At 69.3% G+C, this 55679-nt stretch carries 50 protein-coding genes and 1 pseudogene (2 of these 51 cut by a window edge); 21 read left to right on the top strand and 30 right to left on the bottom strand.

Annotated elements, in window-relative coordinates; all coding sequences use genetic code 11:
• On the bottom strand, nucleotides 1-418 hold the 5' portion of the coding sequence (locus ACW5DW_RS05550) for a DUF4019 domain-containing protein (protein ID WP_457017763.1). 101 nt of this gene lie to the left of the window's left edge; 418 of the gene's 519 nt are visible here — the first part of the coding sequence; the start codon lies at nucleotides 416-418; its stop codon lies off the left edge, out of view.
• 163 nt (nucleotides 419-581) lie between these two features.
• Here ACW5DW_RS05550 and ACW5DW_RS05545 point away from each other — a divergent pair, with 163 nt between their 5' ends.
• The 3 genes from ACW5DW_RS05545 to ACW5DW_RS05535 all read left to right on the top strand — a co-directional run bounded on the left by ACW5DW_RS05545 (nucleotide 582) and on the right by ACW5DW_RS05535 (nucleotide 4910).
• Nucleotides 582-1139 carry a LemA family protein gene (locus ACW5DW_RS05545; RefSeq protein ID WP_457017762.1) on the top strand — a complete coding sequence of 186 codons (558 nt, stop codon included), beginning with the start codon at nucleotides 582-584 and terminating at the stop codon, nucleotides 1137-1139.
• Nucleotides 1136-2884, top strand: coding sequence for a DUF2207 domain-containing protein (locus tag ACW5DW_RS05540; protein WP_457017761.1), 1749 nt, complete (start codon nucleotides 1136-1138; stop codon nucleotides 2882-2884). The genes ACW5DW_RS05545 and ACW5DW_RS05540 overlap by 4 nt, the downstream gene beginning before the upstream one ends.
• Nucleotides 2885-3047: 163 nt before the next feature.
• Complete coding sequence (locus tag ACW5DW_RS05535; RefSeq protein ID WP_457017759.1) at nucleotides 3048-4910, top strand: ABC transporter ATP-binding protein; 1863 nt, start codon at nucleotides 3048-3050, stop codon at nucleotides 4908-4910.
• Between the two features lie 36 nt (nucleotides 4911-4946).
• Here the strand turns inward: ACW5DW_RS05535 and ACW5DW_RS05530 are convergent, their stop codons facing one another.
• The gene (locus tag ACW5DW_RS05530; protein WP_457017758.1) at nucleotides 4947-6137 is read right to left on the bottom strand and encodes a hypothetical protein; all 1191 of its coding nucleotides are present in this window, start codon (nucleotides 6135-6137) and stop codon (nucleotides 4947-4949) included.
• Between the two features lie 274 nt (nucleotides 6138-6411).
• Between ACW5DW_RS05530 and ACW5DW_RS05525 the strand changes: the two genes are divergently transcribed.
• On the top strand, nucleotides 6412-6771 hold the full coding sequence (locus ACW5DW_RS05525) for a DUF1428 domain-containing protein (protein WP_457017757.1): 360 nt from the start codon (nucleotides 6412-6414) through the stop codon (nucleotides 6769-6771).
• A gap of 92 nt (nucleotides 6772-6863) precedes the next feature.
• On the top strand, nucleotides 6864-7184 hold the full coding sequence (locus ACW5DW_RS05520; protein WP_457017756.1) for a hypothetical protein: 321 nt from the start codon (nucleotides 6864-6866) through the stop codon (nucleotides 7182-7184).
• Nucleotides 7185-7220: 36 nt separating this feature from the next.
• Here the strand turns inward: ACW5DW_RS05520 and ACW5DW_RS05515 are convergent, their stop codons facing one another.
• Complete coding sequence (locus ACW5DW_RS05515) at nucleotides 7221-7397, bottom strand: hypothetical protein (protein ID WP_457017755.1); 177 nt, start codon at nucleotides 7395-7397, stop codon at nucleotides 7221-7223.
• Between the two features lie 344 nt (nucleotides 7398-7741).
• Here ACW5DW_RS05515 and ACW5DW_RS05510 point away from each other — a divergent pair, with 344 nt between their 5' ends.
• On the top strand, nucleotides 7742-8281 hold the full coding sequence (locus ACW5DW_RS05510; protein WP_457017754.1) for a hypothetical protein: 540 nt from the start codon (nucleotides 7742-7744) through the stop codon (nucleotides 8279-8281).
• A gap of 206 nt (nucleotides 8282-8487) precedes the next feature.
• Nucleotides 8488-9567 carry a DUF1615 domain-containing protein gene (locus ACW5DW_RS05505; protein WP_457017753.1) on the top strand — a complete coding sequence of 360 codons (1080 nt, stop codon included), beginning with the start codon at nucleotides 8488-8490 and terminating at the stop codon, nucleotides 9565-9567.
• Between the two features lie 15 nt (nucleotides 9568-9582).
• Here the strand turns inward: ACW5DW_RS05505 and ACW5DW_RS05500 are convergent, their stop codons facing one another.
• The 3 genes from ACW5DW_RS05500 to ACW5DW_RS05490 all read right to left on the bottom strand — a co-directional run bounded on the left by ACW5DW_RS05500 (nucleotide 9583) and on the right by ACW5DW_RS05490 (nucleotide 12334).
• Complete coding sequence (locus tag ACW5DW_RS05500) at nucleotides 9583-10092, bottom strand: MgtC/SapB family protein (RefSeq protein WP_457017752.1); 510 nt, start codon at nucleotides 10090-10092, stop codon at nucleotides 9583-9585.
• A gap of 128 nt (nucleotides 10093-10220) precedes the next feature.
• Nucleotides 10221-11888, bottom strand: coding sequence for a urocanate hydratase (gene hutU, locus ACW5DW_RS05495; protein WP_457017751.1), 1668 nt, complete (start codon nucleotides 11886-11888; stop codon nucleotides 10221-10223).
• 134 nt (nucleotides 11889-12022) lie between these two features.
• The gene (locus ACW5DW_RS05490; protein ID WP_457017750.1) at nucleotides 12023-12334 is read right to left on the bottom strand and encodes a hypothetical protein; all 312 of its coding nucleotides are present in this window, start codon (nucleotides 12332-12334) and stop codon (nucleotides 12023-12025) included.
• Nucleotides 12335-12525: 191 nt separating this feature from the next.
• Here ACW5DW_RS05490 and ACW5DW_RS05485 point away from each other — a divergent pair, with 191 nt between their 5' ends.
• The 3 genes from ACW5DW_RS05485 (at nucleotide 12526) to ACW5DW_RS05475 (ending at nucleotide 16024) form a co-directional block, all read left to right on the top strand.
• Complete coding sequence (locus ACW5DW_RS05485; protein ID WP_457017749.1) at nucleotides 12526-13755, top strand: alkaline phosphatase family protein; 1230 nt, start codon at nucleotides 12526-12528, stop codon at nucleotides 13753-13755.
• 203 nt (nucleotides 13756-13958) lie between these two features.
• Complete coding sequence (locus ACW5DW_RS05480; RefSeq protein ID WP_457017748.1) at nucleotides 13959-15503, top strand: AlkA N-terminal domain-containing protein; 1545 nt, start codon at nucleotides 13959-13961, stop codon at nucleotides 15501-15503.
• Nucleotides 15500-16024 carry a methylated-DNA--[protein]-cysteine S-methyltransferase gene (locus tag ACW5DW_RS05475; protein WP_457017747.1) on the top strand — a complete coding sequence of 175 codons (525 nt, stop codon included), beginning with the start codon at nucleotides 15500-15502 and terminating at the stop codon, nucleotides 16022-16024. Before ACW5DW_RS05480 ends, ACW5DW_RS05475 begins: the two co-directional genes overlap by 4 nt.
• 22 nt (nucleotides 16025-16046) lie before the next feature.
• Here the strand turns inward: ACW5DW_RS05475 and ubiM are convergent, their stop codons facing one another.
• Both ubiM and ACW5DW_RS05465 read right to left on the bottom strand, forming a co-directional pair.
• Entirely contained in the window at nucleotides 16047-17216 is a 1170-nt protein-coding gene (gene ubiM, locus ACW5DW_RS05470) for a 5-demethoxyubiquinol-8 5-hydroxylase UbiM (RefSeq protein WP_457017746.1), read from the bottom strand.
• A gap of 114 nt (nucleotides 17217-17330) precedes the next feature.
• The gene (locus ACW5DW_RS05465; RefSeq protein WP_457017745.1) at nucleotides 17331-18578 is read right to left on the bottom strand and encodes a formimidoylglutamate deiminase; all 1248 of its coding nucleotides are present in this window, start codon (nucleotides 18576-18578) and stop codon (nucleotides 17331-17333) included.
• 69 nt (nucleotides 18579-18647) lie between these two features.
• Here ACW5DW_RS05465 and ACW5DW_RS05460 point away from each other — a divergent pair, with 69 nt between their 5' ends.
• From ACW5DW_RS05460 to ACW5DW_RS05450, 3 genes are all read left to right on the top strand, one after another.
• Nucleotides 18648-18833 carry a hypothetical protein gene (locus tag ACW5DW_RS05460; RefSeq protein ID WP_457017744.1) on the top strand — a complete coding sequence of 62 codons (186 nt, stop codon included), beginning with the start codon at nucleotides 18648-18650 and terminating at the stop codon, nucleotides 18831-18833.
• The gene (hutI, locus tag ACW5DW_RS05455; protein ID WP_457017743.1) at nucleotides 18826-20046 is read left to right on the top strand and encodes an imidazolonepropionase; all 1221 of its coding nucleotides are present in this window, start codon (nucleotides 18826-18828) and stop codon (nucleotides 20044-20046) included. The genes ACW5DW_RS05460 and hutI overlap by 8 nt, the downstream gene beginning before the upstream one ends.
• A 79-nt stretch (nucleotides 20047-20125) precedes the next feature.
• Nucleotides 20126-20278, top strand: a complete 153-nt coding sequence (locus ACW5DW_RS05450) for a membrane dipeptidase (protein ID WP_457018410.1) — start codon at nucleotides 20126-20128, stop codon at nucleotides 20276-20278.
• Nucleotides 20279-20305: 27 nt separating this feature from the next.
• Here ACW5DW_RS05450 and ACW5DW_RS05445 read toward each other — a convergent pair whose 3' ends face one another.
• The 3 genes from ACW5DW_RS05445 to ACW5DW_RS05435 all read right to left on the bottom strand — a co-directional run bounded on the left by ACW5DW_RS05445 (nucleotide 20306) and on the right by ACW5DW_RS05435 (nucleotide 22337).
• Nucleotides 20306-21289 (bottom strand): GNAT family N-acetyltransferase, encoded by a 984-nt coding sequence (locus tag ACW5DW_RS05445; protein ID WP_457017742.1) that lies wholly within the window; start codon nucleotides 21287-21289, stop codon nucleotides 20306-20308.
• Nucleotides 21290-21633: 344 nt separating this feature from the next.
• On the bottom strand, nucleotides 21634-21819 hold the full coding sequence (locus ACW5DW_RS05440) for a 30S ribosomal protein THX (RefSeq protein WP_457017741.1): 186 nt from the start codon (nucleotides 21817-21819) through the stop codon (nucleotides 21634-21636).
• 110 nt (nucleotides 21820-21929) lie between these two features.
• On the bottom strand, nucleotides 21930-22337 hold the full coding sequence (locus ACW5DW_RS05435) for a MerC domain-containing protein (protein ID WP_457017740.1): 408 nt from the start codon (nucleotides 22335-22337) through the stop codon (nucleotides 21930-21932).
• A 79-nt stretch (nucleotides 22338-22416) separates the two neighbouring features.
• On the opposite strand from ACW5DW_RS05435, the gene ACW5DW_RS05430 reads away from it, so the two are divergent.
• Both ACW5DW_RS05430 and ACW5DW_RS05425 read left to right on the top strand, forming a co-directional pair.
• Nucleotides 22417-24603, top strand: coding sequence for a TonB-dependent receptor (locus ACW5DW_RS05430; RefSeq protein WP_457017739.1), 2187 nt, complete (start codon nucleotides 22417-22419; stop codon nucleotides 24601-24603).
• Nucleotides 24604-24752: 149 nt separating this feature from the next.
• Complete coding sequence (locus ACW5DW_RS05425) at nucleotides 24753-24908, top strand: hypothetical protein (protein WP_457017737.1); 156 nt, start codon at nucleotides 24753-24755, stop codon at nucleotides 24906-24908.
• A 99-nt stretch (nucleotides 24909-25007) separates the two neighbouring features.
• Here the strand turns inward: ACW5DW_RS05425 and ACW5DW_RS05420 are convergent, their stop codons facing one another.
• The 10 genes from ACW5DW_RS05420 to ACW5DW_RS05375 all read right to left on the bottom strand — a co-directional run bounded on the left by ACW5DW_RS05420 (nucleotide 25008) and on the right by ACW5DW_RS05375 (nucleotide 36287).
• Nucleotides 25008-25520 (bottom strand): transcriptional repressor, encoded by a 513-nt coding sequence (locus tag ACW5DW_RS05420; protein ID WP_457017736.1) that lies wholly within the window; start codon nucleotides 25518-25520, stop codon nucleotides 25008-25010.
• 31 nt (nucleotides 25521-25551) lie between these two features.
• Nucleotides 25552-26961 carry a glutamate--tRNA ligase gene (gene gltX, locus ACW5DW_RS05415; RefSeq protein ID WP_457017735.1) on the bottom strand — a complete coding sequence of 470 codons (1410 nt, stop codon included), beginning with the start codon at nucleotides 26959-26961 and terminating at the stop codon, nucleotides 25552-25554.
• A 121-nt stretch (nucleotides 26962-27082) separates the two neighbouring features.
• Nucleotides 27083-30085 carry a hypothetical protein gene (locus tag ACW5DW_RS05410; RefSeq protein ID WP_457017734.1) on the bottom strand — a complete coding sequence of 1001 codons (3003 nt, stop codon included), beginning with the start codon at nucleotides 30083-30085 and terminating at the stop codon, nucleotides 27083-27085.
• 204 nt (nucleotides 30086-30289) lie between these two features.
• Nucleotides 30290-31471 (bottom strand): PP2C family protein-serine/threonine phosphatase, encoded by a 1182-nt coding sequence (locus tag ACW5DW_RS05405; protein ID WP_457017733.1) that lies wholly within the window; start codon nucleotides 31469-31471, stop codon nucleotides 30290-30292.
• Nucleotides 31468-32337 (bottom strand): patatin-like phospholipase family protein, encoded by an 870-nt coding sequence (locus tag ACW5DW_RS05400; RefSeq protein WP_457017732.1) that lies wholly within the window; start codon nucleotides 32335-32337, stop codon nucleotides 31468-31470. Before ACW5DW_RS05400 ends, ACW5DW_RS05405 begins: the two co-directional genes overlap by 4 nt.
• 10 nt (nucleotides 32338-32347) lie before the next feature.
• Complete coding sequence (locus tag ACW5DW_RS05395; RefSeq protein ID WP_457017731.1) at nucleotides 32348-33217, bottom strand: patatin-like phospholipase family protein; 870 nt, start codon at nucleotides 33215-33217, stop codon at nucleotides 32348-32350.
• Between the two features lie 19 nt (nucleotides 33218-33236).
• On the bottom strand, nucleotides 33237-33575 hold the full coding sequence (locus ACW5DW_RS05390) for an STAS domain-containing protein (protein ID WP_457017730.1): 339 nt from the start codon (nucleotides 33573-33575) through the stop codon (nucleotides 33237-33239).
• Nucleotides 33572-34042, bottom strand: a complete 471-nt coding sequence (locus tag ACW5DW_RS05385) for an ATP-binding protein (protein ID WP_457017728.1) — start codon at nucleotides 34040-34042, stop codon at nucleotides 33572-33574. The genes ACW5DW_RS05390 and ACW5DW_RS05385 overlap by 4 nt, the downstream gene beginning before the upstream one ends.
• On the bottom strand, nucleotides 34039-34413 hold the full coding sequence (locus ACW5DW_RS05380; protein ID WP_457017727.1) for a response regulator: 375 nt from the start codon (nucleotides 34411-34413) through the stop codon (nucleotides 34039-34041). The genes ACW5DW_RS05385 and ACW5DW_RS05380 overlap by 4 nt, the downstream gene beginning before the upstream one ends.
• Nucleotides 34410-36287 carry an ATP-binding protein gene (locus ACW5DW_RS05375; RefSeq protein ID WP_457017726.1) on the bottom strand — a complete coding sequence of 626 codons (1878 nt, stop codon included), beginning with the start codon at nucleotides 36285-36287 and terminating at the stop codon, nucleotides 34410-34412. The genes ACW5DW_RS05380 and ACW5DW_RS05375 overlap by 4 nt, the downstream gene beginning before the upstream one ends.
• Before the next feature lie 180 nt (nucleotides 36288-36467).
• On the opposite strand from ACW5DW_RS05375, the gene ACW5DW_RS05370 reads away from it, so the two are divergent.
• Genes ACW5DW_RS05370 through lpxH form a run of 3 tightly spaced genes read left to right on the top strand, consistent with a single transcriptional unit; the run spans nucleotide 36468 to nucleotide 40409 of the window.
• The gene (locus tag ACW5DW_RS05370; protein WP_457017725.1) at nucleotides 36468-39071 is read left to right on the top strand and encodes a protein kinase domain-containing protein; all 2604 of its coding nucleotides are present in this window, start codon (nucleotides 36468-36470) and stop codon (nucleotides 39069-39071) included.
• Nucleotides 39068-39640, top strand: a complete 573-nt coding sequence (locus ACW5DW_RS05365; RefSeq protein WP_457017724.1) for an ECF-type sigma factor — start codon at nucleotides 39068-39070, stop codon at nucleotides 39638-39640. Before ACW5DW_RS05370 ends, ACW5DW_RS05365 begins: the two co-directional genes overlap by 4 nt.
• Nucleotides 39641-39665: 25 nt before the next feature.
• Nucleotides 39666-40409, top strand: a complete 744-nt coding sequence (gene lpxH, locus ACW5DW_RS05360; RefSeq protein WP_457017723.1) for a UDP-2,3-diacylglucosamine diphosphatase — start codon at nucleotides 39666-39668, stop codon at nucleotides 40407-40409.
• A gap of 61 nt (nucleotides 40410-40470) precedes the next feature.
• Here the strand turns inward: lpxH and ACW5DW_RS05355 are convergent, their stop codons facing one another.
• From ACW5DW_RS05355 to ACW5DW_RS05330, 6 genes are all read right to left on the bottom strand, one after another.
• Nucleotides 40471-41292, bottom strand: coding sequence for a ferritin-like domain-containing protein (locus ACW5DW_RS05355; protein ID WP_457017722.1), 822 nt, complete (start codon nucleotides 41290-41292; stop codon nucleotides 40471-40473).
• A gap of 10 nt (nucleotides 41293-41302) precedes the next feature.
• Entirely contained in the window at nucleotides 41303-42775 is a 1473-nt protein-coding gene (gene purF, locus ACW5DW_RS05350) for an amidophosphoribosyltransferase (RefSeq protein WP_457017721.1), read from the bottom strand.
• A gap of 57 nt (nucleotides 42776-42832) precedes the next feature.
• Complete coding sequence (locus ACW5DW_RS05345; RefSeq protein WP_457017720.1) at nucleotides 42833-43900, bottom strand: SPOR domain-containing protein; 1068 nt, start codon at nucleotides 43898-43900, stop codon at nucleotides 42833-42835.
• Between the two features lie 30 nt (nucleotides 43901-43930).
• A complete protein-coding gene (gene folC, locus ACW5DW_RS05340) occupies nucleotides 43931-45226 on the bottom strand; it encodes a bifunctional tetrahydrofolate synthase/dihydrofolate synthase (RefSeq protein WP_457017719.1) in 1296 nt (431 codons plus the stop codon).
• A 218-nt stretch (nucleotides 45227-45444) separates the two neighbouring features.
• Complete coding sequence (locus ACW5DW_RS05335) at nucleotides 45445-46089, bottom strand: histidine phosphatase family protein (protein WP_457017718.1); 645 nt, start codon at nucleotides 46087-46089, stop codon at nucleotides 45445-45447.
• Between the two features lie 119 nt (nucleotides 46090-46208).
• The gene (locus tag ACW5DW_RS05330; protein ID WP_457017717.1) at nucleotides 46209-48374 is read right to left on the bottom strand and encodes a S46 family peptidase; all 2166 of its coding nucleotides are present in this window, start codon (nucleotides 48372-48374) and stop codon (nucleotides 46209-46211) included.
• A 126-nt stretch (nucleotides 48375-48500) separates the two neighbouring features.
• On the opposite strand from ACW5DW_RS05330, the gene tdh reads away from it, so the two are divergent.
• Both tdh and kbl read left to right on the top strand, forming a co-directional pair.
• The gene (tdh, locus tag ACW5DW_RS05325) at nucleotides 48501-49535 is read left to right on the top strand and encodes an L-threonine 3-dehydrogenase (protein WP_457017716.1); all 1035 of its coding nucleotides are present in this window, start codon (nucleotides 48501-48503) and stop codon (nucleotides 49533-49535) included.
• A 54-nt stretch (nucleotides 49536-49589) separates the two neighbouring features.
• Nucleotides 49590-50783, top strand: a complete 1194-nt coding sequence (gene kbl / locus ACW5DW_RS05320; RefSeq protein WP_457017715.1) for a glycine C-acetyltransferase — start codon at nucleotides 49590-49592, stop codon at nucleotides 50781-50783.
• An 85-nt stretch (nucleotides 50784-50868) separates the two neighbouring features.
• Here the strand turns inward: kbl and ACW5DW_RS05315 are convergent, their stop codons facing one another.
• From ACW5DW_RS05315 to ACW5DW_RS05305, 3 genes are all read right to left on the bottom strand, one after another.
• The gene (locus tag ACW5DW_RS05315) at nucleotides 50869-51351 is read right to left on the bottom strand and encodes a hypothetical protein (RefSeq protein ID WP_457017714.1); all 483 of its coding nucleotides are present in this window, start codon (nucleotides 51349-51351) and stop codon (nucleotides 50869-50871) included.
• Between the two features lie 143 nt (nucleotides 51352-51494).
• Nucleotides 51495-52541: an OmpA family protein gene (locus ACW5DW_RS05310; RefSeq protein ID WP_457017713.1), complete on the bottom strand. Its 1047-nt coding sequence runs from the start codon at nucleotides 52539-52541 to the stop codon at nucleotides 51495-51497.
• A gap of 203 nt (nucleotides 52542-52744) precedes the next feature.
• A complete protein-coding gene (locus tag ACW5DW_RS05305) occupies nucleotides 52745-53794 on the bottom strand; it encodes an OmpA family protein (RefSeq protein ID WP_457017712.1) in 1050 nt (349 codons plus the stop codon).
• A 408-nt stretch (nucleotides 53795-54202) separates the two neighbouring features.
• Here ACW5DW_RS05305 and uvrA point away from each other — a divergent pair.
• Nucleotides 54203-55679 (top strand): annotated as a pseudogene (gene uvrA / locus ACW5DW_RS05300) (excinuclease ABC subunit UvrA); its annotated part runs 1403 nt beyond the window's last position; the annotation flags it as partial.

The following is a 55679-nucleotide window of genomic DNA, read 5'->3' as shown; positions in this document are numbered from 1 at the left end:
CCGAACGCACGTTGATGTAGAGGCCCTCGGGCACCTGCTGGCCGGCGCGGAACAGCGAGCGGCTCACTTCCGGCGTACCGCGCGAGGACACCGCGCCCAGGCGGTTGCGGTCGATCGTGACCTGCTTGATGAACTCGTCGCGCGAGACCATCTGCTTCATCGCGGCAGACGCACCGTCCCAGACCTCGCCGACGCGGTTGCCATCGACCATCTGCAGCACCTGCAGCGCGGCCTGGGTCATATCCGCATCCTGCTTGGCCAGCGCGGCGCGCTGCTCGGGCGTGAGCTGCTCCATCGCCGGCTGCTGCGCCGCTGCGGGCTGCGCGGCCGGGGCCGGCTGCGACGCGGGCTGCTGGGCCAGGGCGCTGCCACACAGGGCCAGTGCGGCGATGGTCGAAAACAGGCGCAGTCTGTTCATGGTCGATCAGGCCTTGCGTTGGGGTCGGGCGACCGAGTGTACGCCAGCGCCGGGCCGGCTCCAGGGGGTCCGCGCAGCCCTGCCGCTCCGCTACCCTTGTCACAGCGGACCACCCGCACGCGTCCAGTACACCTGCCTCCAGCCCGCCGGGAAACCTGCCCGAATGCGCCTGTCCCTGCTGCTGCCGCTGTGCCTGCTGCTCGCCCTGCTCGCCTGGGCGGTGCTGGCCTTCAACAGGCTGGTGCGGCTGCGCAACCAGGTGCGCACCGCCTGGGCCGACATCGACGTACAGCTGCTGCGCCGCCATGACCTGGTGCCGCAGCTGGTTGCGGCCGTGCAGGCCTACGCCGACCACGAGCGCGCGGTGCTCGAAGCAGTGACCGCGCTGCGCGCCGAGGCGCTGGCGCAGCCCAGCCGCCCCCGGCTGGCGCAGGTGGAAGACGCGCTCGAGCAGGCGCTGGGCCGACTGTTCGCGCTGCGCGAGGCCTATCCCGACCTGAAGGCCAGCGACAACTTCGCGCAGCTGCAGCGCGACCTGGTCGAGGTCGAGGAGCAACTGCAGTACGCGCGACGCTTCTACAACGGCGCAGTCCGCGACTACAACGACGCAACGCAGCGCGTGCCCGATCTCGTGGTCGCGCGGCTGGCCGGCTTTGGCCAGGAGGAGTTCTTCGAGTCCGGCGATGCCCAGCGCGCGCCGGTGCAGGTGCGGTTGCCGTGAGCGCCCTGCTCCGGCTTGCCTGCGCCTGCCTGCTGCTGGCCGCATGCGGACTGCCGCTGCGCGCGGCCGAGCGCATCCAGTCCTACGACATCGAAGTGTTGGTCAACGCCGACGGCAGCCTCGAGGTGACCGAGCACATCCGCGTGCGCGCCGAAGGCGGGCAGATCCGCCGCGGCATCTATCGCGACTTCCCCACCCGCTACCGCGACCGCCACGGCAACCGCGTGGTGGTCGGGTTCGAGGTGGTGGACGTGCTGCGCAACGGCCAGCCAGAACCCTGGTTCACCGAGCGCCGCGACAACGGTGTGCGCGTGAACACCGGCAACGACGACCTGCTGCCGGTGCCGGCCACGCACCGCTACACCCTGCGCTACCGCACCACCCGCCAGCTCGGCTTCTTCGATGGCCACGACGAGCTGTACTGGAATGCGATCGGCACCGGCTGGGTGTTCCCGATCGAGGCGGGCAGCGTGGAAGTGCGCCTGCCGCAGCCGGTGCCCACGGCGTCGTTGACCGCCGAGGGCTGGACCGGCCCGCAGGGCGCGCGCGGCCAGGCCTACCGGACAGCCACGCCCTCGCCCGGCGTCGCGACATGGTGGCTGACCTCGCCGCTGCAGCCTGGCGAAGGCCTGACCATCGCGCTGTCCTTTCCCAAGGGCGTGGTCACCGCGCCAGACGCCACGCAGCGCGCGCGCTGGCTGCTGGCCGACAACATCGCGCTGCTGGTCGCGCTGCTCGGCCTGCTGGTGGTTGCGGGCTACGGCGCGCTGCGCTGGCACCAGGTGGGCCGCGATCCGCCCGCGGGTACGGTGATCGTGCGCTACGAGCCGCCCGAGGGCATCACGCCGGCCGGGCTGCGCTACATCCGCCGGATGGCCTACGACACACGCTGCTTCTCGGCCGACGTGCTGACGCTCGCGGTGGCTGGCGCGCTGCGGATCGAGCGCGACAAGGGCCTGCTCAGCGACCACTGGCGGCTCGAGAAGGCGGGCCCGCCGCCGGCTGGAGATGCGGCGGTCCTGGCCTCAGGGCTGTTTGCCGCCGCGTCCACGGTGGAACTGGACAAGGACAGCGCACCGCTGCTGCAGGCGGCCACCAGCGCCCACCAGAAGGGACTCGAGCAGCGCTTCCAGGGCACGATGTTCCACAACAACACCGGCAGCAGCGTTGTCGCCCTGCTGCTGATGCTGCTGTCTTGCGCAGCGGCCATAACGCTGGGCGTGCAGACCGGCGGCGGCCTGGTGTTCGCGGCCGTGCCGATGCTGGCGATGCTGGCCATCGTGATCGCCTTCGCCTTCCTGGTGCGCGCGCCCACCCGCGAAGGGCGCCGCGTGCTCGACCATATCGAAGGCCTGCGGCGCTATCTGGGCGTGGCCGAAAAGCAGGACCTGCAGCGGCTGCAGGCACCTGGCGGCGAAGGATCCGGACCAACCCTCGACGCCGGGCGTTTCGAAGCCCTGCTGCCGTATGCGGTCGCGCTCGACGTCGAGGACGCCTGGACCCGCAGGTTCACGCTCGCCGTGGGGGCAGCGGCCGCCGCCACGGCGACCTCGGCGATCGGCTGGTACCACGCCAGCAACGGCGCCGGCTCGATCGGCGACATCGGCAGCTTCACCAAGGCAATCGGTGGAAGCCTGGCCTCGCAGATCGCATCCTCGTCGACGCCACCCGGCAGTTCCTCCAGCGGCGGTGGCGGCGGATTCTCCGGCGGTGGCGGCGGTGGGGGCGGCGGAGGCGGTCGCTGACCTCGCGCAGGCGCGCCCGCCCCGCTGCCGAAGACGCCAGGACGCGGCACCCACCGTCCCGCGCCGCATCGCGCCGCTGCCGGCATTCGTCGTTCCATGGATGCCGCACGCGAGCTCACTGGCGATCGGCGACAATGCCCGCCCCCCGCCAGCCACCCAAGCCATGTATCGCTGGTTCGAATCGCGGCTCGACCCGTTCCCGCAGGATCCGCCGGCGCAGCCGCCGCGCACGCTGTACGCCTTCTGCCGCCATTACACGCGCGGCACCGAGAAATGGCTGCTGCTGATGGCGCTGACCACCGCCGGCATCGCGGTGGCCGAGCTGGCGCTGTACGCCTATGTCGGCTCGCTGGTCGACCAGCTAGGCAGCACCACGCCGGAAACGTTCCTGGCAGCGGAAGGCACGCGCCTGCTGTGGATGGGCGCGCTGGTGCTGCTGGTGCTGCCGCTGATGGTGCTGGCCAACGCGCTGGTCCAGCACCAGACCCTGCTCGGCAACTTCCCGATGCGGGTCCGCTGGAACGTGCACCGCTACCTGCTGCGCCAGTCCATGGGTTATTTCCAGGACGAGTTCGCCGGGCGCATCGCCACCAAGCTGATGCAGACCTCGCTGGCGGTGCGCGAGACGGTGATCAAGCTGCTCGACATCGGCAACTACGTGCTGGTGTTCTTCTTCGGCACCCTGGCCGTGGCCGGCGCCTCGGACTGGCGGATGATGCTGCCGTTCGCGACCTGGATCGCGGCCTATGGGCTGCTGATGAAGCACTTCGTGCCGCGCATGGAGAAGATCTCGCGGGCGCAGGCCGATGCGCGCTCGGAGATGACCGGGCGCATCGTCGACAGTTACACCAACATCGCCACGGTCAAGCTGTTCTCGCACTCCAGGCGCGAACAGGCCTATGCGCACGAGGCGATGGACGGCTTCCTGACCACGGTCTATCCGCAGATGCGGCTGGCCACGCACGTGTACAGCCTGCTGTACGCGATGAACATGGCGCTGCTGTTCGGGACCGTGGTGCTCGGCCTGTGGCTGTGGCACCAGGGCGCGATCGGCGCCGGCACGATCGCGGTGACGGTCGCGCTGGTGCTGCGCATCCTGGGCATGTCGCAGTGGATCATGTGGGAGCTGTCGGCGCTGTTCGAGAACATCGGCACGGTGCACGACGGGATCAGTTCGATCTCGCTGCCGCCCACGGTCGATGACGCGCCCGGCGCGCCGGCGCTGGCGCGCGTGCGCGGCGACATCCGCTTCAACGGCGTCGGCTTCCATTACGGCAAGACCGGCGGCGTGATCGACCATCTCGACCTGCACGTGCGCCCCGGCGAGAAGATCGGCGTGGTCGGCCGCTCGGGCGCGGGCAAGTCGACCCTGGTCAACCTGCTGCTGCGCTTCCACGACTGCGAGAGCGGACGCATCCTGATCGACGGCACCGACGTCGCCAGCGTGCAGCAGGACTCGCTGCGCGCGCAGATCGGCGTGGTCACCCAGGACACCTCGCTGCTGCACCGCTCGGTGCGCGACAACATCCTCTATGGCCGCCCCGACGCGAGCGAGGACGAGATGATCGAGGCCGCGCGGCAGGCGCGCGCGCACGAGTTCATCCTGGAACTGAGCGACGGCCAGGGGCGGCGCGGCTACGACGCCCACGTCGGCGAGCGCGGGGTCAAGCTGTCCGGCGGCCAGCGCCAGCGCGTGGCGATCGCGCGCGTACTGCTGAAGAACGCACCGATCCTGGTGCTGGACGAAGCCACCTCCGCGCTCGACTCCGAGGTCGAGGCCGTGATCCAGGAAAACCTGTACCGGCTGATGGAAGGCAAGACCGTCATCGCCATCGCCCACCGCCTGTCCACCATCGCGGCAATGGACCGGCTGATCGTGATGGACCAGGGCGCGATCGTCGAACAGGGCGCGCACGACACGCTGGCCGCCGCTGGCGGGATCTATGCGCAGCTGTGGGCGCGGCAGTCCGGCGGCTTCATCGACACCGGCGAGACGGTGCAGGTGCTGCGTCACGAGGACGCCTGAGCCCGCGTAACGGCGCGGGAGCGCAGGGGCGGCGGCTCAGCGCCCGCCTGCGTCGCCGCTGGCGCCGTCGCTCCCGGACGACTCTTCGTGCCGGGCCTGGCCACCCTGTTCGCCGCCCTGCACCGGCGTGAGCGAACGCCTGCCCATGTGCTCTGGCTTGTCCGCCACCAGCAGCGCGTCGAACTCCGACAGCGGACTTTCGGCAGGACAGGCGGCATCGGGGAAGCCGTAGTCCTTGCGCAGGTCCAGCCCACAGGAATTGAGCGTCTCGAGGTCGGCGTTGGACGACTTGCAGCTGGCGTCGAAGGCGCGCACGAAGGCATCACGCCTGGCGACGAAATCCTCACCGCACTGGCGCATCAGGCGCAGCCGGTCCAGATCATCCTGGGCGGGGTTGATGCCGTCCAGGCCGTACAGGCCCAGCTCGTCGCCGGTCAGCAGGCGCAGGTTGCGGTTGGGAACCGCCATCATCAGGTCGGCCACCGCGGTCGCCGCGCCGTTGCGCTCCAGGTAGTCGCGCACGCGGTCGTAGACCACGCGCAGCTCGCGGTTGAGCTCGACGCGCGTGGACGCGGTGGAGCTCATGCGGATGATGCGGTGGATGCCGATGCGTCCGCTCACCATGCGCATGTCGCCGGCCGCCAGGATGAACACGCAGGCGCTGTGGCAGACCGCATCCTCGCGCACCCATATCGTCCAGCGCGACTCGGCGATGCGGTCGCCGGTGCGGATCGCGTCCTCGACCATGCCGCCGCTGGAATTGATGTCCAGCACGCGCTTGTCGATGTCCAGTTCGTCGGCCACATGGGTCACGCGCTGCATCATCGACGCGAACGCGGCGTTGATCTTGCCCGCGTAACGCAGCCGCATCACGCCGCGTTCGGCGCACTCGCCCAGGGCCGTCGTGATCGCATCCCGGTCGAACTCCAGCAGCGGGACGCCGTCGCCCTCGCGCACGTAGTCCAGTTCGCAGCTGACCGAGGCCTCGCCTGGCGCAAGCACCATCGGCGCCCAGTCGACCTCCTCCGGCTCGTCAGGCACCGGCTCGGAGCGCTCGTCCGCTGCCGGCGCGTCCGCGCCTTCCATCTGCACCGGGGCGGTGCTGACCGCCCCGCCCTCCTCGGGGCTGGCAAGCTCCACCGTCGCCGTCGCGGCCGCCTCGTCCTGCACGCGGCAGCCGAGCAGCATCAGGCTGGCCAGGAACAGGATGGGGAGGCGCTTGCGCATGCGGCGTCCGGGCGCCGCGCAGCCGATTTTCGACACCGCGGGCGTCTCGAGTTGGGGGGCATGCCAGTGTAGGCGCCACCCCCGTGATCAGTCGAACGCCCGATGAACCGGCCCGACCGCTGGGGGCGCTCAGGCTGCCCGCCCCGCGCGCCGCCTTGCGTGTCGATGTCGAAACCGGCGCCTGCAATTCGTCAATCCAGTCGTGCGCCCGATCGGGACGCGCGTTCCCGCGGCGACGGCATCCGGCCGCCGCCCGTCCGCCAGGAGATTTCCCATGCCCTATATCGACGGCTTCGTGATTGCGGTCGCCACCGCCAACAAGCAGGCCTTCCTCGACCATGCCCGCCGCTTCGACCCCTGCTTCATCGAGTACGGCGCGACCCGCGTGGTTGAGGCCTGGGGCGACGACGTGCCCGCCGGCAAGGTCACCGACTTCGCCCGGTCGGTGCAGGCCGGCGGCGACGAGACGGTGGTGTTCGCCTGGGTCGAATGGCCCGACAAAGCCACCCGCGACGCCGGGATGAAGAAGATGATGGAAGACCCGCGCATGGATCCCGCTGCCAACCCCATGCCGTTCGACGGCAAACGCATGATCTTCGGCGGCTTCGACTGCCTGCTGGACATCGGCAAATAGCAGCGCCCCCGGTCCGGTCGCACCGGGCCGGGTTGCCTGCCCGCAAACCGTGCGGAAGACTGCAGCGGACCCAGCCGCCAGGGGAGACCGCCATGAACCAGACCAGCGACGAATTCCGCCGCGTGTTCCTGCCGTATTGCATCGAGCGCGTGGAAGACCGCGGTCACGTCGTACTCAACCGTCTGTACAAGCCGCTGGGCATGCGCACCGACGAGCGCATCGACTACGCACCGCATGCGGTCAGGTTCCGGGGGCTGGGCCCGACCCGGGCCGAATTACTCAGCCACGCGCGCAGCCAGAACACCGACCGTATCCATCTCTATGCCGACGCCACCGCGCCGACCAGGAGCCAGGACGACTGGGACGCATACCAGCGCCGCCTGCAGGTGCTGGCAACGATGGAAATCGAATAGAAAGGGCTACGGGCCGCGTGGGCCGGGCTGTTCCGGTCAGGTGATGCGGAACATCTGCTGGCTGGTGCCAGCCGTGTGCAGTGGTCGCGCCAGGTAACGGCCGCGGGTATAGGCCGAGTGCGGATTGCGGCGACGATGGCGATGACCGTCATCTGCGGGGATGGCCGCGGGGAACGACTGCGGCAGTCCGGACTGGAGGCGGGTGATGCTCACCGCCGGCGCGAACGCGGCGCGCGCAGCTGAAGTCCGGTGGCGGCGATGGCCGCGGGGAATCAGGGAAAGAAATGAACGCTTCAGGTAATTTTTGATTGCTTCCTCCATAAATTGAATGATTACAACGACTTACTGGCGCAATCATAGCACAGAAGGGGTTTCGATGCCAGGGCGCGAAGATGCGCGCGCCTGATCGTGGATGACGACGCCCGCGGTCTTCCACCGGCCCACGCCCCGTCGGCCTGCCTGCCGCGACCGGCATTGCGGCTTGACCCGGGTCAGGGCGCTGGCCGGCCTGCCGGCCTAGGATGGAGCCCTCCCCCACTTCCCCTGGAGGTTTTGTCATGGACTTCAAACAGGTTCCCCTGGCTCTTGCGCTCGCCCTGGCAATCGGCGCCCTTGGATCGGGATGCGCCGGAGACGGCCAGGCGCCGCCGGCGGATGCGACCGGCGCCGACAGCGTGCCGGCCGCGCAGTTGGATACGCCCGCCGCGGACGACCCGCACGCGCACGATGAGCCCCATGTGCAGCACGGACAGTTGGGCATGGACGTCCCGGTGGTCGAAGGCCATGAGCCCTGGACCCCGGACGCGCCGCTGATCGAGGGCATGTCCCGCGTCCGCACCGCCATTGCCGGCCTCGAATCGGACCCGGACCCGGCCACCGTCGCCGCCCGCGCCACCGACGTCGACGCGGCGATCGAGTACATGTTCGCCAACTGCGAGCTCGAGACCGAGCCGGACGTCGCCCTGCACGCGATCCTGGCGCGGCTCATGGCCGGTACCCAGGCCCTGCACGCGAATCCCGCCGACGCGGCGCCGGTCGCCGACATGCACGCCGCGGTCGGGAATTACGAGGCGCTGTTCGACGACCCGAACGGCTGAGCCGCTGCACGCGCCGCCTGCGTGCGCGGATCCGGCTTGTAGGTCGGCCCGGCGGCCGCCATCATGCCGGCGGACCTGGTCAGGAGATCCGCGTGAGGCATCCGGGGCCAACCGCGGCCACGCAAGCGAGCGCCTGCTGCCCTGCACCGGCCAGGCTCTTCGTACCGGCGCCTGCCCGTCCAGGGCAGGCACGCGAACTAGACGCCGTGCGTTGGGGATGCGTGCTGGCCGCCCTGCTTGCGCTCACCGGCTGCGCGACGCGCGCACCTTCCACTCCCGCGCCGGACCCGCATGCGCTGCGCGCCGATATCCAGCGACGGATCCCGGCGACGGTGCCCGACCGGGCCGGCTGGGCGAGCGACATCCAGGTCGCGTTCACCGCACAGGGCATTCCACCGGGCGTGGAGAACGTCTGCGCCGTGCTGGCGGTGATCGAACAGGAGTCGGGCTACAAGGCCGACCCGCCCGTCGCCGGGCTGCCAGGCATCGCCCGCGGCGAGATCGACCGCCGCGCCGCCGCGTTGCACATCCCCGGGTTGCTGGTCGATGGCGCGCTCAAGCTGCAGTCCACCGACGGTCGCAGCTACGGCGAGCGCCTGGCGCGCGTGCGCACCGAGCGCGAGCTGAGCGAACTCTATGAAGACCTGATCGGGCGCGTGCCGATGGGCGAGCGGTTGTTTGCCGAGCGCAACCCGGTGCAGACCGGCGGTGCGATGCAGGTCGCCATCCCGTTTGCCGAGGCCAATGCGGCGGACTATCCCTGGCCCGTGCAGGGTTCGATCCGCGACGAGGTCTTCAGCCGCCGTGGCGGGCTGTATTTCGGGATCCTGCATCTGCTCGGCTACCAAACCCCGTACACGCGCAAGATCCACCGCTTCGCCGATTACAACGCCGGCCACTACGCCAGCCGCAACGCCGCCTTCCAGGCGGCGGTCAGCCGTGCCAGCGGGCTGCCGCTGGAACTCGACGGCGACCTGCTGCTGCCTGGTGCACCGCTTGATCGTCCGGGGCGTACCGAAAGCGCGGTGCGCACGCTCGGCCCGCAGCTGGGCATGGACGAACGCGAAATCCGTCGTGCGCTGGAGCGTGGCGATCGCCTCGACTTCAACGACAGCGAACTGTTCCAGCGCGTGTTCGCCATTGCCGAGGCGTACCAGAACACGCCGCTGCCGCGCGCCGTGGTGCCCGGCATCCGCCTGGACAGCCCCAAGATCACCCGCGAACTCACCACCGCCTGGTTTGCCGAGCGCGTGGATGCGCGCTACCGGCACTGCCTGCAGCGCTGACCGGCGCAAGCGTGGTCAGGTCTCGCCCATGTCCCGGTGGGGTCCATTGACGCCCTGCCGGCCGTGTCCCAGGCGCGGCAGCACGCCGACCACCAGCAGGGCCGCCACGGTGGTGATCAGCGCCACCATCTCCTGGCCCATGCCCGCGGCCATGCCGATGGCCGCCGTCATCCACACGCCGGCTGCGGTGGTCAGGCCCGAGATCCGCTCCTCCTTGTCGAGCTTGAGGATCGCGCCCGCGCCAAGGAAGCCGATACCCGAGACGATGCCCTGCATCACGCGCGTCACCTCGGCCGGATCGATGTCCGCCAGCAGCGGCGCCAGCACGAACAGCGCCGACCCGATCGAGACCAGGATGTGGGTCTTCAGCCCGGCCGCGCGGCCCTTGGCTTCGCGCTCCCAGCCCACCAGCCCGCCCAGCACGGCAGCCACCATCACCCGCACCACCAGCGTGGTCAGCGTGTCCACGTCGGGCAGGGCCAGTTCACGCGCGATTGCAGCGCCGATTTCGTCGAGCAGGGCCATGGACAACAATCTCCGGTGTGCGAACAGGATGGGCGCGCGGGAACCTGCCGGAAAGTCGCGCCACGGCGCACGCTAATGGGTTGCGCGTCGGGCGAGGGTGAATGAGGCGTATGGCCCGACCGGCGGCGTCACTGCATCGGCAGCTTCAGCCCCTGCTCCCTGGCGCACTGCTTCGCGATCTCGTAACCCGCATCCGCATGCCGCATCACGCCCGTGCCCGGGTCGTTCCACAGCACCCGCGCGATGCGTTTGTCGGCCTCGGGCGTACCGTCGCAGACGATCACCACGCCGCTGTGCTGGCTGTAGCCCATGCCGACACCGCCGCCGTGGTGCAGGCTCACCCAGGTGGCGCCGCTGGCGACATTGAGCATGGCGTTGAGCAGCGGCCAGTCGCTCACCGCGTCGCTGCCGTCGCGCATCGCCTCGGTTTCGCGGTTGGGCGAGGCGACGCTGCCGCTGTCGAGGTGGTCGCGGCCGATCACCACCGGCGCCTTCAACTCGCCATTGCGCACCATTTCGTTGAAGGCCAGGCCCAGCTTGTCGCGCAGGCCCAGGCCGACCCAGCAGATGCGCGCCGGCAGGCCCTGGAAGCTGATGCGCTCGCGCGCCATGTCGAGCCAGCGGTGCAGGTGCGCATCGTCGGGAATCAGCTCCTTGACCTTGGCGTCGGTGCGGTAGATGTCTTCCGGATCGCCCGACAGCGCCACCCAGCGGAACGGGCCCACGCCGCGACAGAACAGTGGCCGCACGTAGGCCGGCACGAAACCGGGGAAATCGAAGGCATTGGCGCAACCTTCGTCCTTGGCCATCTGGCGGATGTTGTTGCCGTAGTCGACCGTGGGGATGCCCTGCGCGTGGAAGGCCAGCATCGCCTCGACGTGCACGCGCATCGAGGCCTTGGCCGCGTCGCGCACCTGGTCGGGATCGGATTTCTGTGCGGCCAGCCACTGCTCCACCGTCCAGCCAACCGGCAGGTAGCCGTGCACCGGGTCATGGGCGCTGGTCTGGTCGGTCACGCAGTCCGGGCGCACGCCGCGGCGCACCATTTCGGGCAGCAGTTCGGCGGCATTGCCCAGCAGGGCAATGGATTTCGCTACGCCCGAGCCGGTGTATTTCGCGATCCGCGCCAGCGCGTCGTCCAGATCATCGGCCTGCTCGTCGACGTAGCGCGTGCGCAGGCGGAAATCGATGCTGGCCTGCCTGCACTCGATGGTCAGGCTGCTCGCGCCCGCCAGCGACGCGGCCAGCGGCTGCGCGCCGCCCATGCCGCCCAGACCCGCAGTCAGGATCCATTTGCCGGCAAGGCTGCCGCCATAGTGCTGGCGCCCCATCTCCACGAAGGTTTCAAAGGTCCCCTGCACGATGCCCTGCGAGCCGATGTAGATCCACGAGCCAGCCGTCATCTGGCCGTACATCATCAGGCCCTTGCGGTCGAGTTCGTGGAAGTGCTCCCAGTTGGCCCAGTGCGGCACCAGGTTGGAATTGGCGATCAGCACGCGCGGCGCGTCGGCGTGGGTGCGGAACACGCCCACCGGCTTGCCCGACTGCACCAGCAGGGTCTCGTCGTCACCCAGCGTGCGCAGCGTCGCCAGGATCGCGTCGTAGCAGTCCCAGTCGCGCGCGGCGCGGCCGATGCCGCCATAGACCACCAGCGATGCCGGATCCTCGGCCACCTCGGCATCGAGGTTGTTCTGCAGCATGCGGAACGGCGCCTCGGTGAGCCAGCTGCGGCAGCTGAGCGTGCTGCCGCGGGGTGCGCGGATGCTGCGGGACGGGTCGTGGCGCGGATCGATCATCCTCGGATTTCCGTACGGGCAGAGGATGGAAAGTGTGCCCTGCCCGCGCACGTGCTGCCAGCGCATGCGGCGCCCGGATACGCGAACGCCCGGCATCGCCGGGCGTCGCTTTGAGTACCGGTGGCCGCGCGCGATCAGAAGATCGACGGATCCAGCCGGCGCAGCGCATCGTGCAGGTCGGCAGAGCCGGTGCGCTCGATATCCTCGCGGGTGTAGACACGGCCCGCCGACCCGACGCATTCCTGATCGGACTTCTTCGACCGGTTGCGGGTGGCAACCACGCGCGAGCCGGTTTCGCGGATGCAGAAACGGTCGTCGGGGTCGGCCTTCTTCTTCGACGGGGCTGCGGCCTCCTCCGGCTCATGTTCCTGCGCGAGCGCCGTGGCGGGAATGGCAACGGCGAATGCAGCCGCGGCAAGCAGCGCAGTCAGCAGGCGATGGGTCATGGCGCACCTCCAAGCGGATTCCGGCCGGACGGCCACCTTGCAACATACGGCAGCCTGCGCTGCATTCAACGCTTCGACGGGCCCGGATTCAGACCGCCGTCAGCGTAGTGATGCACCCGCACGCCCTTCGCAGCATCCGCGCCGCGCCGCAGCCACCCACGTGCTGTCACATTCCTTCCTATGATGCTCGGATGACCTTCCAAAGACTCCTGCTTCCCCTCCTGCTGCTCCTGAGCGCCTGCGCAAGCGTGCCGCAGCCGCCCGATCCCATCCGCCCGACGCTGCTGCTGGTTTCCCTGGACGGGGTGCACCCGGACTTCCTCGGTCGCGGCGATACGCCGCACCTGGATCGCCTGGCCGCCGAAGGCGTGCGCGCCGAATGGATGCAGCCGTCCTACCCGACCCTGACGTTTCCCAACCACTACACCATCGTCACCGGCCTGCGCCCGGATCGCCATGGCATCGTCCACAACACCATGCGCGACGAGGCGCTGGGCGGCTTCGCGCTGAAGAACAGCGAGGCCGTGGGCGATGGCCGCTGGTGGGGCGGCAAGCCGCTCTGGGTGTCGGCCGAGAAGGCGGGCCTGTCGACCGCGACGCTGTCGTGGCCGGGCAGCGAGGCCGCGGTGCGGGGCGTGCGGCCGGGGCGCTGGCATGCGTATGACGAAACACGCCCGATCGCCCAGCGCGTCGAAACCGTTGCCGGCTGGCTGACCGAGCCGGACGCCACCCGGCCGCGCCTGGCCACGCTGTATTTCGAGCATCCCGATGCCGCCGCGCACGCGCACGGTCCGCGCTCGCCGCAGCTGCGCGCGGCAATGCGCGAGGTCGATGCCGCGATCGGGACGCTGCTCGACAGGCTCGAGCGCTCCGGCGCGCGCGCGCGGACCGACATCGTCATCGTGTCCGACCACGGCATGGCCGAGGTACCCGAGGGCCAGGTGGTCGTCACCGAGGACATGGCCGACCCGGGCGACGCCGCGCTGGTGATGGACGGGCAGGTGGTCGGCTTCCGGCCGCTGCCGGGCCGCAGCGAGGCCGCCGAACGCCAGTTGCTTGGCCGCCACGCCCACCACGAATGCTGGCGCCGCGATGCGCTGCCGGCGCGCTGGCATTACGGCAGCCATCCGCGCATCCCGCCTATCGTCTGCCAGATGGACACCGGCTGGGATGCGCTTCCGCGCGCGCGCCTGGCGCGTCGTCCGGCCGGTACGCGGGGTTCGCATGGCTTCGACCCGGCTGCGCCGGAGATGCGCGCGGTGTTCGTCGCCAGCGGACCGTCGTTCCGCAGCGGCGCGGTGCTGCCGGCGTTCGACAACGTCGACGTGTATCCGCTGCTCGCGCACCTGCTGGGCATCGAACCCGCCGAACATGACGGCAGTATCGATACGCTGCTGCCGGCCCTGCACAGCAGCGAGTAGCCACCGCGGTCCGGCCGGACGATCCGCGGCCGCTCGACGGGATGGCGTGTGTTGGTCGGGGCAGCGGCCGTGGCTGCCGCGGTCGCCGGATCCGTCCGCCCGCTGGCGGCGCGCGGGATCCCGCCAGCCGGCCGCGTACGAGGCACTGCATTCATGTCCGGAAACGGCCAGTCCACGCCGGCAGGCGGCGCTAGACTCCCTGCATGCCCGCCGCCCGACTGCCCGATCCCGCCATCTGCGAACAGGCACGCCTGAGCCGCGACGCGCGGTTCGACGGGCTGTTTTTCACCGCCGTCGCCAGCACCGGCATCTACTGCCGGCCGACCTGTCCGGCGCCGCCGGCGAAGGCGCGCAACGTGCGCTACTACGCCAATGCGGCGGCGGCCGAAGCGGCGGGCTTCCGGCCCTGCCTGCGCTGCCGCCCGGAACTGTCCCCGGCCGACGGCAGCTGGCGCCGCGGCGACGGCACGCTGGCGCGCGCGCTCAAGCTGATCGACGAGGGCTTCCTGGCCGATGCGCCGCTGGCGGCGCTGGCCGAGCGGGTCCACGTCGGCGAACGCCAGCTGCGGCGCCTGTTCACCGCGCGCCTGGGCGCGCCGCCGATCGGCGTGCACGGCACGCGCCGCCTGCTGTTCGCAAAGCAGTTGCTGACCGAGACCGCGCTGCCGGTGACCGAAGTGGCGCTGGCCGCCGGCTTCGGCAGCCTGCGCCGCTTCAACACCTGCTTCCGCGGCGCCTACGGCCTTGCCCCACGCGAACTGCGCCGGCGGCCCGGCGCCGGCGACAGTGACGTGCTGGCGCTGCGCCTGAACTACCGGCCACCCCATGATTTCGCGGCCATGCTCGACTTCCTACGCGGGCGCGCGCTGCCAGGGGTCGAGCACGTCGATGACTCGGCCTACCTGCGCGTGGTCGGCGACGCCGCCGTGCCGGGCTGGCTCCGCGTCAGCCCATGGCCGCGCGGCAGCGGCGACGACGGCCACGCCCTGAAGCTCGAGCTGCACGCTTGTCCACCGTCACAGCTGCTGGCACTGGTCGAACGCGTGCGGCGGATGTTCGACCTCGACGCGGATCCGCAGGCGATCGGCGAGGTGCTGGCGCGCGACCCGCAGCTGCGTCCGCTGCTGCGCAAACGCCCCGGGCTGCGCATGCCCAGCGGCTGGGACGGGTTCGAGATCGCAGTGCGCGCGGTGGTCGGGCAGCAGGTCAGCGTGACCGCCGCGCGCACCATCACCGCGCGCCTGGCGCAGCGCCACGGCACGCCGCTGCCAGCTGCGCTGGCGACATCCGGCCTGCTGCTGCGGTTTCCCACGCCCGAGCAACTGGTGGAGGCGGATCTGTCCGGGATCGGCCTGCCCACGGCGCGCGCGGCGACGATCCGCGCGATCGCGCGGGGGCTGCTCGATGGCCGCGTCGATTTTCGTGCAGGGGGCACGCTTGAGGAGTTCGTCGAGCGCTGGACCGACCTGCCCGGGATCGGACCGTGGACCGCGCACTACATCGCAATGCGCGCGCTCGGGCATCCGGACGCGTTCCCGGCCGGTGACCTGGTCCTGCACAAGCACCTGCTGGCGGCGGACGACACGGCCACCACCACGCCGCGCCTGCGTACCGCAGCCCTCACCCGCCAGGCAGAGGCGTGGCGCCCGTGGCGCGCCTACGCCGTGATCCACGTCTGGCGCGAGGCCGCGCTGGCACAGGCGGCGGCTGCCGCCCGCACAACCATCGCAAGGAGGAAAACGGCATGAACGTCCTGACCACCATCGTCGACAGCCCGGTCGGCCCGCTGCTGCTCGCCGCCGATACGCAGGGCCTGCGCGCGATCGAGTTCCGCGACAGCCGCCATCCCGTCCGCCGCGGCGACGACTGGCGCGAAGGCGACAGTCCGCTGCTGCAGCAGGCGCGCACGCAGCTCGACGAATATTTCCGCGGGCGCCGCCGCAGCTTCGAGCTGCCGCTGTCGCCGCAGGGCACCGGATTCCAGCGCGAGGTCTGGATGCGCCTGGCCTCGATCCCCTATGGCCAGACCGTCAGCTACGCGCAGCTCGCCTCGCGCGTGGGTCGCCCGACGGCGATGCGCGCGGTCGGCGCCGCCAACGGCCGCAATCCGCTGCCGATCGTGCTGCCCTGCCACCGCGTGATCGGCGCCGATGGTTCGCTCACCGGCTTCGGCGGCGGACTGCCGACCAAGCAGTTCCTGCTCAAGCTGGAAGGTGCGCTGCCGGCGGAGTTCGACCTGTTTCCGCAGGCCACGCCGGCCCTGCGCTAGCGCACGTCCGCCGAACCTGAGCCTAGGCCTGCGTCAGCCGCGCCGCGATCGCGCGGCGCAGCGGCGGCAGCCGGTTGGAGATGCGCAGGATCGCAGCGCGCAGGCCGCGTGCCGGTGCGCGGTCGTCGGTGAACACGCGCACCACCAGCCGCGTCGCCGCATACATCGGCCAGGCCGCGAGCTTGTGGCGTCGGCCGTAGCGTGCCAGCACCGCGTCCGAGCCGATGTCCTCGCCGCGGCGATGCGCCTGCAGCACCACGTCGGCCAGTGTCGCCGCGCCCTGCAGCCCCAGGTTGAAGCCGTGCGCGGTGACCGGGTGCATGCCGACCGCGGCATCGCCCACCAGCGCCGCACGAGCCGCAGTGAAGCGGTCGGCGAACACCGACACCAGTGGATATACATGGCGCGTCCCGATGGGACGCATCGCGCCCAGACGACCGCCGAAGCGACGTTCGATATCCGCCGCAAACGCGGCATCGTCCATCGCCTCGACCTTGGCCATCTGCGCCGGCGCCAGCGTCAGCACCACCGAGGCGCGATCGCCGGTCAGTGGCAGCAGCGCGAACGTCTGCCCGTAGCCGAACCACTCCCAGGCCACGTGCTCATGCGGCTGTTCGATCGCGACGCGACACACCAGCATGCGTTTGCCGTGATCATACGAGCGCGCACCGATGCCGAGCATCCGCCGCAGCTGCGAGAAACGGCTGTCGGCGGCCACCAGCAGCCGCGCACGCACGACGTCGCCGCCTTCCAGCGTCAGCGCAACCTGCCCGCCCTCGCGGACCACGCCGGTCACGCCCTGCCCGGCCAGCAGCTGCACGCCTGCCTGCGGCGCGACCAGCTCGTACGCGGCACGGCGGATCAGGTGATTGGGTACCAGCCACCCCAGCTGCCGGCTGCGACCATCGGCCGCACTCACGTGCAGTCCGCTGTCCGCATTGCCGTTGATCACCTTGGCATCGCGCAGCTCGGACACCTCGCCGGCATCGAAGCGCTCCCACAGGCCCAGCCGCACCAGGATGTCACGCGAGGCATGGGTCAGCGCGATCTCGCGGCCGTCGAAGGCAGGCTCGGCGATCGCCGCCAGCGGCTGCTTCTCGATGAGCGCGATCGACAGCCCGCTGCCTGCAAGCGCGCGTGCAAAACACAGGCCGGCAGGCCCTGCACCGACGATGGCGATATCGACATTCATGCTGTCCGTTTCCGGCTGGGTGGATCGGCAAGCCTGCCGCGGCAGCGCAGGGCCGTGCATTGATCCAGGTCAGGACGCCGGACTATGCCGCCCAGGCAGGTAACGCGGGCCCGATCAACCACGCAACAGGTCATGCAGCGCGGTCGCGTAGCGCGCGGCGACGGCGTCGCGTTGCGGATGCTGGCCGTCGGCGACCACGCGCCGCCCGCCCACGCGCACCTCGCGCACCAGTGGCCGGTTGCCGCCGAAGATCCAGCGTTCGGCCGCATCGTCGGCATGGGCGGCGACCAGGGCGGGCGCATCCGCATCGAGCACAAGCGCATCGTCCACGTCGCTGAAGCCGGTGGCCTGCGCGGCGCTGTCCAGCACGCCGCGCAGCAGGGTCGCACCGACGCCTGGCGAGCCGGGCGAAGCGGCGATGTTGCGGCGACGCGTGGTCAGCCGCTGGCCGTACTCCAGCCAGCGCAGCTCTTCGACCGGCGAGACCGAGATGTGCGAATCCGAGCCGATGCCCCAGGCGCCACCGGCGTCGAGGTAGTCGCGCAGGCGGAACAGGCCGTCGCCGAGGTTGGCCTCGGTGGTCGGGCAGATCGCGACCGTGGCGCCGGAGCGCGCGATGCCCTGTACTTCGCCGTCGTTGAGATGGGTCGCATGCACCAGCGTCCAGCGCGCGTCGACCTCGGCATTGCGCAGCAGCCATTCGACCGGCCGCAGGTCGCGCATCGCCAGGCAATCCTGCACTTCGCCCACCTGCTCGGCGATGTGGATGTGGATGCGGGTATCGTCGGGCAACGCATCGAGCACCGTGCGCATCGCTGCCGGTGGCACCGCGCGCAGGCTGTGCAGGGCGCAGCCGACGCGGAACATGTCGTCCTGGCGCGCATGCAGCGCCTGGAACAGGCGCAGGTAGGAATCCACGTCATGGCCGAAGCGCCGCTGCCGTTCGCCAAGTTCGCGGCCATCGAAGCCACCGGTCATGTACAGCACCGGCAGCAGGACCAGGCGGATACCGGCCTCGCGCGCGGCCGCGGCCAGCGCATCGGACATCGCCGTCGGCGTGGCGTAGGCGCTGCCGTCGGGCGCGTGGTGCAGGTAGTGGAACTCGCAGACCGTGGTGTAGCCGGCCTCGAGCATCTCGACGTACAGCTGCGCGGCAACGGCATGCAGCGAATCGGGATCGAAGCGCGCGGCCATGCGGTACATGGTTTCGCGCCAGGTCCAGAACGAATCAGAGGGATGCGTCTGCCGTTCGGCCAGCCCGGCCATCGCGCGCTGGAAGGCATGCGAATGCAGGTTGGCGATCCCGGGCAGGCGCCAGCCTGCGGCGACGGCTTCGATCGGTGGCGCTGGCAAGGTGGACATGGGCGGATGGACGGCGGCGGGAGTGGGTTAGGCTACCGCGCTGGCGTTCCCCTTTCACGGGCGGTGTGCATGCTCGAAAGTCTCGCGATCCTCGTCCTCGTGCTGCTGGCGGTGGTGCTGGTGCTGGCCAAGGCGCGCGATCGCCTGCGCACGCCGGGCGCGCGGCGAAGCCGCGGCGAAGATGCCGGCGCTGCCTCCGGCGACGTGCGCCGCGATGGCGACGGCGATGGTGGCGATGGAGGCGGCGGTGACTGAAGCCTGGGACGGTGTGCTCCTCGGCGCCAGCCTGGCGACGCTGGACGGCGATGCGGGCTACGCCGCGATCGAGGACGGCGCCCTGGGCTGGCGCGAGGGCCGCATCGTCTTTGCAGGCCGCCGCGATGAACTGCCTGGCGCTCCGGAGCGACTGGCCGATTGCGTGGTCGAGGCCGACGGCGGCTGGATCACGCCGGGGCTGGTGGATTGCCACACCCACCTGGTATTCGCAGGCGACCGCGCGGCCGAGTTCGAGCAGCGCCTGCATGGCGCCGGCTACGAGGAGATCGCGCGCAGCGGCGGCGGCATCGTGTCGACCGTGCGTGCCACCCGCGCCGCCGACGAGGATGCGCTGCTGGCGCAGTCGCTGCCGCGCGCACGTGCGCTGCTGGGCGACGGCGTGACCACGCTGGAGATCAAGTCCGGCTACGGGCTGGATTTCGACGGCGAGCGCAGGATGCTGCGCGTCGCGCGCCGCATCGGCCAGTCGCTGGGCGTCGACGTACGCACCACCTTCCTCGGCGCGCACGCGCTGCCCCCCGAGTACGCCGGGCGCGCCGACGATTACATCGAAGCGGTCTGCGACTGGCTGCCGCGGCTGCACGACGAAGGGCTGGTCGACGCGGTCGATGCCTTCGCCGAACGGATCGGCTTCAGCGCCGCGCAGACGCGGCGCGTGTTCGAGCTCGCGCACGGGCTTGGCCTGCCGGTGAAGCTGCACGCCGACCAGCTCAGCGATGGCGGCGGCGCCGCACTGGTGGCGGAGTTCGGCGGCCTGTCGGCGGACCATGTCGAACACACGTCGCCGGCCGGAGTGGCCGCGATGGCACGCGCCGGCACGGTCGCAGTGCTGCTGCCTGGCGCATTCCACGTGCTGCGTGACACGCAGCTGCCGCCGCTGGCCGGGTTCCGCGCACAGGGCGTGCCGATGGCCGTGGCCACCGACTGCAATCCGGGCACCTCCCCGCTGCTGTCGCTGCGCCTCGCGATGCAGCTGGCGTGCACGCATTTCCGCCTGACGCCTGAGGAAGCGCTGCGCGGTGCCACGGTCAACGGCGCGCGCGCGCTGGGCCTGCACGACCGCGGCGTGCTGCGCGCCGGCCTGCGGGCGGACTTCGTCCACTGGAACATCGCCCACCCGGCGGAGCTGTGCTACTGGCTGGGTGGCACGCTGGTGCGCGCGGTCTACGCCGACGGCCACCAGCTCTGCTGAAACCCGACCCTCCGGAGACCACCACGCATGTTCCTGCGCCCTGCCCTGCTCCTCGCCCTGACCCAGTGCCGGCGACGAGCTGGCCGATGGCCTGCGCTCGGTGGCCGACTTCCCTAACCTGGTCGCCGGCCTGCAGGCGCGCGGCTATTCCGACGCGGACATCCGCAAGATCCTCGGCGGGAACCTGTTGCGGGTCTGGCGGGACGTGGAAGCCGGCGCGACGCCGCGCTGATCGCCTATTGGCGCTTCATGGCCAGGATCAGGCGGCCTGCGCCTGCTCCAGCGGGCTGCCCAGCGTCTTTCCAGCCAGCATCCGCCAGACCAGCGCCTCGGTCGCCAGCAGCGGGCCGGCGCGGCGCACGTCGATCCAGTGCAGGCTCTGGCTGCCGGTGCTCAGCCGACGCTTGTAGTCCTGGGTGCCGCCGAGGAAGTCGAACAGTTCCCAGCCCGCGTCGATGCCGTGCTCGATGACCGCATGCAGGGCCGCGACACCGGGGCTGTCGTAGCGCGGCAGCGCGCCGTAGTTGAACCCGGAGCTGTAGTAGTAGCGGCGCCCGCGCCATTGCAGGGCAAACAGGTAGCCCACGACCAGGTCCCCGGCGGTTACCCGGATCAGCTCGACCAGGCCGCTGGCGACGCCACTGGCCACCAGCTCGCCATGGAAGGCGCGGAAATAGGGGCTGGCGAAGGAACCGGCAGCGCCTCTACCCTCCCAGCGCCGCTCATGCAGTTGCCGCAAGGCGCCCAGCCACTCCAGGGCAAGCTGCGGGGTGTCGGCGATGTCCACGCGCAATGAGCCTTGCGCTGCGTACGCGCGGCGCACCTGCGACAGGTTGGCCCGGGTCTTCTTGGGCAGGTGGTCGACATAGCGCCGCCCCGACGCACGGACCGCCGCCATGTCGACGGTGTACGCCGGACGCGCGCATACCGAGTACGCACGCAGTCCATCGGGCAGCGCCGCCTGGATCTCGTTGCCGTGACCGGTGGCCGGTACCTGGATCCGCCGCCAGCCGCGGCAGCGCTGCGATATCGCCTCGAAGAACGCCGCGTAGGCAGCGATCTCACGACCGCGCCTGACCAGCAGCCCCACGTATTCGGGCGTGATCTCGTCGATCATCTCGTCGCCGGTTTCCTGAAGACGGATCGAATGGCTGCCGAAGGCCTTGCGCAGGCCGCGTTCCGGCACCCGCACCAGCATGCCAAGCGCGACCAGCCCCTGCCCGTCGCGGATGCGGCACAGCACAGGCCGGACCGACGCCGGCAAATGCTTCAGCCAGGTCGAGACCCATGCCCATGAGGTGAAGGGGGAACCATCGGCGCTGGCCTCCAGCCCGGACCACTCCGCGGACAGATCGGAACAGGCGTCCGCGTCCACGAATTCAACACGACAACGATCGATGGACCACCCCCTGCTGGCTGCGTGAGGCTTAACGCGGATTCGGGTTGAGCGCGGACACCCGGAGCGCGATCTTTCCGCCCATCGGGGCGCTACGGCACCCCGAGTCCATACACCTCGGGAAGGCGAGCGGCCAGCAACGAAAAAGCCCCGCGTCAGCGGGGCTTTTCGGTCAGACGCAAAGCGCGGGCTTACTCGCCCCTTGCAACCACCTTCTTCACCGCCTTGCGGACGGGCGCCTTGGTCGCGGTCTTCGCGGTCTTCGCCACCGGCGCACCAGCGCTGCCCGTCGCCTTGGCCACGGCCTTGGGGCGCGCGTTGCCGTAGCTGGAGGAATAGCGCTTGCCCTTGGCGGTCTTGCGGTCGCCCTTGCCCATCAGTCTTGCTCCTGGAATCTCTGGAAATCGGCTCGGGGTGTCCGGCCGCCGCGCGGTCGCGCGAGGGGGCGCATTCTATCACGCAGGCCGGCGGCGCAATCCGCCGCGGCTCAGTGGGCGCAGCTGGCGTCGTGCACGTGGCCATGGTTGAGGCGCAGGTTCACCAGGTGCCCGACCGCCACCAGGGTGCCACCCAGCGTCATCGCCACCGCGTGCGGCACCACCGATTCGTGCAGCGGCGCATAAAGCACCGCAAGCCAAAGCACCGCCAGGCCCGAGAGCAGCAGTCCAAGCGCCCGCAGCGCGCGATGGCGGCGATAGCCCCAGAGCAGGCTGAAGGCGCCGAGCAGGGTCGCGAACACCACGAAGCCCAGCTCCAGGCCATCGCTGAGCCAGAGCGCGAGTCCGAACGAGGGCAGCGCCGCGATCAGCAACGGCAGCAGCGCGCAGTGTGCCGCGCACGCAAGCGAGCCTGCGGCGCCGAAACGGTCCAGCCAATGGCGTTGTCGTGGGGTCATGACGTTCGGGAGGTTGACAGCTGCGCCGTGCGCGATACGTAATACTATAACATCACCTGTTCCGGAATCAATCTACCCCATGCTCGTGCCCGTCCCCTTCACCCTGCTCCCCCACCGCCTCGCCTCAGCCCTGGCGCTCGCCCTGTGCGCCGTGCCCGCGCTCGCCGCGCAGGACGATCCGCGCCACGTCGAGGTCAAGGATCTGGACGAGGTCGTGGTCCGTGCCACCCTGCTTCCGCACACCGCCGAGACCCTGACCCGCCCGGTCGAAGTGTTGGCCGGCAGCCGCCTCGACGAAGTGCGCGCCGCCACCCTGGGCGAAACCGTCAGCCGCCTGCCGGGCGTGCAGTCCTCGTACTTCGGCCCGGGCGTTGGCCGGCCGATCATCCGCGGCCTGGAGGGCGCGCGCGTGCAGGTGCTGAGTGACGGCCTGGCCTCGGGCGATGTTTCCACCGTCAGCGTCGACCACGCCGTGTCGATCGAGCCCTTCCTCGCCGACCAGGTCGAGGTGCTCAAGGGCCCGTCCACCCTGCTGTACGGCAGCGGCGCGATCGGCGGTGCGGTCAACGTGGTCGAGGGGCGCATCCCCGAACAGGCCACCGACACGCCCCTGCAGGGTCGCGCCGAGCTGCGCGCGGGCAGCGGCAACGACGAGCGAACGGGCATGCTGCGCCTGGACGGCACCTCGTCCTCGGGCAACCTCGTTTTCCACGTCGACGCCCTGCATCGCGAGACCGGCGATTACGACATCCCCGGGTTTGCCGAGCGCGCGGCGCTGCATGAGGGCGGGCACGAAGAACCCGACCACGCCGAAGATCCGTACGGCACGCTGCCCAACAGCGCCGTGCGCACCGACAGCGCCGCGCTCGGCCTGTCCTGGGTGGGCGACCGCGGCTTCCTCGGCGCCGGTGCGAGCATGTTCAACAGCCGCTACGGCGTGCCCGGGCACGCCCACGCGCACGGCCACGACGACGATGGCCACGATCATGATAACGACGACGCGGATGGCCACGAGGAGACCGTCCACATCGTCATGGACCAGCGCCGCCACGAACTGCGCGGCGGCCTGGACCGCCTCGGTGCGTTCGACACCCTGCGCGTGAAGCTGGCGCACAACGCCTACACGCACACCGAGTACGAGGGCCGTGCGGTCGGCACCGTGTTCGACAACGACAGCGCCGAGCTGCGCGCCGAACTGGTACATCGCGACTGGTCAGGCTGGGACGGCGCCTTCGGCCTGCAGGCGTCGCGGCGCGATTTCCGTGCGGTCGGCGACGAGGCGTTCGTGCCGGATTCGGAAACACGCGACATCGGCCTGTTCTGGATCGGCCGCCACGCATTCGGCAACATCGACCTGGAGGTCGGCGCACGCCACGACCGCAACCGCATCGAGGTAGGCGACGCGGCCATCGGCCCCTCGCGCGACTTCGACGCAAGCAGCCTGTCGGCCGCGGCACGCTGGCATTTCGGAGACGACCTGCACCTGTCGTTCGGCCTGGACCGCGCACAGCGTTCGCCGACCGCCGAAGAGCTGTACTCCAACGGCCTGCACGTGGCCACGCGCAGCCACGAATTCGGCAACCCGCAGCTCGGCAACGAGACCGCCAACCGCGCCGAGCTCGGCCTGCACTGGCACCGTGGCCCGCTGACGTTCGGCCTCTCGCTGTACGCGCTGGACTACCGCGATTTCATCTACCTGGCCGACACCGGCATCGAGGACGACGGCGCGACGGCGCGCGTGTGGAACCACGCCGACGCTCGCTTCACCGGCGGCGAGATCGACCTGCGCTGGACCCTGCTCGACAACGGCGACGCCCGCTGGACCATGCGCGGCTTCGCCGATGCGGTGCGCGGGCGCCTGGCCGGCGAAGGCACGCGCGAGGTGTCTTTCGCGGTGCCCCACGGCGACCATGCCCACCACTACACCGCCGAGCTCGCGCTTGCCGGCGACCTGCCCCGGATCGCGCCGTGGCGCGTCGGCGCGGAAATGCGCTGGGAAGGCGGTGCCTGGCGCGCCGGCATCGGCGCGATCCGCCACGCGCGCCAGGACCGCGTGGCCGCACACGAGGACGAATCGCTCGGCTACACCCTGGTCAACGCCAACCTGGCCTGGCACCACGACACCGCTGGCGGCAATGCGCTGGAGCTGTTCCTCGACGGCACCAACCTGCTGGACGAAGAGGCGCGGCCGCACACCTCGGTGCTGAAGGACCTCGCGCCACTGCCCGGACGCAGCGTCGCTGCGGGAGTACGTGTGTTCTTCTGAGCGCATCGCGCCCCTGACCCGCCCTGCGCGCGCGGCGGAACCCTTCGAGTGTCCACCGCGCCGCGCAGCACCGCCTTGATCCGGCGCAATGCCGGGCCCCGGCCGACCGCACAGACTGGCCCCGACACCAGACAACGAGGAGCCGGGAAATGCATCCGATATTGCGGGAAGTCCTTACACAGCCGGTCGGCTGGCTGACCATCGCCGGCGCGCTGATCATGCTGGCGATGCCGGTGGCGACCGCGCTGTTCATTCGGCGGCGCATGCGCGAGGAAGCGGAAGGCCGCAGTCGCGAAGGCGAGTAACTGACGGCTGCAGGGGTTCCTGAGCGCCAGGACTGGACGCGACAGCCGATCCACGTTCCAGCCTGCGGGAGATGATGCGTTCCCGGCGCGCCCTTGCGATCAGGCCGGTGCGAGATCCCGCTGCACGCACTGCGCGCACAGTCCATGCACTTCCAGCGTCTGCGCCTGCGGCACGAAGCCCAGCGCGCGCGCGCGCTCATCCAGCGAAGCGACCACGTCCGCGTCCTCCAGCTCCACCGCGTTGTGGCAGCGGTCGCAGATCAGGAACGGCACCGAATGCTGCGCGCTGTCTGGATGGTGGCAGGCGACGAAGGCGTTGACCGACTGCAGCTTGTGGATGAAGCCGTTGGCGAGCAGGAAATCCAGCGCGCGATACACCGTCGGCGGCGCATCGGCGCCAACGCCTTCCTCCGAACGCACCATGTCGAGCAGGTCGTAGGCCTTGACCGGCTTGCCGGCCTGGGCCACCAGGCGCAGCACGCGCGCGCGGATCGGCGTCAACCGCAGCCCGCGCTCCTGGCAGGCAAGCTCCACCGCGCGCACGAACGATTTTGCATCGTGTACGTGCGCTTCGGGATCGATGCAGTCGTGATCGTGCGTGTGCTTTGCCATGTACCGATGATGGCGCCGACGCGCCGGCTTCTCAACCGCTGGCGGCGGGCACCCGCGCGATCGCGGCCTCGATGCGGCGCAGCGCCTCGTCGCGACCGGCCAGATACACCGTGTGCGCGATGTCCGGGCTGACCTGGGTACCGGTGATCGCCACGCGCAGCGGCTGCGCCACCTTGCCCATGCCCAGGCCCAGGGCCTCGGCGGTCGCATGCAGCGCCGCGCCGATGGCGTCGACCGACCACTGCGGCAGCGCCGCCAGCCGGTCACGGGCATCGTGCAGCGGCGCGTCCGCGCCGGCCTTGAGGTGCTTGGCGACCGCTGCCTCGTCGTACTGCTGCAGCGGCCCGAACCAGACCGCCGCGCGCTCGGCCATGTCCTTCAGCGTCTGCACGCGATCGCGCAATGCGACCACGATGTCGGCGGGCGCCGGGCCCTTCGACAGATCGTAGCCGCACTGCTGCAGGTGCCACTGCAGGTGCCCGGCCACGTCCGCCGGATCGTCGTTCTTGAGGTATTGCTGGTTGAGCCAGCCGAGCTTGGCCGGATCCAGCCGCGCGGCCTTGGCGTTGACGTTGGCGAGCTCGAACAGCTGCCGCATCTCGGCAATCGAGAAAATCTCCTGGTCCCCATGCGACCAGCCCAGCCGCACCAGGTAGTTCAGCAGGGCATGCGGCAGGTAGCCCGCGTCGCGGTACTGCATGACGTCGGCCGCGCCGGTGCGCTTGCTCAGCTTCGCGCCCTGCTCGTCGAGGATCATCGGCAGGTGCGAGAACGCCGGCACCGCTGCGCCCAGCGCCAGATAGAGGTTGATCTGGCGCGGGGTGTTGTTGACGTGGTCGTCGCCGCGCACCACGTCGGTGATGCGCATGTCGATATCGTCGACCACCACCGCGAAGTTGTAGGTGGCGTAGCCGTCAGGGCGGAAGATCACCAGGTCGTCGAGTTCGCTGTTGGCGATCTCGATCCGGCCCTTCACCTTGTCATCCCAGGCGACCACGCCATCCACGGGATTCTTGAAGCGGATCACGCGATTCGGATCCTCGCGCCTGGCTTCATTGCGCTCGCGGTACGCGCCGTTGTAGCGCGGCTTGCCGCCCGCGGCCATCGCCGCCTCGCGCATCGCGTCGAGCTCCTCCCTGCTCTCATAGGCGTAATAGGCCTTGCCTTCGGCAACCAGTTGCTCGGCCACCTCGCGGTAGCGGTCCAAGCGATGGGTCTGGTAGATCGGGCCCTCGTCGTAGTCCAGGCCCAGCCAGGCCATGGCGTCGAGGATGGCGTCGATCGCCGCCTGGTTGCTGCGCTCGCGATCGGTGTCCTCGATGCGCAGCACGAACTCGCCGCCGCGATGGCGCGATTCCAGCCAGCAGTACAGCGCGGTGCGCGCTCCGCCGATGTGCAGATAGCCGGTGGGACTGGGGGCGAAGCGGGTGCGACAGGACATGGCGAGACCAGACCGTGGGGATCCGCCATTTTACCCTGCGCACCCCTGCCGGGCCGGCCGGACGAGGAACTGCCACGGTGCCCACGAACCAGCCTCGCGCCGGTCCGTGGGCCAGCGCAGGTTACAGGCCGATACCGACGCCGATCATCCCCGAGCGCTCGGAGCCGCTGAAGGCTCCGCCCAGCGTAACCGCAGCACGCGACGTGATCCGATGCTGCACGCCTACCGACAACGCGTTTTCGCCGTTGGAATGGCCCACGCCCGCGCCGATCCGGGTACGGTGCTCGCCCTGCACCGCAGCGGCACTGGCCGCCATGCCGATCATCGCACTGCCCATCGCTCCCTGGCGGTCAATGCGACGGTCCTGCCGGATGAAGCGATCATTGACCTCATTGCGGAAAGCGTTGAAGTCGTCATTGAACGCGGCAAACACGCTGTCGGTATAGGCCTTGGCATTGGCGACCGCCTGCGTCGCCGCGCCGTCGGCATGGCTGCGCGCCGATTGCAGGGTGATCGCATCACCGCTGTCGGCATGGGCCCTGGCCGATGCCAGGGTCTCGGCGTCCGCCACACTCATGTCGCTGCGGATCACGGATTCACGCACGTCGGTATGGGTATTGGCCGACTCCAGCGTGGCCGCGTCGCCGGCATCGGCGTAAGTCGTGGCCTCGGTCAGCGTCTGCGCATCGCCGGCTTCCACCATCTGCGCCACCGCCGCCATGTCCGCGTCCCCTGGACCTTCTGGACCCACGGGCCCCTGGGGCCCCGCTGGACCCTGTGGACCGGCGTGGCCGGCCGCCCCGGGATCGCCCTGTGGCCCGGCTGGACCCTGCGGACCTGCGGGGCCCGCTGGACCCTGCGGACCTGCAGGCCCAGCGCCCACACCCCCGGCCAGTGCAGTCAGCCGTGTATCGACCGCCGCAAAGGCCGCCGCCACATTGCTGTAATCGGCCCCCTGAATGCTGAACGTCGGAGGGGTGAACACGCCATCGACAAGGCTGGCGCCACCGCCCATCCAGCCCACCAGGGTGCGCAACTGGCCGACGTTGACCGCATCGTTGGCCATGCGACCGTCGGCGATGTTCACCAGCCGCGCGAACCTGTCGCTGGCGAAGGCCACCCCGAACACGTCGACATCGCCCGCCACGTGGCCAAACGACACTACGCCGGACTCGCGCGCGACCGCCTGGAAGCCGACGGCAGTACTGGAATTTGCCAACGTTTGCGACTGGACGCCGAACGCACTGGAGAACATTCCGCCGGCGATGTTCTGGGTTCCAAACGCATTGCTGTAGACGCCATTGGCAGTGTTCTCAAGACCGATCGCATTGCCGCCCTGGGCGAACGCCGCACTGCGGGTGCCGAATGCACTGCTGTTGATGCCGCTGGCCAGATTGTCAGCGCCGAATGCCGAACTGTTCCAGCCGCTGGCCGCGCTGTTGTTTCCGAACGCACTGCTGTGGTCGCCGCTGGCCGTGTTCTGCTGTCCGAAGGCGCTGGCGTGGGCGCCTGACGCGTTGTTTGCCTTGCCAAAGCCAATGCTGTCTGCGCCGCTGGCGATATTGTCGGCACCCAAGGCACTGCTGCCACTTCCGCTGGCGGCATTGGAAAGACCGAACGCGATGCTGTAACCGGAACTGGCTGAATTCGAGGTTCCGATCGCTGCGCTGTTGTCGCCCACGGCTTCATTCACGCGGCCGAATGCAACGGCATCGACACCGTCCGCAGCATTGCCTGCACCAAATGCGCTGCTGTAGTCGCCCGTGGCGGTATTGCCATGACCGAACGCACTGCTGTACCCGCCGTCGGCGGTATTGTTGTCGCCGAACGCGCTGCTCCCGGCACCATGCGCGGCGTTGTAGCTGCCGAACGCGCTGCTGTACTCGCCGCCAGCAGTGTTGCCTCCACCGAACGCGTTGCTGTACTCGTTGTTCGCATGGTTGTAGCCGCCGAAGGCATTGCTCTCTTCCCCGGAAGCCTCGTTTCCTTCGCCGAACGCCCGGCTGGAATATGCACTGGCGACGTTCAGCAGGCCAAGGGCGACGCTGTAGTCCGCACTGGCGATATTCGAGTGGCCCAGGGCGGTGCTGCTGATGCCATCGGCCTCATTGAAGCGGCCGAATGCGCTTGCGTATTGCCCTGAGGCGACATTCCCGTCGCCGAATGCATTGCTGGCCTCGCCACTGGCGACGTTATCGCGACCGAATGCCGTACTGTATTCAGCTACCGCACTGTTCTGCACACCGAAAGCGCTGCTTTCCCTGCCATTGGCGCTGTTGTCGAAGCCAAACGCGTTGCTCAGGTACCCCCGCGCCTGATTGCCGGCGCCCACGGCACTGGACATGGTGCCTTCGGTCGAGTTGAAGTAGCCAAGGGCACTGGACATGATCGCTTTGGACCAGTTGTCGAGACCTATCGCGTTGCTGTACTGGGCACCGGACGTGTTGCGGCCGCCGATCGCGATGCTGTGGTTCCCCATGGCCTCGTTGTCATGGCCAAGCGCGACGCTGGCTGCGCCGAGCGCCAGCACTCCATTGCCGAGCGCCACGCTCCACTGGCCCAGTGCGGCAGCGACCTCAGTCCTGTCGGGGAACCCGTCACCATCGTCGTCAATGGTGTAGTCGACCACGCCATTGCTGTTCAGGTCGAACCAGTTCCCCATGGCCAGGCTGAACTGACCTTCGGCCCGGCTGCCCCAACCGAAGGCCACGCTGCGCGCCTCGGTGGCAACACTATCGTGGCCCACGGCCACACTGCCCCAGCCGCTGGCGACGTTCAAACCACCGAGCGCGCTGCTGTAATCGCCACTGGCACGATTGCTCGTGCCGAACGCGGCGCTGGAACTGCCGCTGGCGACATTCGAGGACCCGAAGGCGCTGGCTGCGTAGCCGCTGGCATTGTTCCCACTCCCATAGGCCGACGTTGTTGGATGGCAAGTGGTGTTATCCCCCTTGGCCGGGTCCTCGTTGCCCTGGTCGGTGCCGGGGGCCGGGTCGACCGGCGCGCCATTCGCATGCTGGCATGGTTCGTCCGCCCAGACCGGCGAGGCGATGGCAAGCAGGATCAGGGCGAGCGAGCTTGCCAACGGCTGTCGACGGACGGCGATGCGATGCGAAATGGTCATTCCTGGCTCCTGATGGCGTGGACGGGCGTTTTTGTGCCCGTTCCCCATGAGTGCGCAGAACAGCGATGGATTTGATCATCGGCAGCGCAAAGAGCTTGGCGGCTGGTTCCCACGACGAGGCTGCCGGGCCTGGAATGCGCGCGCAGGCCGTCGCCAGTCCACGCCGCCGCGTGCACGGTGGGGCGCACATGACGCTGGTCGCGCTCAGCTCCGGCGATGCACGACCAGCAGGGTGATGTCGTCGAATTGCGCGGCGTCCGCCATGACCGCCTGCAGATCCTCCCGCACGTCGGCAACGGTATCGCGCGCGCTGCGATCACCAGCCCCGATCCGCGACAGCAGACGCTGTTCCGAATAGGCCACGCCCCCGGCATCGACCGCGTCGGTCACGCCATCGGTGAAGGCCACCAGGGTTTCGCCCGTGTCGATGACGATGCTCGCCGCGGTGAACACCGCGCCGGGCATCAGGCCCACCGCAGGTCCGGTCGAGGCCAGGCGTGTACGCGCGCCGCCCGGGCCGCAGACCACCGGCGCCTCATGGCCACCGTTGACATAGACCAGTGCACCGGATCGCGGATCGAGGACCGCAAGGAAGATCGTGGCGAACATGTTGTCGCGCTCGTGGACCCGCGCGATGTAGTCGTTGACGCCGGACACCAGTTCGCAGGCCTGGCTGGCGAGATCGCCCTTGGCTTCGAAAATCCGCTCTGCCTGCGCACGCAGCAGGCTGCGGAACAGCGCCATGAACAGCGCCGCGCCGACGCCCTTGTCACAGACGTCGGCCACGACCAGCACGATGCGCTGCCCTTCGCGCAGGGCATACGCGTCGTAGAAATCACCGCCGACATGACGTGCCGGCTGGAACCAGGCCGCGAGGTCCCAACCTGACGGCTGTGGCAGGACGTGCGGCAGGAAGCCCGCCTGGATCGTGCGCGCGATGTCCATTTCGCGCTGCAAGCTGCGTGCGTACAGGTGCTCGCGGTCGCGCAGGCGCTTGCGCGCTAGGCTGGCCTCGACGCGTGCGCGCAGGATGTGTGGATTGAAGGGCTTGGGAAGGTGGTCGTCCGCACCCAGCTCGATGCCCTTGATCACGCTGTCGGTGTCGTCCAGCGCCGAGATCAGGATCACCGGCACGTGGCACAGCCCGGCATCGGCGCGCAGGTGAGCCAGCAGCTCGTAGCCGTTCATCTCCGGCATCATGATGTCGAGCAGCACCAGGTCGAAGTCTCTGGCGCGCAGGCATTCCAGCGCCTCGCGGCCATTGGCCGCGGTCGCGGTGACGTGGCCCTCGCGCTGCAGCCGACGCACCAGCAGGTCGCGATTGGCCTCGGTGTCGTCAACCACGAGGATGCGCGCCGGTTCGGTCATCGGGCGCAGGCTGCTCATGCCACCGCGCCCGCGGCTTCGCCGAGTCCAAGCTGCCGCAGATAGGGCAGGGCCGCCAGCGTGGCGCGCTCGCCCTGTTCGATGATGTACGGAATCAGGTGGGCATCGCCGAACTCGATGGGACGATCGAAGCTCGGCATGATCGGGATGATCTCGGCGTGGTGGACGGCGCTGTAGAAGGCGTAGGTCGAATGCAGCAGGTTGTTGATGGCCACCGCCATGGCCTGGTTGCCGATGCCCAGCAGCGAATCGATGCGCGCCATCGGCGGCCTGGCGAAGCCCATGGCGAGGATGATTTCCGCCCCTTCGCGGATCGCCAGGCTGATCGGCAGCGGGTCGGACACCCCGCCATCGATCAGCAGTCGCCCGTCCACCGGCCAGGGGCGCAGCAGCAGCGGCATCGCGATGCTGGCGCGCACCGCATCGGCGATCGATCCGCTGCTCAAGGCCACCTTGTCGCCCGAGTGCAGGTCGGTGGCGGCGATATGCAGGGGGATGCAGGTGTCGGCGAAGGTTCTGTCGCCGAACAGCCTGGCGAGATTGGCGCCCACCGCCGCGTCATCTATCAGGCCGATGCGCTCGCTGAAGCCGAAGCGACGCGGCAGCAGGCTGCGCAACACCGAGCGGTAGTGGATGCGGCCAAACAGGCCCTGCCACATGCCGCGGCTGAACGCGTCGGCTTCGTCCGCGCTGCGGCCCAGCGCCATGCCCGCCATGTAGATGCTGCCGCCGCTGCAGCCGACCACCATGTCGGGGCTGATGCCCTCGCGTTCGAGCACCTTCCACATGCCCACTGCGGCGGCGCACTTGACGCCACCGGAGCCCACCACCAGCGCGACCCGCGGGCGACCGCGCGCCGCCGCCATGGGTCCCGCTTCAGACACCGGCGGCCTGCAGCGCCTGCAAGATATGCGGCAGCTGCGCTTCGGTGGCCCGCTCGCCCTGTTCGATGACGTGCGGGATCTCGGCGGTGTCGAACAGGCGGATCGGGCGACCGAAATCAGGCAGCACCGGGATGATCTCGGCGTGGTGCGCCAGGTTGTGGAAGGCGTAGTTCGCGCGCAGCAGGTTGTTGGTGTAGACGCTGTTGACCTGGAACGCGAACCGCGTCGCCGAGCGGATCCGGCTCGGATACGGACTCTCGAAGCCCATCGCCAGGATCACGTCGGCGCCCTCGCGGATCGCGACATCGATCGGCAGCGGATCGGACGCGCAACCGTCCATCAGCATGCGGCCATCGATCTTCCACGGCTTCCAGACATAGGGGATGGCGATGCTGGCGCGGATCGCGTCGCGCACCCGGCCCTTGCCCAGCACCACCTTCTGCCCGTTCTCCAGGTCGGTGGCGACCACATGCAGCGGCGTTTTCGCATCCTCGAAGCGCCGGTCACCGAAGATCCTCTCCAGCGCCGCCATCATCGGCCGGTCGTCGACCATGCCGAAGGCACCATCGAACTTGAACAGACGTGGCATGAACGCGCTGAGCATCGAGCGCAGGTCGCGGCGCCGGGTCAACGACGGCGTCCACAGGCCACAGGTGAGGCGCTCGCAGGTGTCCAGGTCGTAGCCCAGCGCCATCACCGATGCGTACAGGCTGCCGCCGCTGCAGCCGACCAGCAGGTCGATGTCGATGCCTTCGCGCTGCAACACCTTCCACATGCCGAGTGCAGCCGCGCACTGCACGCTGCCCGCGCCGATCACGACCGCCACGCGCTTGCGCCTTTCCGGCCTGGTCACTGCGTCCATCACCTCTCTCCTGCGGGCCTCAGCCCGCGTAGCTGTCCATGGCGGCCGCGACGTCGTCGTAGCACTTCATGATCGTGGTGAAGCCGCTCATCTCCAGCACCTTCAAGACCGGCGGATTGATGCTCGCCAGGCGCAGGTCGCCGCCACCCTGGCGGGCCTGCTTCACCGTGGCGAGCAGGGCGCGCAATCCGGCGCTGCTGGTGTAGAGCACGCCGGCCAAATCGGCCACCAGCCGCGTCTGTCCCGTCTCCACCAGTTCCTTCAGCGTGCCCAGCAGGTGTTCGGCAGTCAGGCCATCCACGCTGCCCGAGATGACGACGACCGAGGCATGCTCGCCGGACTGCAGTTCGATGTTCATGTGCGTGTCTCCTGCTCTATGTGTGTCTGGAATCTCGTTTCGCTTTTGCCGACATGCCTGACCAGCCGGTACGCATTGCCGCGCTCCGCGCCCGGCGCCCATCCGACTTCGTCCATGACCCGGCGCACCAGGTGCCAGCCCAGCCCGCCGACTTCGCGATCGGCCCAGCCTGCGTCGAGGCCCGGCGCCGGGATCGAAGCCGGATCGAACCGCGGCGCCTGGTCGGCAATCAACACGGTGATCCGATCCGGCCCACGGCTCACGCGGATCTCGACCGGACCGGGTCCGGCGCGATAGCCGTGCCTGACGATGTTGACGAAGACCTCCTCCGACGCCAGCCGCAGATCGGCGTACGCGTCGGCATCGACGCCGGCACAGGCCGCGTCGAGGAAGGCTGTCAGCCGCGTAAGGTCCTGCAGCCGTGCGGCGCGGACCGTCATGCCTGCATCGGCGTCCGGATCACTCATTGCCCCGCGCCACGCCGCGCGAGCGCGCCCACCTTGCCCAGCAGTCGATCGAGGTCGACGGGCTTGGTGTCGAAATCGTCGCAGCCGGCCTCCAGCGCCCGCATGCGGTCGTCGGCCATCGCGTGCGCGGTCAACGCGATGACCGGGATGGCCGCTGTCCGTGCGTCCGCCTTGAGCTGGCGGGTGGTGTCCCATCCGTCCATCACCGGCAGGCCCATGTCCATCAGGATCAGGTCGGGGAGTTCGCGCGACGCCAGCTCGAGCGCGATGCGTCCGTCCCCGGCGATCGTGACCTGATGGCCGCGCCGGGACAGCCGCCGCGACAGCATGTCGCGATTCATCTCGTTGTCTTCGACCAGCAGGATTTTCATGACGCGCCCACCGGGATCGGCCGCGGGATGCCCGAAGGCAGGTAGCGGGCAACCGCCTGCACCAGGCTGTCCTGCTGCACCGGCTTGACCAGGTAGTCGGCCGCACCGATCGACAGGCCCAGCGCCTGCTGCTCGGTCACCGAGATCATGACCACCGGGATCGACGCGAGCCGGGGATCGGTCTTGAGTTCGGTCAGCACGCTCCAGCCGTCGGCGCCCGGCATCAGCACGTCGAGCAGGATCAGCCCGGGGCGGCGTTTGCGCGCAATGCGCAGTCCGTCGGCGCCATTGCTCGCGAATTCCACGCGCAGGCCCTGGCGCACCAGCATCCGGCCGATGACATCGGCACCGGCTGCGTCGTCATCGATGACCAGCACCGTGCGCGCTTCGGCCGCGGCCTGTTCGCTGGCCTGCTCTCCCGGCGCGGCCGCCGGATGCAGCTGTTCGGAGTCGCCCGATTCGGCCGGCAGGCGGATGGTGAAGGTGGTACCGACGCCAGGGGCGCTGCGCATCGCGACTTCGCCGCCCAGCATCTCCGCGAACCGCCGCGTCAGCACCAGGCCCAGTCCACTGCCGCCGTACTTGCGCGTGGTCGACACGTCGGCCTGCGAAAACGGCTGGAACAGGCTGCGCTGCTGCTCGGGCGAGATGCCGATGCCGGTGTCCTCGATCTCGAACGTCAGCCAGTCGCCTGAAGTCCCCGTCGCGCGGCGCACGCGCACGCGGATCTCGCCGTTTTCGGTGAACTTGGCGGCGTTGCCGATCAGGTTGAACAGCAACTGGCGCAGCTTGGTGACATCTGTGTGCATCGTCCCCAGCCCGTCCGCCTCGATCGTGAGCCGGTTGCGCTTCTTGTCCACCAGCGGGCGCATCGTGGCGACCACGTCGTCGAGCAGCGTGCGCACCGCGACCTCCTCCAGGTCGAGCTGCATCTTCCCCGCCTCGATCTTGGACAGGTCCAGCACGTCGTTGATCAGGCGCAGCAGGTGCTTGCCGGCCTTGTGGATCTTGCGCAGGTCCGGGACCAGGTGCTCCTCGCCGGACTCTTGCGCCTCTTCGACCAGCAGTTCGCTGTAGCCGATGATCGCGTTCAGGGGCGTGCGCAGTTCGTGGCTCATGTTGGCCAGGAACAGGCTCTTGGAGCGGTTGGCCGCATCCGCCTCCTCCTTGGCCTGCACCAGCTGCGCGCTCTTTTCCTCGACCTTGAGGTTCTGCTCCTGCAGTAGCCTGCGGTTGCGCACGAAGCGCTTGCTCTGCAGGTGCGAGAACAGGGCGAAGACCGCGGCGATCAGGAAGATGCCGACGATGCTCGCCAGCGTGGTCAGCAGCGTGGCGTCGAAGTCCAGCCGATAGCCGGTGAACCAACCGCAGGCGATGATCCCCACCGCGATTCCCTGCAGGCCGCGCCCGGCGAGGCGCGGGCCACCCACGCCCACGTTGCCCAGGTTCATGCCCATCAACATCATCACGCTTGGCCAGGGGCTGAAGTGCATGGCGGCGACCAGTCCCCCCACCATCACCGCGTCCACCAGCAGGTTGAGGTGTTCGGCGCGCCTGGAATCGCGGCTGCTGCGTGCGTGCAGGTAGGCCAGCTGCGGCCACAGCGTGCCCCAGCACAGCAGCAGCGCGACCAGCAGCGGGCCGGCGCGCCCGCTGGCATGGAAGACCGAGTAGATGACCACCGACAGCAGCGGCATGCACGACATGCGCGAGACGTAGTCGAGCCTGACGATCGGATGCAGTGAGGGCCGTGCTCTTGTCGCCTGCTCCCTGCGAACAGGTGCGAACTCGGGCAACAGCGGCGCCACGCTGCCGGCCGACGCGGCGGCCGGTGCCCACTGCGGGCTTGAGGCCATTGAATACGGGATGTCCATGCGGGCTGTCGTCGAGTGGCGGGCGTTTCGTGCCCCTTTCCCATGACTGCGCAGGACGGCGGCGGATTTGATCATCGAGATCGAAACGTCCGGTTTCCGCCGGCCAGGACGTTTCACTCGAAGTCCGGACGTGCGCCGCCGCAGTGGCGCCGTGCTGTCCCGGCGCGGCAGGGGAACCCGATGCAAGACCGCTATCTGCAGGCCAAGGCGCTTGCCATGGAGGCGCTGGAGCTTGCACCGGATGCCCGCGAGGCCTGGCTGGTGGAGCGCTGCGCAGGCGATGCCGGGCTGCGCGCCGAAGTGGACTGGCTGATCGCCGCCGCCCGCACCGGGCCCGACGATCCGCTGGCCCCAGGCTGGCCACAGGCCGGGACCGCGTCGCTGCAGGAAGGCAGCCGCGTCGACGCGGCGCAGCCGGGCCAGTACCGCATCCTCCGCCTGCTGGGCGAAGGCGGCATGGGCGTGGTCTATCTGGCCGAGCGCGACGATGGCGATGCCCGCCAGTTGGTCGCACTCAAGCTGCTGGCCAGCGCCGGCCCGCACGGCGCGCGCCTGGCGCAGCGCATGGCCGAGGAGCGCCGCATCCTTGCCACGCTGCAGCACCCCAACATCGCCCACCTGCTGGACGGCGGCATCACCGGCGACGGCCAGCCCTTCATCGCGCTGGAATACGTGGAAGGCGAGCGCATCGACCGCTGGTGCCAGTCGCGGGAGCTGCCGCTGCGCGAGCGCGTGGAACTGTTCCTCAAGGTCTGCGCGGCCGTCGAACACGCACACCAGCGGCTGGTGGTCCATCGCGACCTGAAGCCGGCCAACATCCTGGTCACCCCGCAGGGCGAACCCAAGCTGCTGGATTTCGGCATCGCCCGGCTCATCGAGGCACATGCCCCGGCCGAGCCGACCGGCACCGCGCACCGCGCCCTCACCCTGGCCTATGCCAGCCCGGAGCACGTGGCCGGCAAGCCGCTGACCACCGCGACCGACGTCTGGTCGCTGGGCATCGTGCTGTACGAACTGCTGGCCGGCGCGCGCCCGCACCAGGCGATGGAGTCCGGCCACCTGCTGCCCGATGCCATCGTCTCGGGCGAGATCCGCCCACCCAGCAGCGCACCGCACACCGGCAATGCCGATACGGACCGCAGCGCACGCACGATCAGCCACGCGGTCGGCCGGATTCCCGCCGACATCGATGCGATCGTGCTCAAGGCACTGCGGCACGCGCCCGAGGACCGCTATCCCTCGGTGGCCGCACTGTCGGAGGACCTGCGCCGATTCCTGGATTCGCGTCCGGTGTCGGCACGGCGCGGCCATGCGCTGTACCGGCTGCGCCGCTTCGCCTGGCGCCAGCGCTGGCCGCTGGCGGCGGCGTCGGTGTTGCTGCTGCTGGCTGGCGGCTTCCTGTTCGAACGCGAGCGCCAGCTGCAGCAGGTGATCGCCGAGCGCGGCAAGGCGCAGGCGCTGGCCGGCTTCATGACCGAGCTGTTCGCCAATGCCGATCCCTCGCGTTCGCGCGGCGAGCAGATCACCGTGCGCGAGGTGCTGGACCGCGGGGCCGCCAACCTGCTCGCACGCAACGACCTTCCGGCTGCGACCCGCAGCGACCTGCTGGAAAGCGTGGCCGATGCCTATATCGGCCTGCAGCTGGGGACATCGGCGCTGCCGCTGCTGCAGGAAGCCCTCGCCCTGCGCGAAGCGTCCGGCGCGCCCTCGACGGAGATCGCGGCACTGCTGTCCAGGATCTGCGAGCAGCAGGAGAAGCAGGGCGACAACGCCATTGCCATCGCGACATGCCGGCGCGGCCAGGCGCTGCTGGATCCCGACGACCCGGCGCAGCGCGACCTGTGGCTGGGCCTGCGCGTGCAGGAACTGCGTGCCGAGGACCTGATGGGCGCGCGTCCTGCCGTGGACATCGTCGCCGACCTGCACGCGCTGCTCCCGGAACTGGGCGACAGCGACAGCAACCATGAGCAGCACGGGTACCATCTGAACGCGCTGGAAGCCCTGGCCAACGCGCAGCAGCGCGGCGGCGACCTGGACGGCGCCATCGCCACCGAGCGCGAGGCGGTGGCGCTGGCCGAACGCCTGCACAGCGACAGCCCACACGTGATGCTGACCATGCGGCTCAACCTGGCCACACTGGTGACGCGCAAGGATGCAAAGGCCGGCATCGACCTGCTGCGCGAACTCGATCGCGACTACGTGCGCCTGATCGGCCCCAGCACGGTGCAGCGGGCGGTGCTGTTGAACCAGCTCAGCGTCAGCTACATCCATCTCGGCGATATCGTCAACGGCCTGGAGACCAGCCAACGCGCCGTCGACATCGCCCGCGACACCACCCAGGGCGACAACCGCCTGTACCTGCAGCTGGCCGTGGCCCATGCGATGACACTCGGCCGTGCCGACCGCCGCGCCGGGGGCATCGCGCTGCTGCGCGAGGTGCTGCCGCTGCTGGAAGCGCGCAGCACACCGGGCGTGGATGCGATCAACCATGCCTATGCGCTTGCGGCGCTGGGCCACATGTTGATGGACAACGACCAGCTGCCGGCCGCGCTGGAGGCGTTCACCAGCGCCGAACGCATCGCCCTGCCGCATGCGGCCGATGTGATGGTGGTGTACTACAACGCCATCAGCGGCCTGATCAAGGCGCGGGCCAAGCAGGGTGATACCGCCGCGATGCGCGCCGTCGCCGCGGGCTACGGCGGGCTGCTGGACGAACTCAAGCTGACCGACGACGCCCACTGGCGGCGAAGCCTGGACAAGCTGCTCGCAGACCTGCCGTCATGAATGCGAAGCCGGCCCCGCCCGAGATCACGCGCCTGCTGCAGGCCGCCGCCGACGGCGAGCCCGCGGCGATGGACCAGGTGGTGCACGGGCTGTACCAGGCGTTGCACCAGCTGGCGGCGGCGCAGCTGGGGCGCGAGCGCCACGACCCGATGCTCAGCGCCACCGTGCTGATCAACGAAGCCTGGCTGAAGCTGTTCGCGGGTGCAGCCCTGCCGCCGATGGAGAACCGCGGCCATCTGCTGGGCCTGGCCGCGCACGCGATGCGCCAGGTGCTGATCGACCATGCGCGCCGACGCATGTCGGCCAAGCGCCCGCAGGACCAGGATCGCCTGCAGCTGACCGAAGTAGCCGAAAGCCTGGGCGAGGAAGTCGAGCCCGATGCACTGGAAGCCGCGCTCGACCGGCTTGCCACCCTCGATGAACGCCAGGCTCGGATCGTCGACATGCGCTTTTTCGCCGGCCTGACCGGCGAGCAGATCGCGGCAGCGACCGGGCTCTCCACCGCCACCGTGCAACGCGAGTGGCGGATGGCGCGCGCCTGGCTGCGGCGCGAGCTCGAGGTCGACTGAGGCTTGGGCGTTCTACAATCCCCGCATGACCACGTTGTGCATTTCCGACCTGCATCTCGACCCGGAACGGCCGGCGATCACCGAACTGTTCGGCCGCTTCCTGGACGGCGAAGCGCGCAGCGCCGACGCCCTCTACATCCTCGGTGACCTGTTCGAGGCCTGGGTGGGCGACGACGATCCCTCCGAGGCCGGCACGTTCGTTGCCGAACGCCTGCACGCCGTGGCCGACGCCGGCGTGCCCGTGCATTTCCAGCGCGGCAATCGCGATTTCCTGCTTGGCAGCGGCTATGCGGCCCGCGCCGGCTTCTCGATCCTGCCGGACCCGGCGGTGGTCCTGCTCGACGGCAGGCCCGTCCTGCTGACCCACGGCGACCTGCTCTGCACCGACGATGCGGCCTACCAGGCGTTCCGTGCGCAGACGCGCGACCCGGCCTGGCAGGCGCGTTTCCTGTCGCAACCGCTGCAGGCGCGGCTTGCGTTCGCAGCGCAGGCACGCGCGGCGAGCCAGGCGCGACAGGGCGAGCTGAAGCAGGCCGGCACGATGGAAACCATCACCGACGTGGCACCCGCCACGGTCGCCGGGATGTTCGTGCGCTACGGCGTGGACACGATGATCCACGGCCACACGCACCGGCCCGCGGTCCATGGACTCGTCGCCGGCAATCGCGAATGCCGGCGCATCGTGCTCGGCGACTGGTACACGCAGGGCTCGGTGCTGCGCGTGGAAGATGGCCGTTTCGACCTGCACGCGCTGCAGGAGCGGCTGTAGGAGCGGCTTCAGCCGGGATCGACGCTGCGACGGTAGCCTGCGGTCGCGGCTGAAGCCGCTCCTACAGGGGCCGGGCCGAAGCCTGGGCCACCTGCTGCAGCGCGGCCAGCTCGTCTTCGCTGAAGCCGGCGGCGCTGCGCGCCTCGATATTGAACGGACCATGCAGCACCGCACGCGCGTACTCGGCCAGCAGTTCGCGGAACTTCGGTTCGGGGTCGATGCCGCGACGCTCGCAGAACCAGCGAAACCAGTGGCTGCCGGCGGCGACGTGCGAGATCTCCTCGCGCAGGATCACCTCGAGCACGTCGGCGGTGCCGTCGTCGCCAAGCGCGCGCAGCTTCACGATCATTCCGGGCGTCACGTCCAGCCCGCGCGCTTCGAGCACTCGCGGTACCAGCGCCATGCGCGCCAGGCCGTCATGCGCGGTCTTCTCGCACATCTCCCACAGTCCGTTGTGCGCGTCGAAATCGCCGTAGTCGTGGCCCAGCGCCTGCAGGCGTTCGCGCAGCATCAGGAAATGCCGGGCCTCGTCGTCGGCGATGCGCACCCAGTCGGCGTAGTAGTCGGCCGGCATGCCGCGGAAGCGGTAGGCGGCATCCCAGGCCAGGTCGACGGCGTTGAGCTCGATGTGCGCGATCGAATGGATGAAGGCGGCGCGCCCTTCGATTCTGCCCAGGCCGCGGCGCGGCAGGTCGCGCGGATGCACCATCGCCGGTCGCGACGGCCGCCCCGGCATCCGGATCGGCTCGGGCGCGGGCGCATCTTCCGCCACGGCCAGCGCGCCAGCGGCGAAGGCCGCGGCATGGCGCCGGGTCAGCGCGATCTTGTCGTCGATGCCGGCCGCGTCCAGGCATTCGCGCGCGGCGTCGAACAGCGTCGGCATCAGCGCGCGATCAGAGCGCGAGGCGCCGCTGGCGCTTGGCGTCGTCCGAACGCAGCTGGCGCAGCCCTTCGAAGTAGCCGGCATCCACGCCGGTGGCGTACTCGCCGCTGAAGCAGGAACTGTCGAACTTCATGCCCTCGAACTTCGGCCCGGCGACCGCCTTCTCCAGGTCCGCGAGGTCCTGGTAGACGAGCCAGTCGCAGCCGATCATGCGCTCGATCTCATCCTCGGTGCGTCCGTGCGCGATCAGCTCTTCGGGCGTCGGCATATCGATGCCATAGATGTTCGGATGCCGCACCGGGGGCGCGGCCGAAGCCAGGTAGACCTTGCGCGCACCGGCGTCGCGCGCCATCTGCACGATCTGCTGCGAGGTGGTGCCGCGCACGATCGAATCGTCGACCAGCAGCACCACCCGGTTGCGGAACTCGAGCTTGATCGGATTGAGCTTGCGCTTGACCGACTTCACCCGCTCGCCCTGCCCCGGCATGATGAAGGTGCGGCCGACATAGCGGTTCTTGACGAAACCCTCGCGGTACTTCACGCCCAGCACGTTGGCGATTTCCAACGCCGCATCACGCGAGGTGTCGGGGATCGGGATCACCGTGTCGATGTCGTGGTCCGGGCGCAGGCGCAGGATCTTCTCGCCCAGGGTCACGCCCATGCGCATGCGCGCCTTGTGCACCGAGATGTTCTCGATCATCGAATCGGGCCGCGCGAAGTACACGTACTCGAAGATGCACGGCGCGCTCGCGGCCGGTTCCGCGCACTGGCGCACGTGCAGCTCGCCGCGCGGCGTCACCACCACGCCTTCGCCGGGCGCGATGTCGCGCACCAGCTCGAAGCCGAGGATGTCGAGCGCAACCGACTCGGACGCGATCGCATACTCGTTGCCTGCCTCGGACTCGCGCTTGCCCAGCACCAGCGGCCGGATGCCGTGCCGGTCGCGGAACGCCACCAGGCCCAGGCCCAGCACCGTGGCCACGGCGGCGTAGCCGCCACGCGCACGACGGTTGACGCCCTCGATGGCAAGGAACGCCGCCTCCGGGGTCAGCATGCGGCTGCGGTCGAGTTCGTGCGCGAACACGTTGAGCAGCACTTCGGAGTCGGACTGGGTGTTGATGTTGCGGCGGTCTTCCTCGAACACCTCGCGACGCAGCGTGTCGGTGTTGGTCAGGTTGCCGTTGTGCGCCAGCGCGATGCCGTAGGGCGAGTTGACGTAGAACGGCTGCGCCTCGTCGCTGCCCTCGCTGCCGGCGGTGGGATAGCGGCAATGGGCGATGCCCACCCGCCCTTCCAGCAGCGCCATCGCCTTGTCGTTGAACACGTCGCGCACCAGGCCGTTGCCCTTGTGCACGCGCAGCTGGGTGCCGTTGGCGGTGGCGATGCCGGCCGCGTCCTGGCCGCGGTGCTGGAGGACGGTCAGGCCGTCGTACAGCGCGGTCGCGACCTCGGTGGTGGCGACGATGCCGATGATGCCGCACATGGCAGTGTTTTCCCGTTGGTGTTGCGAGACTGGAGCGGGTGGCTTGTCGCGCGCCCGTCAGGGATGCGCGCGGACCATGCCGTCGATGCCGAGCTTCGACTTCACCTGCGTCTTGAGCCGCTCGGCGTCGTCGCGGCCCGGCACCGGCCCGGCCTTGACCCGGGTCAGGCGGCCGCGGTCGGTGGCGACGGTTTCGGTGAAGGCGTTGATGCCCATGCCGCGCAGGCGGTCGCGCAGGCGCGTGGCCTCGTCGGCATTGCCGAAGGCGCCGACCTGCACTGCAAAGCCCACGCCGCTGGCGGCTGGCGCGGCAGGCGCTGCAGCCGGAGTGGATGCGGGAGTGGCTACTGGCGTGGGCGCGGCGGTGGCTGGCCTGGCGCCCGCAGTCGACTGCGTCGGCGCAGCCGCGGCAGCTGACCGCGGCGGTGGCGCGTCGGCATCCAGCGCAACCACGCGCGGGCTGACGTCGCTGCGCACCTGTGCAGCGCGCACGCGCATCGCTTCGGCGGCCTCGCGCGAGGCGAACGGCCCCAGGCGCACGCGCTGGGCCGGCCGACCGTTGAGGGTGAAGGCTTCGCTGTAGGCGCGGAGCCCGGCCTGCGACAACTGGCGCACGATGACCTGCGCATCCCGCTCGCTGCCGAACGCACCGAAGTGCACCGCATAGTCGCCAGCGGCCGCGGTCGGCGGCAGCGGTGCGGCCTGCGGTTCCTTTTCGGCCGGTGCAGGCGTCGGGCGCGCAGGCGGCGCGGCCGGCGGCGGGGTGGGCGCGTCCTGCGCCAGCTCGGCAGCATCCGGATCGGGGACCGCGTCCTGCGCGGACTCGTCGACGACGGAAGGCCGCTCCTGCGCGGGCGGCGCGGTGGCGGTGTCCACCGTCGCAAGCTGGTCGTCGTCGAGTGGATCGGGGACACCCAGCACGCCACCCTGCGGCGCATCGGCAGGCACGACCAGGGGCAGGTCGACCGTCCTGTAGCCACCTTCGGGGGCATCGGGCACGCGCATCGACAGGTCAGACACGCCGCTGTCAGGCGCGGGTCCCTTGACCAGCATCGGCAGGAAGATCACGGCCAGCGCGACCAGCACGGCGGCACCGATCAGGCGCTGTTTCAATCCGGCATCCATCGGGTTCGGCAAGAGCGGCGGGCGCGCGAATTATACGCCGCGCAGCAGGCCGGCTTCTGAACCCGGACCACGCAGCACGTGCAGCGCCTCTTCGGCCGCATGGAACGAACCGAACACCAGGATGCGATCGCCCGGCGCGGCTGCCTGCAGCGCCGCGACCAGGGCCGCGGCGGGATCGGGCAGTTGCTGTCCGGCCTGCGCAGCGGAACCACGCAGCCGCGCTGCAAGCGTCTCGACGTCGATGCCGCGCGCGCCGGCCCCCAGCGACCCCCCCAGCCACCAGGCATCGACCAGGCCATCGAGCGCCTGCACTACCGCAGCCGCATCCTTGTCGGCCAGCGCCGCGTACACCGCGTGGGTCCGACCCGCGACGTGGCTGGCGCGCAGCCACGCGGCCAGCTCGCGCGCGGCCTGCGGGTTGTGGCCGACGTCGACCGACACTGCGACGCCCGCGCGGTCGAACAGCTGCAGCCGTCCCGCGAGTCGCGCCCCCGCCACCCCACGTTCGATTGCCGCGTCCGCCAGCTCGATATCCAGCGCGCGCAGCGCCGCGATCGCGACCGCCGCGTTGCGCAGCTGCACCGGCGCGGACAGCGCAGGCATGGGCAGTTCGATGTCGAAACCGACCTCGCGCCAGCGCCAGCGCACCGCATCCAGCGGCTCGAAGAAGAAATCGCAGCCAATGCGCACCGCCGACGCGCCGATCGCGTACGCGTGGCGCAGCACGCTGGCCGGCGGGTCGTCGTCCCCCAGCACCAGCGGCTTCCAGGCGCGGGCAACCCCGGCTTTCTCGGCACCGATGGCCTCGCGGTCATCGCCCAGCCAGTCCTGGTGGTCGAGGTCCACGGTGGTGATGACCGCGACATCGGCATCGACGAGATTGGTCGCGTCCAGCCGTCCGCCCAGGCCGACTTCCAGGACCACCAGGTCCAGCGCCGCGCGTTCGAACAGCCACAGCGCGGCCAGCGTGCCGAACTCGAAGTAGGTCAGCGCGGTGTCACCGCGCGCCGTTTCCACCGCGGCAAAGGCATCGACCAGTGCGTCCTCGCCGGCCTGGTCGCCATCGATGCGCACCCGCTCGCCATAGGCCAGCAGGTGCGGCGAGGTGTAAGCACCCACGCGCAGGCCGGCCTCGCGCGCGATCGCCTCGATGAAGGCGACCGTCGAGCCCTTGCCGTTGGTGCCGGCGACGGTGATGACGCGTGCGGCGGGTCGTCCCAACGCCAATCGGTTGGCGACCTCGCGCACACGCTCCAGCCCCATCTGGATGGCCTGCGGATGCTGGCGCTCGATGTAGGTGAGCCAATCGGTAAGGGTCTTGTGCATGAGGTTGGACGAAAGGGATGTCATCCCGGACGAACTCAAGGATGTCATCCCGAACGCAGTGAGGGATCTTCTGTCGGCCGCATCCGGCGTCCCGGAGAAGATCTCTCGCTACGCTCGAGATGACAGACGAATAGGACGGAAAACATCCGGCCCGGTTGACCCCACCCCGAAGCGCTGCGGCACCGAACCCCGTCGCTTGTGGAGACAGCCGCCCGCGACTACAGCGCCCGATGCACCGCCTCGCCGAAGAACGCCGTGTGGTGCGAGCAGTCGTTCAGGCGCACCACCTCGAGGTTGTCCAGGTCGTCGCCTTCGAGCAGGTTGAGCGTGGTCGGCGCCTGGCGGAAGGTCCACAGGCGCGACAGCGGGATGCCCAGCACATGGCACAGCAGCACGCGGTTGACCGCATCGTGCGCCACCACCAGCAGGGTGTCGTTGCCGCCAAGACCCTCGACCGACCACTGCAGCGCCTCCCACGAGCGGCGGAAGACCTGCTTGAGCGACTCGCCGCCCGGCATCAGCACGGAGTCAGGCTCCTCGCGCCATGCGCGCAGCAACTCCGGATCGCGCTCTGCGATCTCGCTCGCCAGCAGCCCTTCCCAGGTGCCGTGGGCGATTTCCATGAAGCCCATCTCGGTGGTGAGCATCGGCGCGCGTGCCTCGCCAAGCGCCAACTGCGCGGTGTGGTAGGCGCGCGTCAGCGGCGAGCTGACCGCCTTGTCGATGCGCACGTCGCGCAGGCGTTCGCCAAGCAGGCGCGCCTGTCGTTCACCCACCGGCGACAGGGGGATGTCTTCCTGTCCCTGGTAGCGGCCTTCGGCATTCCACGGCGTCTCGCCGTGACGGGCAAGCAGGATTCTCATGCGGCTGGGGGTTCCGGATACGGTTCGGGAGGCACGCCCGCGACTCCCCCGGGCGCAGCGCCTAGTCTAAGCGATGCGACGTCCATGGTCCCGTGCCGGCGCCGCACAACAGGCCGCCGCTACCGCTTCGGCGCGACGCCCATCTCCTGCAGCAGCTGCGGCGCCGGGTAGACCTCCTGCATGATCCAGCGCAGGTAGCGCTGGTCGACGGAGATGGTGCGGGTCATCTCGGCGTCGAACACCCAGTTCGACACCACCGCCTCCCAGTTCATGTCGAACAGCAGGCCGACCAACTGCCCGCGTGCGTCGAGCACGGGCGAGCCGGAGTTGCCGCCGGTCACGTCCAGGTCGGACAGGAAGTTGACCGGAACCGTGCGCATCCGGCGATCGGCCAGCCCGCCATGGCGCTTGGCCGCGACCGCATCCAGCAGGGTCTGCGGCGCGTCGAATGGCTCCTCGCCGGTGGCCTTGGCCGCCACCTCCTCGAGCCGCGTGAACGCCTGCTGCCGGCTGCCGTCGAGCTTCGTATAGGGCTTGACGTTGCCGAAGGTGATGCGCAGCGACGAGTTTGCATCCGGATAGACCTGCCCGCCCTGGCTGCGGCGGTGTTCGGCGACGGCCTGCAGGTAGCTCGCCCGCGCCGGCAGGCGCTCACCGGCGCGTGTCTTGCCCGCCTGCTCGAGCTCGAGCAGGGTCGGCATCACCGCCACCGCGTACCGGATCACCGGGTCCTTGCTGGATTCGAAGGCCTTGCGATCGGCCTTCAGCCAGGCCATGCGCCTTTCGGTGTCGGCAAGCTTGGTGTCGGCAAGCCTGTCCAGGGCACGCTCGATCGCCTTCGCATCATTACCCCCGAGCCAGGTGTCGACGGTCTTCAGCCGCTGCGCCGGCGGCAGCTTGACGTATTCGGCCAGCCAGTAGGCCTGCAGTTCGCGGTCCATGGCCGGGACGTAGCGCCGGTCCATCTGCCGCAGGCTGCCCTCGATGGTGGGCAGGTCGCGATCCTGGTAGCCCTGCTCGCGCTCGGCGTCGGGCTTGCCGCGCTCGATCGCGAGGCGGTAAAGCGTCGTAGCCGCGGAAATCGCACCGGTGCCGTTGAACATGCGCAGCACCAGGTCGCGCTCGCGCGTGGCCCGGTCGGCCTCGTCCAGCGCAACCAGGCGCTCGTGTGCGGTCAGCGCATCGGCGCCCTCCTCGCCACGTGCGCGCAGCCACTCCAGCACCGCGGCCTCCTCGGCGCGCTTGGTCGCCGCCGCCCCGGTGCGCGAGAAGCCGGCAAGCTGGCCCTCGTAGTTCTTCATCACGTTTTCCCAGCCGCGCACCGTGCTGGCGTATTTCACCTCGACCTCGGGATCGGTCTTGGCGTGCGCGTCGACAAGGTCGACAAGCGCGCGGTAATGGCGACCGATGGTCGGATACGACCACTGCTCGGTGTCCTCGAATTCGCCTGCCAGCGCGTAGCGGCTGGTGCGGCCCGGATAGCCGGCCACCATCACGAAGTCGCCCTCGCGCAGCGGCTTGTCGGCGATCTGCAGCCAGTGCTTCGGCTGGTAGGGCACGTTGTCGGGCGAATGCGCCGCCGGCCTGCCGTCCGGACCCACGTACGCGCGATAGAACGCGAAATCGCCGGTGTGGCGCGGCCACATCCAGTTGTCGACCTCGCCACCGTAGTTGCCGATGCTGCCCGGCGGCGCGTAGGCCAGGCGCACGTCGCGGATCTCGAGGTTGCGGAACAGGCGGTAGTCGTTGCCACCGAGGAAGCTGTACATGCTGCAGCGGTAGCCGTCGTTGGCTTCGCACGCGGCGACCAGCCGCTTCTCGATCGCGTCCAGCGCCTGGGTACGCGCCAGCGGGTCGGACGCCGCATCGATCGCAGCGCGGACCTCGGTGGTGACGTCGGTGATGGCATCGAGCACGTAGATGCGCGCATTCGGCCCGGCGGTGATCTCGTCGGCCGGTGCGGCGGCGTTGAAGCCGTCGCGCATCAGGTTGTTGTCCGGCGTGGAGTTGAGCTGGATCGCGCCGTAGGCGCAGTGGTGGTTGGTCACCACCAGGCCCTGCGGCGAGACGAAGCTCGCCGTGCAGCCGCCCAGCGAGACCACCGCCCCGAGCGGGTCGCCGGTCAGGTCGGCGAGCTGCGCCGGGTCCAGCTTCAGGCCGGCCTGCTTGAGCGGTGCGGAGATCTCCGGCAGTTGCTGCGGCACCCACATCCCCTCCACCGCGCCTGCGGCGGGGACAATGGACAGGGCGATCACGGCGGACAGGCACGGCAGGGATAGGCGCATGGAACGGTTCCACCTGAAATGACCGGCCGATTGTAGCCGCCCTCCCCCGGCTACGGCCCCTGCCGGCGTGCCCGCGGTTTCCGGTGCAACCTATAATGGCCACCCGTTCCCGCAGGCCGCCCCCCGATGTCCGCAACCATGAAGGCGCTGGTCAAGCGCGAGACCACCAAGGGCCTGTGGATGGAGGAGGTCCCGGTGCCGGTGCCCGGGCCGAACGAGGTGCTGATCAAGGTCGAGAAGACCGCCATCTGCGGCACCGACCTGCACATCTACCTCTGGGACGAGTGGGCGCAGCGCACGATCCGCCAGGGCCTGGTGATCGGCCACGAATTCGTCGGCCGCGTGGCGGAGCTGGGTCCGGGCGTGACCGGCTACGCCATCGGCCAGCGCGTGTCGGCCGAGGGCCATATCGTCTGTGGCCACTGCCGCAACTGTCGCGCAGGCAAGCAACACCTGTGCCCGAACACGGTGGGCATCGGCGTGAACCGCGACGGCGCCTTCGCCGAATACATCGCGATGCCCGCCTCCAACCTGTGGCCGATCCCCGACCAGGTCCCGTCCGAACTTGCCGCCTTCTTCGACCCTTACGGCAATGCCGCGCACTGCGCGCTGGAGTTCGACGTGGTCGGCGAGGACGTGCTGATCACCGGCGCCGGCCCGATCGGGGTGATGGCCGCCGGCATCTGCAAGCACATCGGCGCGCGCAACGTGGTGGTGACCGACGTCAACGACTACCGGCTCAAGCTCGCCGCGGACATGGGCGCCACGCGCGTGGTCAACGTCGCCAATGGCTCGCTGCGCGAGGTGATGGCCGACCTGCACCTGGAAGGCTTCGACGTGGGCCTGGAAATGAGCGGCAACCCGCGCGCCTTCAACGACATGCTCGACTGCATGTACCACGGCGGCAAGGTCGCCCTGCTCGGCCTGCTGCCCAAGGGCGCGGGCATCGACTGGGACCGCATCATCTTCAAGGGCCTGACCGTGCAGGGCATCTATGGGCGCCGCATGTACGAGACCTGGTACAAGATGACCCAGCTGGTGCTGTCGGGCTTCCCGCTCGGCAAGGTGCTCAGCCACCAGTTGGCCGCCGACGACTTCCAGCAAGGCTTCGACCTGATGGAGTCGGGCAAGTCGGGCAAGGTCGTACTCAACTGGAATTGAGCCTGCTCCCGTAGGAGCTCCGCTCCTGCAGCACAACATCTGCACGGAATCGCCATGTCCCTGACCCAGCGTTACGCCGCCACCCTTGACGAGATCCGCGATGCCGGGCTGTTCAAGGCCGAGCGGATCATCACCAGCCCGCAGTCGGCCGAGATCACGCTCGCCGACGGCCGCACGGTGCTCAACTTCTGCGCCAACAACTACCTGGGCCTGGCCGACCATCCAGACATCATCGCCGCGGCCCGGGACGCGCTGGACACGCATGGCTTCGGCATGGCCTCGGTGCGCTTCATCTGCGGCACCCAGGACCTGCACAAGCAGCTCGAGCGCACGATTTCGGCGTTCTTCGGCAAGCAGGACACGATCCTGTACGCCGCCTGCTTCGACGCCAACGGCGGCCTGTTCGAGCCGCTGCTCGACGAGAACGACGCAGTCATCTCCGACTCCCTCAACCACGCCTCGATCATCGACGGGGTGCGCCTGTGCAAGGCGCAGCGGTTCCGCTACGCCAACTGCGACATGGCCGACCTGGAGAAGCAGCTGCAGGCAGCGGAGGCCGCCGGTTGCCGCACCAAACTGATCACCACCGACGGCGTGTTCTCGATGGACGGCTTCATTGCGCCGCTCGACGAGATCACCGCGCTGGCGTCCAGGTACGGCGCGCTGGTGCACATCGACGAATGCCACGCCACCGGATTCCTCGGCGCCACCGGCCGCGGATCGGCCGAGGTGAAGGGAGTGCTGGACCGCATCGACATCATCACCGGCACACTCGGCAAGGCGATGGGCGGCGCGCTGGGCGGGTTCACGACGGCGAAGTCGGAAGTGATCGAACTGCTGCGGCAGCGCTCGCGCCCCTACCTGTTCTCGAACTCACTGCCGCCGCACGTCGTGTCCGCGGGCACCAAGGCATTCGAAATGCTCGACGCCGCGGGTGCGCTGCGTGAACAGCTCGTCGTCAACACCGCGTACTTCCGCGAGCGCATGACGGCCGCGGGCTTCGACCTGCGTGCGGGCACGCATCCGATCTGTCCGGTGATGCTGTACGACGCCTCGCTCGCGCAGCGGTTCGCCGAACGCCTGCTCGAGGAAGGCATCTACGCGATCGGTTTCTTCTTCCCCGTCGTTCCAAAGGAACAGGCGCGCATCCGCACGCAGATTTCGGCCGCGCACACGCGTGAACATATCGACCGCGCCATCGACGCCTTCACGCGCATCGGGCACGAACTCGGTGTCTTGAAAAACTGAGCCGCGCCCGCGCAGTCATGCGGGTGCTTGACGAGCCGCAGGCTGCCCGGCATCGCCAGGGCGGCTCACTGCGGCACCGCGGGAGTTACTGGGACGGATCCGCGGCCTGCGGCGCCTCGGCGGCCGGAGCCACCGCCGGATCGGCCCGCCGCCCGGCGCTGTAGCCATTGGCCTGCAGCCAGGCGTCGAAATCATCGGCAGTCATGCGCTTGCCGTTCTGGGTCATGTTGAACCGGTACGGCGTATTGTCGTGCTCGGTGCGCTTGACGTAGCCCGCCGTGCCGGGCGTGGCCAGGGCCGACGCCGGGGTCGCTGCAGCCAGCGGCTGACAACCTTCCACGCGCAGGCGCCACAGCACATTGTCGACCGATTGCGACTCGTCGAAGTCGGGCGCGAGCACGCCACGCTGCGAGCCGAGTTGGGGATTCACGCTTGCAAAACCTGTCGCGACAGGAAGCAGCACCGTGGGACGCACGGCAAGCGGCTGCGCGGTCGCACCCGGGCACTGGGTGGAGGCATGGGCCGACACCGCGCCCAGCGACAACAGCAACAACGTCCATCCGCGCATGTTCCAGCTCCACCTCGAAATCTGGGCGAAGTGTAGCAGCGCGTTGGCTGCAGGCAAGCGAACAAGCGCGCTCGAGCGTGCCCGAAAAAGCAGAAAGCCCGGCACTTGGCCGGGCTTCCTGGATACAGCTACTCGACGTCAGATCAGTTCTGGACGTTGAGCTCGGTGCGGCGGTTGACCTCGCTCTTGCAGCCCGGCAGCGTCTGCGCGGTCGGCTCAAGCGGACGGCTCTCGCCGTAACCCACCGGACCCATCAGGCGGCCGGCATCGACGCCATTGCTGGTCATGTAGTCGTACACCGCGCCAGCGCGACGCTCCGACAGGCTCTGGTTGTAAGCGTCCGCACCGCACAGGTCGGTGTGGCCGGCCACTTCAACGCGCAGCTCCGGGTAACGCTTCAGGATTTCGACGGCCTCGTTGAGGATCTGCACCGCGTCAGGACGCAGCGTCGAGCGGTCGAAGTCGAAGTTCACGCCGTTCAGATCGATCGTGATCGGAGCCGGGGCCGGCGGCGGCGCAGGCTGGGCCGGCGGCGGCGGCGGCGGCGGGGCAACCGGCGCGGTCGGCTCCGGACCCAGCGGAATGACCACGCCCACCGAAGCGATCACGTCGGTGAAGTAGCTCTCTTCCTGCTGATGCGGATAGCCGGAACCCTGGGCCGGGCCGGTTTCAGCTGCAATGCTCTGATCGTCGAAATCGAAACGGGTGGCCAGTTCGGCACGCACTGCAACGCGGCTGCTGAAGTCGCCCTGCAGGCCCACGCCAAGCTTCGCGGCGAGGTTGCCTTCCTCACGCTGGAACAGCTCGCTCGAGGACGCCAGCACATACTCTTCCTCAGAGCGCTGGTAGCCCAGGCCCATCAGCAGGTACGGCGACCAGTTCCGGCCTTCGGCAAGGAAGTGGCGGCGGAAATCCAGCGACACGCCGTACTGGCTCCACAGCAGGTCCGAGTTGTGGCTGAACTGCGGATTCTGGTAGTTCAGCTCACCTTCGACCGACCACTCCGGGCTGATGAACTTGCCCAGGCCAAGGCCGAGCGCATACGCATCATCGGTGCGACGGTCCTCGTCCTGTAGGTTGAAACCTACCGAACCGGCCACGTACCAGCGGTCATCGAATTCCTGCGCGGACGCGACGGTGGTCACGGCCAGGCCGGCCAACAGGGCGGCGCTAAGCAAGCGGATTTTCATTGAAAACTCCTAGGGGGTTGTCCGGGGAAAATGAAACGGATTCGCACTTCTGAATACTGCTCGGGCGCCATGCCAAGAGGCCGGCCCAAACCGTTGTTTCATGGGCCGGCGGCAGAATAACATAGGGCGAACGGATTCTTAACGACTGTCCGATATTCGGGCGGCCGGCGATGGCAACCAAGGCCATCGCCAGCCGATCCAGATCAGTTCTGGACGTTGAGCTCGGTGCGGCGGTTGACCTCGCTCTTGCAGCCCGGCAGCGTCTGCGCGGTCGGCTCAAGCGGACGGCTCTCGCCGTAACCCACCGGACCCATCAGGCGGCCGGCATCGACGCCATTGCTGGTCATGTAGTCGTACACCGCGCCAGCGCGACGCTCCGACAGGCTCTGGTTGTAAGCGTCCGCACCGCACAGGTCGGTGTGGCCGGCCACTTCAACGCGCAGCTCCGGGTAACGCTTCAGGATTTCGACGGCCTCGTTGAGGATCTGCACCGCGTCAGGACGCAGCGTCGAGCGGTCGAAGTCGAAGTTCACGCCGTTCAGATCGATCGTGATCGGAGCCGGGGCCGGCGGCGGCGCAGGCTGGGCCGGCGGCGGCGGCGGCGGCGGGGCAACCGGCGCGGTCGGCTCCGGACCCAGCGGAATGATCACGCCCACCGAAGCGATCACGTCGGTGAAGTAGCTCTCTTCCTGCTGATGCGGATAGCCGGAACCCTGGGCCGGGCCAGTTTCAGCTGCAATGCTCTGATCGTCGAAATCGAAGCGGGTGGCCAGCTCGGCACGCACTGCAACTCGGCTGCTGAAGTCGCCCTGCAAGCCGACACCGAGTTTCGCGGCCAGGTTGCCCTCTTCACGCTGGAACAGCTCGCTCGAGGTCGCCAGCACATACTCTTCCTCAGAGCGCTGGTAGCCCAGGCCGAGCAGGACGTACGGCGACCAGTTGCGGCCTTCGGCAAGGAAGTGGCGGCGGAAGTCCAACGACACGCCATACTGGCTCCACAGCAGGTCGGAGTTGTGGCTGAACTGCGGATTCTGGTAGTTCAGCTCACCTTCGACCGACCACTCCGGGCTGATGAACTTGCCCAGGCCAAGGCCGAGCGCGTACGCATCGTCGGTACGGCGGTCCTCGTCCTGGAGGTTGAAACCGACCGAACCGGTCAGATACCAGCGGTCATCGAATTCCTGCGCGGACGCCACATGGGTCACGCCGAGGCCGCTGAGAAGCGCGAGGGTGAGGAGTTTGGTCTTCGTCATTTCCGGTTCCTTGAAAGGACTTGTTCAATCGGATTTCGACCCCGTGTACCGCTGATGCGACGTCGGTGCCATGTGCCTGGCGCAGCCGGCAGACGCAGGCTGAACGCACGGCGGCAGCTTAGGTTCAGAGCCGTGAAGGGCGCGTTAACAACCGCATAACTTTCGGCGTCACGCGAATCTGGGATTCCGCCTGAGGCCAGCCATACCGTCCTAGACCTTTCGGCGACAGCATCTTGCGCAGGCGAGGGGGTTCTCCCCGGCGCGCCCATGTCCGCCCCGTCGCACAGCATGAGACCGCCACCCGGGAAACTGGCATCCACCGCATTTGCCCCCATATCCGCGGCTCGTTAGGCTGACCGGTTCTCCCCGGCTGCCCTCTCCCGCAGCCCCCTACTGGAACCCCGCCCGATGGCGATGGACACCATCCGCATTCGCGGTGCCCGAACCCACAACCTCAAGAACGTCGACCTCGACTTGCCCCGCGACCGGCTGATCGTCTTCACCGGCCTGTCCGGCTCCGGCAAGTCGTCGCTGGCCTTCGACACCATCTATGCCGAGGGCCAGCGCCGCTACGTCGAGTCTCTGTCGTCCTACGCGCGGCAGTTCCTCAGCGTGATGGAGAAGCCGGACGTCGACCATATCGAGGGCCTGAGCCCGGCGATCTCGATCGAGCAGAAGTCGACGTCCCACAACCCCCGCTCGACGGTCGGCACGATCACCGAGATCTACGACTACCTGCGCCTGCTGTATGCCCGCGTCGGCCTGCCGCGCTGCCCGGACCACGGCTATCCGCTGGAGGCCCAGACCGTCAGCCAGATGGTCGACCAGGTGCTCAACCTCGATCCCGAGCAGCGCTGGATGCTGCTCGCGCCGGTGGTGCGCGAGCGCAAGGGCGAGCACGCGCAGGTGTTCGAACAGCTGCGCGCACAGGGCTACGTGCGCGTGCGCGTGGACGGCGTGCTGCACGAGATCGACGCCGTGCCGCCGCTGGCGCTTCGGGTCAAGCACACCATCGAAGCGGTGATCGACCGCTTCAAGGTGCGCAGCGCGGACGAGGAGTCCGCGGCCGGGTTCAGGCAGCGCCTGACGGAATCGTTCGAAACCGCACTCAAGCTCGGCGACGGCATGGCGTCGGTGCAGGCCATCGACGACGCCGCGACGCCGCTGCTGTTCTCGTCAAAGTACTCCTGCCCGGTCTGCGAATACGCGCTCCCGGCGCTGGAGCCGCGGCTGTTCTCGTTCAATTCACCGCAGGGCGCATGCCCGACCTGCGACGGCCTGGGCGTGGCCCAGTTCTTCGATCCGGCGCGCGTGGTCGTGCATCCCGAGCTGTCGATGGCCGCCGGCGCGATCCGTGGCTGGGACCGGCGCAACGCCTATTACTTCCAGCTGATCCAGTCGCTGGCCAAGCACTATGACTTCAGCGTGGACACCCCCTGGCAGGAACTGCCGGAGGCCTCGCGCGAGGCGGTGCTGTACGGCAGCGGCACCACCACCCTCAGCTTCAGCTACATCACCGATGCCGGCGGACGCACCCAGCGCAAGCACCGGTTCGAAGGCATCGTGCCCAACCTGGAGCGCCGCTACCGCGAGACCGAATCGGCCGCGGTGCGCGAGGAGCTGGCCAAGTACATCAGCGAACGCGCCTGCCAGGACTGCGGCGGCGCGCGACTGAACCGCGCCGCGCGCAACATCTTCGTGGCCGAGCGGCCATTGCCCGACCTGGTCGTGCTGCCGATCGACGAGGCGCGCGCGTTCTTCGCCGGCCTGCACCTGCCGGGCTGGCGAGGCGAGATCGCCTCGAAGATCGTCAAGGAGATCAACGAGCGGCTGGGCTTCCTGGTCGACGTCGGCCTCGACTACCTGACGCTGGAGCGCAAGGCCG

The sequence above is a fragment of the Luteimonas sp. A482 genome, assembly GCF_054072655.1.
The sequence above is the reverse complement of the archived record's forward strand: the minus strand, read 5'-3'. Positions and strand labels throughout refer to the sequence as shown.

Bases quoted from the DNA above. Each gene is read 5' to 3' on its own strand.
- ACW5DW_RS05330 (WP_457017717.1), bottom strand. From the start codon at position 48,374: ATGCGCCTATCCCTGCCGTGCCTGTCCGCCGTGATCGCCCTGTCCATT.
- lpxH (WP_457017723.1), top strand. From the start codon at position 39,666: ATGACCACGTTGTGCATTTCCGACCTGCATCTCGACCCGGAACGGCCG.
- ACW5DW_RS05510 (WP_457017754.1), top strand. From the start codon at position 7,742: ATGGACTTCAAACAGGTTCCCCTGGCTCTTGCGCTCGCCCTGGCAATC.
- ACW5DW_RS05385 (WP_457017728.1), bottom strand. From the start codon at position 34,042: ATGAGTGATCCGGACGCCGATGCAGGCATGACGGTCCGCGCCGCACGG.
- ACW5DW_RS05390 (WP_457017730.1), bottom strand. From the start codon at position 33,575: ATGAACATCGAACTGCAGTCCGGCGAGCATGCCTCGGTCGTCGTCATC.
- ACW5DW_RS05370 (WP_457017725.1), top strand. From the start codon at position 36,468: ATGCAAGACCGCTATCTGCAGGCCAAGGCGCTTGCCATGGAGGCGCTG.
- tdh (WP_457017716.1), top strand. From the start codon at position 48,501: ATGTCCGCAACCATGAAGGCGCTGGTCAAGCGCGAGACCACCAAGGGC.
- ACW5DW_RS05310 (WP_457017713.1), bottom strand. From the start codon at position 52,541: ATGAAAATCCGCTTGCTTAGCGCCGCCCTGTTGGCCGGCCTGGCCGTG.
- kbl (WP_457017715.1), top strand. From the start codon at position 49,590: ATGTCCCTGACCCAGCGTTACGCCGCCACCCTTGACGAGATCCGCGAT.
- purF (WP_457017721.1), bottom strand. From the start codon at position 42,775: ATGTGCGGCATCATCGGCATCGTCGCCACCACCGAGGTCGCGACCGCG.
- ACW5DW_RS05535 (WP_457017759.1), top strand. From the start codon at position 3,048: ATGTATCGCTGGTTCGAATCGCGGCTCGACCCGTTCCCGCAGGATCCG.
- ACW5DW_RS05465 (WP_457017745.1), bottom strand. From the start codon at position 18,578: ATGTCCACCTTGCCAGCGCCACCGATCGAAGCCGTCGCCGCAGGCTGG.
- ACW5DW_RS05410 (WP_457017734.1), bottom strand. From the start codon at position 30,085: ATGACCATTTCGCATCGCATCGCCGTCCGTCGACAGCCGTTGGCAAGC.
- ACW5DW_RS05480 (WP_457017748.1), top strand. From the start codon at position 13,959: ATGCCCGCCGCCCGACTGCCCGATCCCGCCATCTGCGAACAGGCACGC.
- ACW5DW_RS05345 (WP_457017720.1), bottom strand. From the start codon at position 43,900: ATGGATGCCGGATTGAAACAGCGCCTGATCGGTGCCGCCGTGCTGGTC.
- ACW5DW_RS05305 (WP_457017712.1), bottom strand. From the start codon at position 53,794: ATGACGAAGACCAAACTCCTCACCCTCGCGCTTCTCAGCGGCCTCGGC.
- ACW5DW_RS05420 (WP_457017736.1), bottom strand. From the start codon at position 25,520: ATGGCAAAGCACACGCACGATCACGACTGCATCGATCCCGAAGCGCAC.
- ACW5DW_RS05380 (WP_457017727.1), bottom strand. From the start codon at position 34,413: ATGAAAATCCTGCTGGTCGAAGACAACGAGATGAATCGCGACATGCTG.
- ACW5DW_RS05355 (WP_457017722.1), bottom strand. From the start codon at position 41,292: ATGCCGACGCTGTTCGACGCCGCGCGCGAATGCCTGGACGCGGCCGGC.
- ACW5DW_RS05485 (WP_457017749.1), top strand. From the start codon at position 12,526: ATGACCTTCCAAAGACTCCTGCTTCCCCTCCTGCTGCTCCTGAGCGCC.
- ACW5DW_RS05440 (WP_457017741.1), bottom strand. From the start codon at position 21,819: ATGGGCAAGGGCGACCGCAAGACCGCCAAGGGCAAGCGCTATTCCTCC.
- ACW5DW_RS05435 (WP_457017740.1), bottom strand. From the start codon at position 22,337: ATGACCCCACGACAACGCCATTGGCTGGACCGTTTCGGCGCCGCAGGC.
- ACW5DW_RS05460 (WP_457017744.1), top strand. From the start codon at position 18,648: ATGCTCGAAAGTCTCGCGATCCTCGTCCTCGTGCTGCTGGCGGTGGTG.
- ACW5DW_RS05530 (WP_457017758.1), bottom strand. From the start codon at position 6,137: ATGCGCAAGCGCCTCCCCATCCTGTTCCTGGCCAGCCTGATGCTGCTC.
- ubiM (WP_457017746.1), bottom strand. From the start codon at position 17,216: ATGAATGTCGATATCGCCATCGTCGGTGCAGGGCCTGCCGGCCTGTGT.
- ACW5DW_RS05395 (WP_457017731.1), bottom strand. From the start codon at position 33,217: ATGGACGCAGTGACCAGGCCGGAAAGGCGCAAGCGCGTGGCGGTCGTG.
- ACW5DW_RS05365 (WP_457017724.1), top strand. From the start codon at position 39,068: ATGAATGCGAAGCCGGCCCCGCCCGAGATCACGCGCCTGCTGCAGGCC.
- ACW5DW_RS05400 (WP_457017732.1), bottom strand. From the start codon at position 32,337: ATGGCGGCGGCGCGCGGTCGCCCGCGGGTCGCGCTGGTGGTGGGCTCC.
- ACW5DW_RS05500 (WP_457017752.1), bottom strand. From the start codon at position 10,092: ATGGCCCTGCTCGACGAAATCGGCGCTGCAATCGCGCGTGAACTGGCC.
- ACW5DW_RS05490 (WP_457017750.1), bottom strand. From the start codon at position 12,334: ATGACCCATCGCCTGCTGACTGCGCTGCTTGCCGCGGCTGCATTCGCC.
- ACW5DW_RS05545 (WP_457017762.1), top strand. From the start codon at position 582: ATGCGCCTGTCCCTGCTGCTGCCGCTGTGCCTGCTGCTCGCCCTGCTC.
- ACW5DW_RS05375 (WP_457017726.1), bottom strand. From the start codon at position 36,287: ATGGACATCCCGTATTCAATGGCCTCAAGCCCGCAGTGGGCACCGGCC.
- hutU (WP_457017751.1), bottom strand. From the start codon at position 11,888: ATGATCGATCCGCGCCACGACCCGTCCCGCAGCATCCGCGCACCCCGC.
- folC (WP_457017719.1), bottom strand. From the start codon at position 45,226: ATGCACAAGACCCTTACCGATTGGCTCACCTACATCGAGCGCCAGCAT.
- ACW5DW_RS05335 (WP_457017718.1), bottom strand. From the start codon at position 46,089: ATGAGAATCCTGCTTGCCCGTCACGGCGAGACGCCGTGGAATGCCGAA.
- gltX (WP_457017735.1), bottom strand. From the start codon at position 26,961: ATGTCCTGTCGCACCCGCTTCGCCCCCAGTCCCACCGGCTATCTGCAC.
- ACW5DW_RS05425 (WP_457017737.1), top strand. From the start codon at position 24,753: ATGCATCCGATATTGCGGGAAGTCCTTACACAGCCGGTCGGCTGGCTG.
- ACW5DW_RS05430 (WP_457017739.1), top strand. From the start codon at position 22,417: ATGCTCGTGCCCGTCCCCTTCACCCTGCTCCCCCACCGCCTCGCCTCA.
- ACW5DW_RS05520 (WP_457017756.1), top strand. From the start codon at position 6,864: ATGAACCAGACCAGCGACGAATTCCGCCGCGTGTTCCTGCCGTATTGC.
- ACW5DW_RS05315 (WP_457017714.1), bottom strand. From the start codon at position 51,351: ATGCGCGGATGGACGTTGTTGCTGTTGTCGCTGGGCGCGGTGTCGGCC.
- ACW5DW_RS05475 (WP_457017747.1), top strand. From the start codon at position 15,500: ATGAACGTCCTGACCACCATCGTCGACAGCCCGGTCGGCCCGCTGCTG.
- ACW5DW_RS05525 (WP_457017757.1), top strand. From the start codon at position 6,412: ATGCCCTATATCGACGGCTTCGTGATTGCGGTCGCCACCGCCAACAAG.
- ACW5DW_RS05405 (WP_457017733.1), bottom strand. From the start codon at position 31,471: ATGAGCAGCCTGCGCCCGATGACCGAACCGGCGCGCATCCTCGTGGTT.